This is a genomic window from Dactylosporangium sp. CA-139066 (assembly GCF_050936175.1).
In the GTDB taxonomy this organism is placed as follows: Bacteria; Actinomycetota; Actinomycetes; order Mycobacteriales; family Micromonosporaceae; genus Dactylosporangium.
This window is the reverse complement of the sequence record NZ_JBNJNH010000001.1, coordinates 5,902,316-5,958,245: the sequence shown is the minus strand read 5'-3', so window position 1 is coordinate 5,958,245 and position 55,930 is coordinate 5,902,316. Positions and strand designations below refer to the sequence as shown.

Annotated in this window: 53 protein-coding genes (1 of these 53 only partly in view); 24 read left to right on the top strand and 29 right to left on the bottom strand. The window is 73.2% G+C overall.

Annotated features, from left to right (window positions below; genetic code table 11):
- A protein-coding gene (locus ACQEVU_RS27335; protein WP_433328342.1) for a glutaminase domain-containing protein crosses the window boundary here: on the bottom strand, positions 1-2,161 show its 5' portion. 1,130 nt of this gene lie to the left of the window's left edge; 2,161 of the gene's 3,291 nt are visible here — the first part of the coding sequence; it begins with the start codon at positions 2,159-2,161; its stop codon lies off the left edge, out of view.
- Positions 2,162-2,360: 199 nt separating this feature from the next.
- Between ACQEVU_RS27335 and ACQEVU_RS27330 the strand changes: the two genes are divergently transcribed.
- From ACQEVU_RS27330 to ACQEVU_RS27320, 3 genes are all read left to right on the top strand, one after another.
- Entirely contained in the window at positions 2,361-2,864 is a 504-nt protein-coding gene (locus ACQEVU_RS27330; RefSeq protein WP_433328340.1) for a SigE family RNA polymerase sigma factor, read from the top strand.
- Complete coding sequence (locus ACQEVU_RS27325; protein ID WP_433328338.1) at positions 2,861-4,051, top strand: hypothetical protein; 1,191 nt, start codon at positions 2,861-2,863, stop codon at positions 4,049-4,051. The genes ACQEVU_RS27330 and ACQEVU_RS27325 overlap by 4 nt, the downstream gene beginning before the upstream one ends.
- Before the next feature lie 388 nt (positions 4,052-4,439).
- The gene (locus tag ACQEVU_RS27320) at positions 4,440-7,568 is read left to right on the top strand and encodes a GH92 family glycosyl hydrolase (protein WP_433328336.1); all 3,129 of its coding nucleotides are present in this window, start codon (positions 4,440-4,442) and stop codon (positions 7,566-7,568) included.
- A gap of 576 nt (positions 7,569-8,144) precedes the next feature.
- Here ACQEVU_RS27320 and ACQEVU_RS27315 read toward each other — a convergent pair.
- A complete protein-coding gene (locus ACQEVU_RS27315) occupies positions 8,145-8,780 on the bottom strand; it encodes a TetR family transcriptional regulator (protein ID WP_433328334.1) in 636 nt (211 codons plus the stop codon).
- An 88-nt stretch (positions 8,781-8,868) separates the two neighbouring features.
- Between ACQEVU_RS27315 and ACQEVU_RS27310 the strand changes: the two genes are divergently transcribed.
- Positions 8,869-9,027, top strand: coding sequence for a hypothetical protein (locus ACQEVU_RS27310; RefSeq protein ID WP_433328332.1), 159 nt, complete (start codon positions 8,869-8,871; stop codon positions 9,025-9,027).
- 14 nt (positions 9,028-9,041) lie between these two features.
- Entirely contained in the window at positions 9,042-9,554 is a 513-nt protein-coding gene (locus ACQEVU_RS27305) for a hypothetical protein (RefSeq protein WP_433328330.1), read from the top strand.
- Between the two features lie 217 nt (positions 9,555-9,771).
- On the opposite strand, the gene ACQEVU_RS27300 is transcribed toward ACQEVU_RS27305, so the two are convergent.
- From ACQEVU_RS27300 to ACQEVU_RS27285, 4 genes are all read right to left on the bottom strand, one after another.
- Positions 9,772-11,430 carry a M4 family metallopeptidase gene (locus ACQEVU_RS27300; RefSeq protein WP_433328328.1) on the bottom strand — a complete coding sequence of 553 codons (1,659 nt, stop codon included), beginning with the start codon at positions 11,428-11,430 and terminating at the stop codon, positions 9,772-9,774.
- A gap of 342 nt (positions 11,431-11,772) precedes the next feature.
- Entirely contained in the window at positions 11,773-12,198 is a 426-nt protein-coding gene (locus ACQEVU_RS27295) for a hypothetical protein (protein WP_433324378.1), read from the bottom strand.
- Between the two features lie 51 nt (positions 12,199-12,249).
- Positions 12,250-12,813: a hypothetical protein gene (locus tag ACQEVU_RS27290; RefSeq protein ID WP_433328326.1), complete on the bottom strand. Its 564-nt coding sequence runs from the start codon at positions 12,811-12,813 to the stop codon at positions 12,250-12,252.
- A 45-nt stretch (positions 12,814-12,858) separates the two neighbouring features.
- A complete protein-coding gene (locus ACQEVU_RS27285) occupies positions 12,859-13,185 on the bottom strand; it encodes an RNA ligase family protein (RefSeq protein ID WP_433328324.1) in 327 nt (108 codons plus the stop codon).
- A 61-nt stretch (positions 13,186-13,246) separates the two neighbouring features.
- Between ACQEVU_RS27285 and ACQEVU_RS27280 the strand changes: the two genes are divergently transcribed.
- The 3 genes from ACQEVU_RS27280 (at position 13,247) to ACQEVU_RS27270 (ending at position 17,370) form a co-directional block, all read left to right on the top strand.
- Complete coding sequence (locus tag ACQEVU_RS27280; RefSeq protein WP_433328322.1) at positions 13,247-13,735, top strand: SigE family RNA polymerase sigma factor; 489 nt, start codon at positions 13,247-13,249, stop codon at positions 13,733-13,735.
- The gene (locus tag ACQEVU_RS27275) at positions 13,732-14,727 is read left to right on the top strand and encodes a hypothetical protein (protein WP_433328320.1); all 996 of its coding nucleotides are present in this window, start codon (positions 13,732-13,734) and stop codon (positions 14,725-14,727) included. Before ACQEVU_RS27280 ends, ACQEVU_RS27275 begins: the two co-directional genes overlap by 4 nt.
- A gap of 174 nt (positions 14,728-14,901) precedes the next feature.
- Positions 14,902-17,370 (top strand): LamG-like jellyroll fold domain-containing protein, encoded by a 2,469-nt coding sequence (locus ACQEVU_RS27270; protein WP_433328318.1) that lies wholly within the window; start codon positions 14,902-14,904, stop codon positions 17,368-17,370.
- Positions 17,371-17,419: 49 nt separating this feature from the next.
- Here ACQEVU_RS27270 and ACQEVU_RS27265 read toward each other — a convergent pair whose 3' ends face one another.
- The gene (locus ACQEVU_RS27265) at positions 17,420-18,049 is read right to left on the bottom strand and encodes a class I SAM-dependent DNA methyltransferase (protein WP_433328316.1); all 630 of its coding nucleotides are present in this window, start codon (positions 18,047-18,049) and stop codon (positions 17,420-17,422) included.
- 62 nt (positions 18,050-18,111) lie between these two features.
- On the opposite strand from ACQEVU_RS27265, the gene ACQEVU_RS27260 reads away from it, so the two are divergent.
- Positions 18,112-19,446, top strand: a complete 1,335-nt coding sequence (locus ACQEVU_RS27260) for a condensation domain-containing protein (protein ID WP_433328314.1) — start codon at positions 18,112-18,114, stop codon at positions 19,444-19,446.
- Positions 19,447-19,488: 42 nt separating this feature from the next.
- Complete coding sequence (locus tag ACQEVU_RS27255) at positions 19,489-20,028, top strand: GNAT family N-acetyltransferase (protein ID WP_433328312.1); 540 nt, start codon at positions 19,489-19,491, stop codon at positions 20,026-20,028.
- Here ACQEVU_RS27255 and ACQEVU_RS27250 read toward each other — a convergent pair.
- Entirely contained in the window at positions 20,001-20,885 is an 885-nt protein-coding gene (locus ACQEVU_RS27250; protein WP_433328310.1) for an NmrA/HSCARG family protein, read from the bottom strand. The two genes, ACQEVU_RS27255 and ACQEVU_RS27250, sit on opposite strands and share 28 nt — an antisense overlap.
- A gap of 77 nt (positions 20,886-20,962) precedes the next feature.
- Between ACQEVU_RS27250 and ACQEVU_RS27245 the strand changes: the two genes are divergently transcribed.
- Positions 20,963-21,433 carry a MarR family winged helix-turn-helix transcriptional regulator gene (locus tag ACQEVU_RS27245; protein WP_433328308.1) on the top strand — a complete coding sequence of 157 codons (471 nt, stop codon included), beginning with the start codon at positions 20,963-20,965 and terminating at the stop codon, positions 21,431-21,433.
- Here ACQEVU_RS27245 and ACQEVU_RS27240 read toward each other — a convergent pair.
- Entirely contained in the window at positions 21,363-22,268 is a 906-nt protein-coding gene (locus ACQEVU_RS27240) for an oxygenase MpaB family protein (RefSeq protein WP_433328306.1), read from the bottom strand. The genes ACQEVU_RS27245 and ACQEVU_RS27240 overlap by 71 nt on opposite strands.
- A gap of 38 nt (positions 22,269-22,306) precedes the next feature.
- On the opposite strand from ACQEVU_RS27240, the gene ACQEVU_RS27235 reads away from it, so the two are divergent.
- The gene (locus ACQEVU_RS27235) at positions 22,307-22,885 is read left to right on the top strand and encodes an MBL fold metallo-hydrolase (protein WP_433328304.1); all 579 of its coding nucleotides are present in this window, start codon (positions 22,307-22,309) and stop codon (positions 22,883-22,885) included.
- A gap of 21 nt (positions 22,886-22,906) precedes the next feature.
- Here the strand turns inward: ACQEVU_RS27235 and ACQEVU_RS27230 are convergent, their stop codons facing one another.
- Positions 22,907-24,832, bottom strand: a complete 1,926-nt coding sequence (locus ACQEVU_RS27230; RefSeq protein WP_433328302.1) for a transketolase — start codon at positions 24,830-24,832, stop codon at positions 22,907-22,909.
- 49 nt (positions 24,833-24,881) lie between these two features.
- The gene (locus ACQEVU_RS27225; protein WP_433328300.1) at positions 24,882-25,868 is read right to left on the bottom strand and encodes a helix-turn-helix transcriptional regulator; all 987 of its coding nucleotides are present in this window, start codon (positions 25,866-25,868) and stop codon (positions 24,882-24,884) included.
- Between the two features lie 51 nt (positions 25,869-25,919).
- Here ACQEVU_RS27225 and ACQEVU_RS27220 point away from each other — a divergent pair, with 51 nt between their 5' ends.
- The 4 genes from ACQEVU_RS27220 to ACQEVU_RS27205 all read left to right on the top strand — a co-directional run bounded on the left by ACQEVU_RS27220 (position 25,920) and on the right by ACQEVU_RS27205 (position 28,334).
- Positions 25,920-26,315 (top strand): VOC family protein, encoded by a 396-nt coding sequence (locus ACQEVU_RS27220; RefSeq protein ID WP_433328298.1) that lies wholly within the window; start codon positions 25,920-25,922, stop codon positions 26,313-26,315.
- Positions 26,312-26,869, top strand: coding sequence for a YdeI/OmpD-associated family protein (locus ACQEVU_RS27215; RefSeq protein WP_433328296.1), 558 nt, complete (start codon positions 26,312-26,314; stop codon positions 26,867-26,869). The genes ACQEVU_RS27220 and ACQEVU_RS27215 overlap by 4 nt, the downstream gene beginning before the upstream one ends.
- Before the next feature lie 68 nt (positions 26,870-26,937).
- The gene (locus ACQEVU_RS27210) at positions 26,938-27,198 is read left to right on the top strand and encodes an acyl-CoA-binding protein (RefSeq protein ID WP_433328294.1); all 261 of its coding nucleotides are present in this window, start codon (positions 26,938-26,940) and stop codon (positions 27,196-27,198) included.
- A 431-nt stretch (positions 27,199-27,629) separates the two neighbouring features.
- Positions 27,630-28,334 carry a DUF899 domain-containing protein gene (locus ACQEVU_RS27205; RefSeq protein WP_433328292.1) on the top strand — a complete coding sequence of 235 codons (705 nt, stop codon included), beginning with the start codon at positions 27,630-27,632 and terminating at the stop codon, positions 28,332-28,334.
- Between the two features lie 46 nt (positions 28,335-28,380).
- Here ACQEVU_RS27205 and ACQEVU_RS27200 read toward each other — a convergent pair whose 3' ends face one another.
- The 4 genes from ACQEVU_RS27200 to ACQEVU_RS27185 form a co-directional block, all read right to left on the bottom strand.
- Complete coding sequence (locus ACQEVU_RS27200; protein WP_433335106.1) at positions 28,381-30,285, bottom strand: DUF4118 domain-containing protein; 1,905 nt, start codon at positions 30,283-30,285, stop codon at positions 28,381-28,383.
- 153 nt (positions 30,286-30,438) lie between these two features.
- Positions 30,439-30,756, bottom strand: coding sequence for a DUF3349 domain-containing protein (locus ACQEVU_RS27195; protein ID WP_433328290.1), 318 nt, complete (start codon positions 30,754-30,756; stop codon positions 30,439-30,441).
- A 10-nt stretch (positions 30,757-30,766) separates the two neighbouring features.
- Positions 30,767-31,084, bottom strand: a complete 318-nt coding sequence (locus tag ACQEVU_RS27190; protein ID WP_433328288.1) for a hypothetical protein — start codon at positions 31,082-31,084, stop codon at positions 30,767-30,769.
- A complete protein-coding gene (locus tag ACQEVU_RS27185; RefSeq protein WP_433328287.1) occupies positions 31,084-32,292 on the bottom strand; it encodes an anion permease in 1,209 nt (402 codons plus the stop codon). Before ACQEVU_RS27185 ends, ACQEVU_RS27190 begins: the two co-directional genes overlap by 1 nt.
- 208 nt (positions 32,293-32,500) lie before the next feature.
- Here ACQEVU_RS27185 and ACQEVU_RS27180 point away from each other — a divergent pair, with 208 nt between their 5' ends.
- The 5 genes from ACQEVU_RS27180 to ACQEVU_RS27160 all read left to right on the top strand — a co-directional run bounded on the left by ACQEVU_RS27180 (position 32,501) and on the right by ACQEVU_RS27160 (position 39,596).
- Positions 32,501-32,902, top strand: coding sequence for a MerR family transcriptional regulator (locus ACQEVU_RS27180; protein WP_433328286.1), 402 nt, complete (start codon positions 32,501-32,503; stop codon positions 32,900-32,902).
- Positions 32,903-32,940: 38 nt separating this feature from the next.
- Positions 32,941-36,891, top strand: coding sequence for a molybdopterin-dependent oxidoreductase (locus tag ACQEVU_RS27175; RefSeq protein WP_433335104.1), 3,951 nt, complete (start codon positions 32,941-32,943; stop codon positions 36,889-36,891).
- A 14-nt stretch (positions 36,892-36,905) separates the two neighbouring features.
- A complete protein-coding gene (locus ACQEVU_RS27170; protein ID WP_433328284.1) occupies positions 36,906-38,150 on the top strand; it encodes a PQQ-binding-like beta-propeller repeat protein in 1,245 nt (414 codons plus the stop codon).
- A complete protein-coding gene (locus tag ACQEVU_RS27165; RefSeq protein ID WP_433328282.1) occupies positions 38,147-39,310 on the top strand; it encodes a PQQ-binding-like beta-propeller repeat protein in 1,164 nt (387 codons plus the stop codon). Before ACQEVU_RS27170 ends, ACQEVU_RS27165 begins: the two co-directional genes overlap by 4 nt.
- Positions 39,311-39,377: 67 nt before the next feature.
- Entirely contained in the window at positions 39,378-39,596 is a 219-nt protein-coding gene (locus ACQEVU_RS27160) for a hypothetical protein (protein WP_433328280.1), read from the top strand.
- A gap of 99 nt (positions 39,597-39,695) precedes the next feature.
- On the opposite strand, the gene ACQEVU_RS27155 is transcribed toward ACQEVU_RS27160, so the two are convergent.
- Genes ACQEVU_RS27155 through ACQEVU_RS27140 form a run of 4 tightly spaced genes read right to left on the bottom strand, consistent with a single transcriptional unit; the run spans position 39,696 to position 41,510 of the window.
- Positions 39,696-39,932 (bottom strand): hypothetical protein, encoded by a 237-nt coding sequence (locus tag ACQEVU_RS27155; RefSeq protein ID WP_433328278.1) that lies wholly within the window; start codon positions 39,930-39,932, stop codon positions 39,696-39,698.
- Positions 39,919-40,149, bottom strand: coding sequence for a hypothetical protein (locus tag ACQEVU_RS27150; RefSeq protein WP_433328276.1), 231 nt, complete (start codon positions 40,147-40,149; stop codon positions 39,919-39,921). The genes ACQEVU_RS27155 and ACQEVU_RS27150 overlap by 14 nt, the downstream gene beginning before the upstream one ends.
- A complete protein-coding gene (locus ACQEVU_RS27145) occupies positions 40,146-40,568 on the bottom strand; it encodes a hypothetical protein (protein WP_433328274.1) in 423 nt (140 codons plus the stop codon). Before ACQEVU_RS27145 ends, ACQEVU_RS27150 begins: the two co-directional genes overlap by 4 nt.
- Before the next feature lie 9 nt (positions 40,569-40,577).
- Positions 40,578-41,510, bottom strand: coding sequence for a 2-oxo acid dehydrogenase subunit E2 (locus ACQEVU_RS27140; protein ID WP_433328272.1), 933 nt, complete (start codon positions 41,508-41,510; stop codon positions 40,578-40,580).
- 24 nt (positions 41,511-41,534) lie between these two features.
- Between ACQEVU_RS27140 and ACQEVU_RS27135 the strand changes: the two genes are divergently transcribed.
- Positions 41,535-42,371, top strand: a complete 837-nt coding sequence (locus ACQEVU_RS27135; protein ID WP_433335102.1) for a glycosyltransferase — start codon at positions 41,535-41,537, stop codon at positions 42,369-42,371.
- Here ACQEVU_RS27135 and ACQEVU_RS27130 read toward each other — a convergent pair.
- From ACQEVU_RS27130 to ACQEVU_RS27085, 10 genes are read right to left on the bottom strand one after another with little or no spacing between them, the layout of a single operon-like run.
- Positions 42,359-42,868, bottom strand: a complete 510-nt coding sequence (locus tag ACQEVU_RS27130) for a flavin reductase family protein (RefSeq protein WP_433328270.1) — start codon at positions 42,866-42,868, stop codon at positions 42,359-42,361. The two genes, ACQEVU_RS27135 and ACQEVU_RS27130, sit on opposite strands and share 13 nt — an antisense overlap.
- Positions 42,865-44,022 (bottom strand): LLM class flavin-dependent oxidoreductase, encoded by a 1,158-nt coding sequence (locus ACQEVU_RS27125; RefSeq protein ID WP_433328268.1) that lies wholly within the window; start codon positions 44,020-44,022, stop codon positions 42,865-42,867. Before ACQEVU_RS27125 ends, ACQEVU_RS27130 begins: the two co-directional genes overlap by 4 nt.
- Positions 44,022-45,191 carry an SfnB family sulfur acquisition oxidoreductase gene (locus ACQEVU_RS27120; RefSeq protein WP_433328266.1) on the bottom strand — a complete coding sequence of 390 codons (1,170 nt, stop codon included), beginning with the start codon at positions 45,189-45,191 and terminating at the stop codon, positions 44,022-44,024. The genes ACQEVU_RS27125 and ACQEVU_RS27120 overlap by 1 nt, the downstream gene beginning before the upstream one ends.
- Positions 45,188-46,306 (bottom strand): acyl-CoA dehydrogenase family protein, encoded by a 1,119-nt coding sequence (locus tag ACQEVU_RS27115; RefSeq protein WP_433328264.1) that lies wholly within the window; start codon positions 46,304-46,306, stop codon positions 45,188-45,190. The genes ACQEVU_RS27120 and ACQEVU_RS27115 overlap by 4 nt, the downstream gene beginning before the upstream one ends.
- The gene (locus ACQEVU_RS27110) at positions 46,303-47,958 is read right to left on the bottom strand and encodes a dipeptide ABC transporter ATP-binding protein (protein ID WP_433328262.1); all 1,656 of its coding nucleotides are present in this window, start codon (positions 47,956-47,958) and stop codon (positions 46,303-46,305) included. Before ACQEVU_RS27110 ends, ACQEVU_RS27115 begins: the two co-directional genes overlap by 4 nt.
- On the bottom strand, positions 47,955-48,770 hold the full coding sequence (locus tag ACQEVU_RS27105; protein ID WP_433328260.1) for an ABC transporter permease: 816 nt from the start codon (positions 48,768-48,770) through the stop codon (positions 47,955-47,957). Before ACQEVU_RS27105 ends, ACQEVU_RS27110 begins: the two co-directional genes overlap by 4 nt.
- Positions 48,767-49,699: an ABC transporter permease gene (locus ACQEVU_RS27100; protein WP_433328258.1), complete on the bottom strand. Its 933-nt coding sequence runs from the start codon at positions 49,697-49,699 to the stop codon at positions 48,767-48,769. Before ACQEVU_RS27100 ends, ACQEVU_RS27105 begins: the two co-directional genes overlap by 4 nt.
- 7 nt (positions 49,700-49,706) lie before the next feature.
- Positions 49,707-51,332 (bottom strand): ABC transporter substrate-binding protein, encoded by a 1,626-nt coding sequence (locus tag ACQEVU_RS27095; protein WP_433328256.1) that lies wholly within the window; start codon positions 51,330-51,332, stop codon positions 49,707-49,709.
- Positions 51,333-51,344: 12 nt separating this feature from the next.
- Positions 51,345-52,730: an LLM class flavin-dependent oxidoreductase gene (locus tag ACQEVU_RS27090; protein WP_433328254.1), complete on the bottom strand. Its 1,386-nt coding sequence runs from the start codon at positions 52,728-52,730 to the stop codon at positions 51,345-51,347.
- 15 nt (positions 52,731-52,745) lie between these two features.
- Positions 52,746-54,119: an LLM class flavin-dependent oxidoreductase gene (locus ACQEVU_RS27085; protein ID WP_433328252.1), complete on the bottom strand. Its 1,374-nt coding sequence runs from the start codon at positions 54,117-54,119 to the stop codon at positions 52,746-52,748.
- A 132-nt stretch (positions 54,120-54,251) separates the two neighbouring features.
- Between ACQEVU_RS27085 and ACQEVU_RS27080 the strand changes: the two genes are divergently transcribed.
- The gene (locus ACQEVU_RS27080; RefSeq protein ID WP_433328250.1) at positions 54,252-55,175 is read left to right on the top strand and encodes a LysR family transcriptional regulator; all 924 of its coding nucleotides are present in this window, start codon (positions 54,252-54,254) and stop codon (positions 55,173-55,175) included.
- Positions 55,172-55,711, top strand: a complete 540-nt coding sequence (locus tag ACQEVU_RS27075; protein WP_433328248.1) for a hypothetical protein — start codon at positions 55,172-55,174, stop codon at positions 55,709-55,711. The genes ACQEVU_RS27080 and ACQEVU_RS27075 overlap by 4 nt, the downstream gene beginning before the upstream one ends.
- Positions 55,712-55,930: the final 219 nt, after the last annotated feature.

Here is a 55,930-nt window from a genome sequence, read left to right as displayed (position 1 = left end):
GCTGGCCGCCCTTGAGCGGCCAGGCGCCGGTGAGCCCGTTCGGCGCGTGCCGCAGGGTCGCCAGGGCCAGGACCCCGCCGATGACCGGCCGCGCGGCGAAGCCGGACTGGTTGCCGGTGTCGGTGTCGTGCCAGTCGGTGAACGGCACCCGAGACGGCGTGGTGCTGGCGAACGTGTACGCCTTGGCGATGAGCGCGTCACGGGCCGCGCTCTGCCCGGTGAGGAACGCCGCCGTCCACAGCTCCCAGTCGACCTTCGTGTATGTGTGCCGCGGGTCGAGCGGGACGCCGTACGCGTGCTGGTTCTGCAGGTACCAGCTCGCCTCCTCGGCGGCGATCGTCGCCGGCACGAGGTTGGTGGCGGCGATGCGGTCGGCGAAGCCGTTGTACTTCAGGCTCCACGTCGTGTCGGCGCCGTCGTACGTCAGCTTGAGGTGCGTCCTGGCCGCGTTCTGCGCCATCGTCGCCCACTGCGCGATGTAGGAGCGGGCGGTGGCCGCGTACGTCGAGCCCTGCCCGGCCCAGCGCGCGATCGTGTCCATGGCGCCGATGCCGACGATGCCCTTGAGTGCCAGGTTGACGCTGTGCGCGATGAACCCGGTGAAGTCGTCGGTCTGGTTCTGGTTGCCGGGGTCGGGCAGGTTGGCCACGAGGTAGTCGGCCCACTGCTTGAGCTTCGCGTAGTGCGCGGTGGCGTAGGCGCTCGCCCGGGCCGCCGGCATGCGCGTGAGCAGCGCGGCGACCATGACGAGCAGGTTCGCCGACTCCTCGACCGGCATGTCCTCCTCGGGCTGGCCGATGCGGCCGAACGCGTTGGGGTAGACGCCGAGGTCGTGCGGGGCGAACGGCTTGTCGAAGCCGCGCACCTCGGTGTAGTCGAATAGCGGGGCGAGCAGCAGCTCCAGCCAGCGCGGGCTCAGCTGCAGGTACGCCGGGAACGCCGGGTAGATGACGTCGACGGTGCTGAAGTCGCCGTTGGAGGAGATCTCCTTGAGCATCACCCAGGGTGAGCCGCCGCGGTTGACGAGCTCGGTGCCGCCGAACGCCTGCCGGACGGCGAGCGCACACAGGGCGGCGTACTGGTCGGCGGCCGTGCCCGGGGCGCCGACGGCCTGGCGGGCCCACGCGTCGACCTGGGCGTCGGTCGCGGCGGCCACGGCCCGCGCCGTGTCGCGGTCGGCGCGGAACCAGGCCAGCATGTCCGGCCATCCGGTCCAGTGGGTGCGCCACCACGGGTCGAGGTTGGCGCCGAGGTAGGAGACCGCCGGGGTGCGCACGTGGCCGATGACGAAGGCGACCGTCTGCTGGGTGTTTGCGGTGATGGCTCCGAGCGCGCGGTTGAAGGCGAACACCGGCCAGCTGGAGTTGATCGCCCGCGGCTGGTTGGCGTCGGCGGTGTTGGCGAGGGCGCCGGTCGTGGCGGCCTGGGCGCGCACCGTGGTGTCGGCGCCGGTCTGCCAGGTCAGGCCGGCCACGTCGTCGGTGGACCACACCACGGTGCCCCACGTCGCCTGGTCGTTGACCTCGGCGAGCACCGCCGGGCTCGTGGGCTGGAACGTGTGCACGCGCTGGCCGCCGGTCGCCTGGGTGGCCCAGCCGATCTGCCTGGTGCGGTCGCCGTGGGCCCATTCGCCGGAGACGTCGACGTACAGGCTGACCTGGTGCGTGCCGGCGTCGGCCGAGCTGACGGTCACGGAGAGGTACGACATCGGCACCGACTGGCGGCGCAGGCTCGCCGGGTCCACGGGGGAGAGGAACTCGACCTCGAGGCGGACCGGGCCGGCGGTGATCGTGAACGTCGAGCGGGTCGCGGTGACGGTGAGCGCCGTCTGCGTGGCCAGGGGCCAGCCGCCGGACGGGGCGCCCATGAACACGTACGGCTGGCCGTCGACGCGCACGATGCCGGTGATCGCGGTGACGGCGCCCGCCCAGAACGTGGGCCAGCTGCCCGGCAGGTTGTCGGCCCGCAGCCACGTCGAGAGGTAGGGCGAGCGCACGGCCAGCGGCGTGGCCGGCGGCCGGATCGGGCTGAAGGTCGACGGGCCGGCGGCCGCCGCGGGGCTCGGGGCCAGGGCGAACGGGCCGAGTGCGGAGCCGGCGAGCCCACCCAGGGCCGCGAGGCGGAGCACATCCCGGCGGCTGGGGTGCATCGACGGGTTCACGTGACGTAGCAAACATTTTCCGACGCTAAGTGTCAACGATCGCCATGGATATTCATCGGTACCTGTTGGAAATTGTTGGGTCGATGAAAGTTGCACGAGAGTTCTGAAAACCATTGACAAATTGCGTGTCGGTACAACCCGGCACGGCCCGGCTCGCCTCTAAGGTGTGACCCGCTCGCCGCGAAGGGACCCGTCAGCGTTGCGATCACACCTGGAACACGACTACACGCAGTACGTGGCCGCCCGGCTGCCGCGCCTGCACACGATCGCCTACCAGCTGATCGGGGACCGCCACCGGGCCGACGACGCCGTGCAGGACGCCTTGACCGCGCTCTACCAGCGGTGGGGCCGCATCCGCGAGGTGAACAACCTCGACGCGTACGTCCACACGATGGTCGTGCGGGCGGTGCTGTCCGACCGGCGGCGCTTCTGGGCCCGCGTACAGCTGTGGGGGAGCCCGCCCGAGGAGCCGGCCGGCCCGCCGGAGCACCCCGCCGTCGAGCAGCGCATGGTGCTGCGCCAGGCGCTGCGGGCCCTGCCGGAGGGGCAGCGCACGGTGCTCGTCCTGCGCTTCCTGTGTGACCTGCCGGTCGAGGAGGTCGCCGCGGTGCTGGGCCTGTCCGAAGGAACCGTGAAGAGCCAGACCTCGCATGGGCTCAAGGCGCTGCGGCGTCTTGCCGTTTTGAAGGACGGTGTGCGTTGATCGAGAATCCGCTGCAGCTCCTGCGCGAGGACGCCGCCCCGGGCACTGCGCTGACGCCCGAGCGCCTGCTGGCCGCCGGGCGCGGGCGGGTGCGCCGGCGGCGGGCCGCCATCACCGGGGGCGTCGCGGCCGCCGTGCTCGTCGCCACGGTCGGCGTCGCCGCGTTCGCCGCGCCCGGGCCGACGCCCCGGCCGCCGCTGGCCCCGAGCCCCCGGCCGGCCGCGTCGCTGCCGACCGGGTCGCTGCCGGCCGAGCCGGACTGCCGGTCGAGCAGTCTCACGGTGCCGGGCGGCGGCGCGATCGAGCGGGTCGTCGTCGACCCGACCGGCAGCTGGGCCGCCGGGCTGCGCGCCGACCACCGCGGCGTCGTCATCTGGCACGACGGCGAGGTGTCCAGCACGGTGGCCGACGTCGACGTGACGGCCCTGGCCGGGATCAGCTCGGGCGGCGTCGCGGCCGGTACCGGCCCCGGGCCGCGCGCGCTGACCTTCACCGGCACGCACGCCACCGCGTTGACGCCGCCCGGCGGGTCGTCGTCCACGCAGGCCTTCGACATCAACGGCGCCGGCGACGTCGTCGGCGCGTACGGCACGCCCGGCGGCGGCCAGCAGGCGGTCGAGTGGCGCCGCTCCGACCCGCTGCACCCGCGGACCCTCGCCGTCCCGGCCGGCGAGAGCGCGGCCGCGCTGGTGATCGCCGACGACGGCACGATCGGCGGGTACCTGGGCGCCGCCACCGGCCGCCACCGCGCCCACGTGTGGCCGGCCGACGGTCCGGGCCGCACCCTGGACCCGTCGACCGATCCGCAGACCGACACCGCGATCGACGGGCTCGGCGGCGGCTATGCGTTCGATCTGGGCCGGACGAAGGGGCTGCCGCCACCGGATCGGCTGCCCGGCATGACGCCGGCGCCCCAGGTCGAACGGTGGCCGCTCACCCCGGGCAGCGAGGACCCGGTCGTCCTGCTGCTCCAGCCCGACGACGGCGGCCAGGACGCGGCGGCGGACGGCACCCTGCTGATCAACGAGGGTGAGCGGGCCGTCCTGGAGCGCCTGCACGCCTCGACCGAGCTGCCGCGACCGGCCGGGTTCACCTCGGTGCGCGCCACGTCGCTGAACCGCAACGCCTCCGTGGTCGGCGGCGTGGCGGACGGCGGGCCGCTGCTGTGGCGGTGCGGTAAGGGTTGACCTGCGTCTGTCCCGCCTCGACCGAGCTGCCGCGATCGGCCGGGTTCACGTCGGTGCGCGCCACGTCGGTCAACCGCAACGCCTCCGTGGTCGGCGGCGTTGCGGGCGGCAGCCCGCTGCTGTGGCGGTGCGGTAAGGGTTGACCTGCGTCTGTCCCGCCTCGACCGAGCTGCCGCGATCGGCCGGGTCCACGTCGGTGCGCGCCACGTCGGTCAACCGCAACGCCTCCGTGGTCGGCGGCGTTGCGGACGGCGGCCCGCTGCTGTGGCGGTGCGGTAAGCGTTGACCTGCGTCTGTATTGATAAATGTTGACCAAACGTCGATCAGGGGCTATGAATGTGCATCGAGAGCGCTCTCCCGTCCTCACCGCCACCGAACGGGAGACACCATGCCCCGATCCCGCAAGGTCGACCGGCTGCTCGCCGGCGCGGGCGCCGCCCTCCTGGGCAGCACCATCGCCGTCGTGCAGTTCGCGGCCCCCGCCCAGGCCGCCGACCTCAACCTGACCCAATACGTGAATCCGCTGATCGGTACGGACGACAGCAACTCCCCGAACCCGGTCGGCGGCGGCGCCGGCGGTAGCACCTTCCCGGGTGCGACCGTGCCCTTCGGCATGCTCCAGTTCAGCCCGGACACGCCCACCGCCTCGCCCTCCGGGTACCGCGACTCCGACCGCACGATCGAGGAGTTCAGCCTCACCCACTTCAACGGGGCCGGCTGCCCGAACAACGAGGACCTCGGGCTGCTGCCGGTGACGGGCGCGCTCGGCTCGTCGCCGGGCTCGTCATGGTCGAGCTACTCGTCGGCGTACACCAAGAGCAACGAGGCCGCCCAGGCCGGTTACTACAAGAACCGCCTGGACAAGTACTCGACGAACGTCGAGGTCACCTCCACCACCCGCACCGGCGTGATGCGCCTGACCTTCCCGTCGGGCAACCAGTCGCGGCTGCTCATCAACACGAGCAAGAGCGCGACGGGCAACCGCAGCGGCGCCATCACCATCTCCGGCAGCAACGTCACCGGCAACGTGACCGCCGGCGGGTTCTGCGGCTCCTCCAAGACGTACCCGATCTACTTCTCGATCCACTTCGACCGTGCCCCGTCGTCGTTCGGCACCTGGAGCGGCTCGACGATCAGCAACGGCTCGTCGAGCACCAGCGGCACCAACACCGGCGGCTTCGTCACCTGGGACACCACGAGCAACGCGGTCGTCAACGCCCAGATCGGCGTCTCGTTCGTCAGCGTCGCCAACGCCACCGCCAACCTCAACGCGGAGACCGCGTCGTTCGACACCGCGCGGACCAACGCCAACAACGCCTGGAACTCCGCGCTGAACCGCGTGCAGGCGACCGGCGGCAGCGCGACGGAGCTGCAGAAGTTCTACACGGCGCTCTACCACGTCATGCAGAACCCGAACATCTCCAGCGACACCAACGGGCAGTACCGCGGCTTCGACAACGCGATCCACACCTCGACGCGCAACGTGTACCAGAACTACTCGGGCTGGGACATCTACCGCTCGTGGTCGGCGCTGGTCGCGTTCATCGCCCCGGACATCGCCAGCGACATCATGAACTCGATGGTCCTCGACGGCCAGCAGGGCGGCCTGCTGCCCAAGTGGTCGCAGCAGACCAACGAGGACTTCGTGATGACCGGCGACCCCGGCCCGATCATCGTCGACGAGGCGTACCAGTTCGGCGCCCGCAACTTCGACCAGGCCGCCGCGCTGCAGCTGATGAAGAACGCGATCGCCGGCAACGGCACGCAGGGCTCGCCGATCCGCGGCCGCGAGGCCGAGTACGAGTCGAAGAAGTACATCTCGGGCGCGCCGTCGGACTCGATGGAGTACTCGGCGTCGGACTTCGCCGTGGCCCAGTTCGCCAAGGCGCAGGGCGACACGGCGACGTACAACTCGGCGATGACCCGCGCCCAGTACTGGCGCAACACGTTCAACACCGAGTCGCAGTACATCCACCCGCGTAACAGCGACGGTACGTGGCCGTGGCCGCTGAACCCGGCGCAGGAGAGCCCCTTCACGGAGGGCAACGCCGCGCAGTACACCTGGATGGTCACCTACAACTTCGCCGCGCTCATCAACCTCATGGGTGGCCCGCAGACGGCCAAGCAGCGCCTCGACCACCACTTCACCGAGCTCAACGCCGGCCTGTCCCGCCCGTACTTCTACCTCGGCAACGAGCCCGAGCACGGCGTGCCGTGGGCGTACAACTTCGCCCAGTACCCGGCCGGCGCCTCCTCGGCGGTGCGGCGCGTCATGACCGAGCAGTTCACCACCGGCGCCGGCGGCCTGCCCGGCAACGACGACCTCGGCGCCACCTCGGCCTGGTACGTCTGGGCCGCGATGGGCATGTACCCGGCGACCCCGGGCGCGGACACCCTCGCGATCCACGGCCCGTCGTTCCCGTCGATCCTCATCCAGCGCTCCGCCGGCAACATCCAGATCAACGGCGGCAGCTCGACGTCGCAGTACGTGCAGGGCCTGACCCTCAACGGCTCCGGGGTGTCGCACAACTACCTGCGCTACCCGGACCTCGCCGCCGGCGGCACCCTGCAGTACACGATGGGCACCAGCCCCTCGTCGTGGGGCACCGGCGCCGGTGACGTCCCGCCGTCCTTCACCGACGGCGCCTCGCAGCCGGCCACCCCGCCGAACCTGGGCACCAACCTGGCCCTGGGCAAGACCGCGACGGGCTCGGCCACCTGCGCCGCCGCCGAGTCGCCGGACAAGGCCGTCGACGGCACGCTGCAGAACAACAGCAAGTTCTGCTCGTCCGCGGCGACCAAGTTCCTGCAGGTCGACCTCGGCTCCAACCAGACCGTCGGCTCGGTCGTGGTCAAGCACGCCGGCCTCGGCGCGGAGAACACGGGCTGGAACACCGGCGCGTTCACCATCTCCACCAGCACCGACGGCACGAACTGGACCCAGGCCGCGTCGGTTGCGGGCAACCGCACCAGCCGCACCCTGAGCCAGTTCGCCCAGCGCAGCGCCCGCTACGTGCGCCTGGACATCTCGACACCGGCCAACGACGGCAACGCCGCGGCCCGCATCTACGAGTTCGAGGTGTACAGCGCCGGCCCGGCCGGCAACCTGCTGCTGAACAAGCCGGCGACCGCCGACTCCTCCTGCGCCAGCACCGAGGGCCCGGAGAAGGCCGTCAACGGCAGCGTCTCCGGCGGCAACTCCGACAAGTGGTGCTCGCTCGGCTCGAGCAAGTGGCTGCAGGTCGACATGGGCTCGTCGGTCCACCTGAGCTCGATCGTCGTGAAGCACGCCGGCGCCGGCGGCGAGTCGGCGTCGTGGGACACCCGCGACTTCGACCTGCTGGTGTCCTCGGACGGCAGCACGTGGACGACGGTCGCGTCGCCCCGCGGCAACACGGCGGACACCACGACCCACGCGGTCAACGTGACCGGTCGTTACGTCCGCCTCAACATCATCACGCCGACCCAGACCACCGACGCGGCTGCGCGCATCTACGAGCTGGAGGCGTACGCGTAGCCCTTTCCCGTGCCAATAAGCCGGCGGCACGGTCCTTGTGGGGGGCCGTGCCGCCTCTTTTGTGCGGCGCGGTCCTTGCTTGGGGGGCTGTGTCGCCTCTTTGTGCGGCGCGGTCCTTGCTTTGGGGGCTGTGTCGCCTCTTTGTGCGGCGCGGTCCTTGCTTTGGGGGCTGTGTCGCCTCTTTGCGCGGGGCGGTCCTTGCTTTGGGGGCTGTGTCGCCTCTTTGCGCGGGGCGGTCCTTGCTCTGGGAGCAGTGTCGTCGCTATTTGGGCGCCGGTGATGGTCCGCCGCGAATCTGCGAAACGACGTTGTGCCCGGCTTGTTCCGATTCTCGGCAACGGTCGCGGCCCTTCCGGCCGCGGCCGGTGCTGAGTGTGGATCCCGGCCCGCGTCGTCGGGCCGAGGTCTCAGGCTGGTTCGGCTGTTCGGCCCGCGGCGACCGCGGTACGCGAAAGCCGCGGTGCTCCCGGGCCGCGACCAACATCAACTCCGGGATTGCCGAATTACTGGATTATCGGATTACTGGATCCGGTAATTCGGTAATCCGTGACCTGCGTAAACGCGGCCGTCGCCTATTTAGGGACCGGGCCAGTGGCGGCTGCCGAGCGCGATCAGGCGTAGCTGCCGCTCCGCCAGATCCAGGACGTCCGCCTCGGCCGCCCGGTCGCCGGCCGGCACCTCGAGCAGCATAGCCGCGGTCAGCACCATGTGGTTCACGATGAGCTCGGCCAGCATCCGCAGGTCCTCCGGTTGCCAGCGATCCAGCCGGGCCGCGTGTGGCAGGCGGTGGGTGAGCAGGTCTGTAGCCAGCTCGGCCGCCGAGAGGTCGAGCTGCTCGCGGATCGCGCGCCGGACCGGGGCCACGCCGCCGTGGCGCTCGCGGGCGATGAAGCGGAAGTGCTCGCGCCGCTCGTGCAGCTGCGACCGCAGCACCTCGAGGGAGCGGCCGATCACGGCGTCGCTGTCGGCCATGCCGTCGCGCACCGACCGTACGGCCGCGCGCAGGCCGCCCAGGCACTGCTCGACCAGTGCCACGCCCAGGCTCGCCACGTCGGGGAAATGCCGGTAGAACGCTGTCGGCACGATGCCCACCTCGCGCGTGATCTCCCGCAGGCCGAGGCTGTCCAGGCTGCGATCCTCGAGCAGCCGCAGGGCGGTGTCGAGCAGCGCCTGGCGGGTCTGCGCCTTCTGCTCCTGGCGGGTATGGGCCATGTCACTCAGTAAACACCTGTGCACCGAATCCGTGTGCACCTAGTCTGCGAAGTGAGTGCACAACTGTCCACTGAAAAAGAGGCTGTCAATGGCGCTGCTGATCGGTGCGGTGCTCGTCGCGCTGCTCGTCGTCGGGCCGGCGGCGCTGACCGGCCAACCGGTGCTCATGCTGCTCGGCGTCGTGGCCGCCGCGACGGTGCTGCTCATGGCCCGTCACTGGCCGCCGCGCCGCCTTCGCGACCGGTGAGGGGATCGTCCACAATGGACCACAAGGCAATCGCGCCCGGTGCGGCCGCCGAGCCGGCCGAAACGCCCGGCACGTCCGTCGAGCTGGCCGACATTCCCGGCATGTCCGCCGGGCGGGCCGAAACGCCCGGTGCGGCCGTCGAGCTGGCCGACATTCCCGGCATGTCCGCCGGGCGGGCCGAAACGCCTTGTGCGGTCGCCGAGCCAGTCGACATGCCCGGCACGTCCGCTGGGCCGGCCGACACACGCGGTGCGGCCACCGAGCCGGGCGCGGGGCGCCGGCGGCCCGATGACCGGATCGTGGCGTCACTGGCGCTCGGCGTGGCGGGGCTGTTCCTGTTCAACGTCGTGTTCGGGCCGCTCGCGATCGTGCTCGGGCTGTGGGCGCTGCGCCGCCCGTCGGTCACCGGGCGCGGCCGCGGCTTCGCCGGCCTCGGCGTCGTCCTGGGCCTCGCCGATCTCGTGGTCCTGGCGATCCTCGTCATCGGCGGCGCCCACGGCGGAAGCCTGCTGCACGTCAGCGCCTGACCGGCAACAGTTGCGGCCCATCGGCACGTGACGGGCAACAGTTGCGGCGGTCGGCACGTGACTGGCCACCCCTGCGGCCGCCGGCACGTGACCGGTCGTCGGCACGTGACCGGTCGTCGGCACGTGACCGGCGCCTGACCGGCAACGGTTGCGGCCCGCGCGAGCTAGATCAAGCTCGCGCGGGCCGTTCCGGTGCGGGTTGCCGGGCGTCAGCGCATCAGCACGCGGCGTCGGCGCCGGCCACGTTCACGGCCGTCCACGCCTGCTGCACCGCCTTGTACTCGGCGCTGCACTTGCCGTACAGGTCGGTCGCCGCCGACAGCGTGTAGGCGCGTGCGGTGTTGCCCGGGTTGGCGGTGTCGACGTAGGACGTGTTCGAGGTGAAGTACACGTCCAGTGCTCGATACCAGATCTGCGACGCCTTGTCGCGGCCGATGCCGGTCACCGCGGCGGCGTTGCCGCAGATCGGCGAGGTGCCGTACCTGGTCTTGCCGGTGCCCTCGGCCAGGTCGAAGAAGAAGTGGTTGGCCACGCCCGAGGCGTAGTGGACGTCGACGTCCTTCGTGGTCGTGGACCAGCAGCCGTGGGAGGCGCCGTCCAGTGGCGGGTTGTACATGTACCGTAGCGGAGTGCCGTTGCCGTTGAGGTCCAGGCGCTCCGCGATCTCGTAGTCGCCCGGGTCGCTCGGGTTGTTCGCCCAGAACTCGACCATCGTGCCGAAGATGTCGCTCGTCGCCTCGTTGAGGCCGCCCGACTCGCCGGCGTACGTGAGGTCGTTCGGGACGCTGAACTGCGTGATGCCGTGCGTCATCTCGTGCGCGGCCACGTCGAGCTCGACGAGCGGGTGCGCGTTGTCGCGGCCGTCGCCGTAGTTCATCTGCTTGCCGTCCCAGTACGCGTTCTCGAGCTGGTCGCCGACGTGCACCCGGGACACGACGCCGCGGCCGTTGTTCGCCACGCCCTTGCGCCCGAAGTTCTTCAGGTAGTAGTCGTACGTCAGCGCAGCGCCATAGGCGGCGTCGACGGCGGCGGTCTGCGGGTCGTCGGCCTTGCCGTCACCCCACGTGTTGTCGGCGTCGCTGAGCTGGGTGCAGCTGCCGCTGTCGGCGTGCTTCATGTCGCACACGGAGGCGCGCCCGCGGGTGGTGTCGACGAGGCGGTACTGGCTGCCGGCCCGCTGCGTCTCCAGCGTCACCTTGCCGCTGTACAGGCTGTTGCCGGTGCCGGCGATCGTCTCGATCTCGTCCCACTGGCCGATGACGGCGCCGGAGTGCGCGTCGGTGAGCACGTGCAGCCGCGACGGCGTGCGCCCGTCCTTGGCGACGCCGACGACCAGGTCCTCCCAGGCCAGCCGGCCGGTGCCGGTGGAGGCGTCGACGAGCAGCTTCTGGCCCTGCAGCGAGGTGACTCGCCCGGCGAACTGCGTCTTGGCCTTGACCGAGGCCTCTTGCGCCGACACCTTCGGCACGGTGTCGAGCTTCAGCGGTTCGATCAGACCGTTGGAGCTGCCCCGGTACTCCCCGGAGGCCCCTAAGTGGACGATGACGTCGCCGCCGTACACCGGTAACCCATGGTATGTGCGCGTGTACCGGACGTGGCGCGACCCGTCGGCGTCGGGCCGGAACGCGAAATAGGCGAACTTGTCGTCGGGTGCTGCCTTGACGTCACCGAGGTGCGCGTCGAGCGCCCGGCGCACGGGCGCGGCGGCCGGCGGTTCCTCTTCGGGGGCCGGCGACGCGGCCACCTCGACGGCGTCCGGCTCGGCGCTCTGGCTGGCGTCGGCCGCCCGGTCGGCGGCCTTCGGGGAATTATCGCAACCGGCCAGGGCAACCGCCGTGACCGAGATGGCAACGAGTGCACGTCGAACGTTTGACATGGACCATAGATACGGCCCGGATGCGGGCCGGGTTCGCTTCGTCGTGCACCCTGGCACGAAGCCGGTAGTCGACCGGAGCAACCCTCCGCAATGCAAAGCCAACGCACCCGGAGCAGGCCCCGAACGCGCCGCCCGGAGACCGTGCGAAGTCAGCGCCCGGAGACCGTGCGAAGTCAGCGCCCGGAGACCGTGCGAAGCCAGTGCCCGGTGACCGTGCGAAGCCAGTGCCTGGTGACCGTGCGAAGTCAGCGCCCGGTGGCAGTGCGATGCAAACGACCGGAAACGGCGAAGGCCGATCACCGCGGGTGACCGGCCTTGAGCCAGGGTGGATCAGCGAGACGCTCAGTTCGCGGCGATGCCGAGCCCGGCGTCGCCACCGTGGTACTGGGTGCCCTCCGCGAACGCGGCGTCGAAGCGCTGCTGCAGCGCGTCGAGCTCGCCGAACTCGGCCTGGTGGGCGTGCTCGGAGCCCTCGGCGGCGAAGACGTGGTCGTCGACCGAGCCGTCGTGGCTGTAGTTCGTGTAGTCGTCCGACTCGTAGTGCACGGCCGGGCCCTGGTCGAACTCGGTGTGGTGACCCTGCGAGAAGTCGGTCGAGGTGTCGGCGTGGTGGTCGTTCTCGTACACGCCGTACTGGTTGCCGTAGTCCGACTCCGAGCCGTGGGCCTGGTGCAGCTGGTCGAGACCCGCGTGCTCCTGACCGGCCTCGTAGTGGCCGTAGTCGACGTCGTGGCCGCCGTCGTACGAGCCGGTGTCGATGTCGCTCATCTTGGTGTCCCCCTGGACTTGAAAGCGTTGGTGTTGCCGTTACCGAGAACGTTACGGGCGGCCGGGGCCCGTCGAATCCCGGAAACGTGCCAGCGGCGGCAGTGCCCGGCGGACCGCGGCGCGCACCCGTTCCTCGAGGTCGGGGCGTGACTGCAGCATCGGGTAGGCGTCGGTCAGGTCGATCATGACGTCGAGGACGACCTCGTCCTCGAGCGCCGCGGCGTCGTCGGGGCCGACCTTCGATCGGGCGCCGGCGATCCGGGGCGGGTTGACCAGCGTCGCGGCCAGCGCGCCGACGTCGGCGGGGGAGATGTGCGGGTCCCAGGGCCGGGCCTCGCCGAAGCGGGCCTCGTCGAACTCGGGGATCTTGCGCTTGACGATCGGGCGCTCGGCGAGCGGCCGGCGGGCGTCGGGGCGCAGGACGACGCCCTCGGCCGGGTTGTCCGGCAGCGCCGGCAGCCCGAGCGCGGCGGGCACGCGCGAGGCGAACCGGACGGGCACGGCGTCGACGGCCGTGCGCGGACCGCGGGCCAGCAGCGGGACGGCGTCCACGCCACCGGCGGCGGCGATCGCCGCAACGTCCGCGTAGGCCGCGGCGACGTCGGCGAACAGCACGTCGAACAGCGCGAAGCGGATGCCGGGGGAGTACCAGATGCCGGTCTACACCGGGCCGGCGCCGGGGACCGGGGCGACCGACGGGTGCGGATAGTGGCCGCCGTACAGCTCCCCGTAGAGGCGCACCGAAGGCGTCGCGCCGTGGTCGAGGGCGTGACGCGCCGTGCGCAGGAGGGCGCCGCGCAGCAGCTGCCAGCCGAAGAACGTCTCGTCGTCGCGCAGCCACGAACGGCGCTTGCCGACGCGCAGGGTGTGGCCGTCGTACGCCACGACGAGCTGGGCGCCGTGGATCTTCTCGGTGGCGATCCACGGGCCGGCCGACGGGGCGTTGGCGAGCGTCGCGGGGATCTTGGGGTAGGGGACGTGCTCCACGCGCCCATTTTCATTGCCGGTCCGTGTCAACGGGCGGGGGTTTCCCGGGACTCTGTGTGGTGTGCCGACGTTCGAGGAGTACATCGCGGCGCGCGGGCAGGCGCTCGTGCGCTTCGCCGCGCTGCTCACCGGCGATGACCACCGGGCCGAGGACCTCGTGCAGGACGCGCTGGCCAAGGCGTACCTGCGGTGGTCGCGGATCCGGCGCTCGGACGACCCGGACGTGTACCTGCGCCGGCTCGTGCTCAACGCGTCGCGGTCCTGGTGGCGGCGGCGGGCCAACCGCGAGCTGCCGGCGCCGGTGCCCGACGACGTCGCGCAGCCGGGCGCGCTGGATGCGGAGGCGGCCGAGCGGGACGCCCTGTGGCGGCTCATCCGCGCGCTGCCCGAGCAGCAACGGGCCGTCGTCGTCCTGCGCTACTACGAGGACCTCGACGACGCCACGATCGCGCGGATCCTGGACTGCTCGCCCGTCACCGTCCGTACCCACGCCATGCGCGCACTGCACCGGTTGCGCGACGAATACCGCACGGAGGACGTGAAGCCGTGAACGACCTTGAGCGGCGCGTGAGCGCCACGCTGACCGAGCGGGCCGAGCGGACCAGGCCGGCGGAGGCGCTGCACGAAGGCGCCGTCCGCGGGGCGCGGCGGATCCGGCGGCGGCGACGGCTGCTGGGCGCCGCATCGGCGGGCCTCACCGCCGTCGCCGCCCTCGTCCTCGGCGTGACCGGCGCCGGGCCGGCGCCGACGACGCTGCCACCGGAAACCGTGGCGACGGGCGGCGCGGTCGGCACCGATCCGGCGCTGCTGCACTTCGACGTCGACCTGACCCGTATCCCGGCGCGGCTGCGCGACCGGGTCACGGCGACGGAGTGGGTGTCCGGCCGGGGCTACGAGAAGGTCACCGGGTTCGGCCGCGACGACGACATGGTGTTCACGATCGCGCTCACCACCGACCCGGACCGGGCCCGGGACTGGCTGGTCGACCTCGGCGCGGGGCAGACCCGGGCCGAGCGGTGGGACGAGGACGGCACGATCGGCGTCGCCGGCGCGCAACGGGATGACGCCGATCTGTTGCCGGCCGTGGTCTCCGCCGTGCGGCTGGGCCGGACGCAGCGCTGCGTGATGCCGCTGCACCTGTCCGAGCTGCCGCCGGGCGCGTGGTGGTCGGAGTGCCAGACCCGGCTGCGCTACGGCGGCCGGGCCGGCGACCCCGTGTGGATCTTCTCCGGCCTCACCCTCCACCGCGCCGACGACAAGGTCGTGTTCATCTGGGCCGACGGCCGGCCGTTGCCCTATCCGTCGTTCCAGCCCGACCGCACCATCGCCGGTTACCCGGCGCAGTGGCGCAGCGGCCGCGGGCAGTTTCAGAACGGCCTGTGGGTGCCCGCGTTCGGCCCCTACCAGCTGTACGTCACGGACTACGAGACGCAGCCGGCGGACTGGTTCACGCCCGAGGTCGCGCAGTGGTACGCCGCGCGGCTGACCCCGAGCGCCGACCTGAACGATCCGTCATCGTGGCCCGGGCGCGCGGTGGGCTGAGGCGGCCCACCCGGCGGTGTTTGAATCTGTTGGTTACGGAAGTCAAACAGCGCAATGTCTTGACGCTTGGTGAGCACATTTGTTCAGATGAGTGCACTCTCACGGGGGCCATCGCCGAAGGGGAATGCACGGATGCGAAAACTGGACAGACGTCTTGGCCAATTACTGGCGGGGGTGGTCGCGCTGACGACCGCCCTCGTCGCGCCCGCCGGAAGCGCCGCCGCCGCGCTGCCGGCCGACGGGCCCGCCTGGCACGTGGGTATCCCGCCGCTGGCCACGAAGTGGACGGACAAGGTCGGCCCCGACAACGCGCTGCCCGAGTACCCGCGGCCGCAGCTGACCCGGGACAAGTGGCAGAACCTCAACGGCGTATGGGAGTTCGGCCGCGCCACCGTCGGGCAGGCCGTGCCGACCGGGCAGAGCCTCGGCGAGCGGGTGCTGGTGCCGTACCCGATCGAGTCGGCGCTGTCGGGCATCCAGCGCCACGAGGACCGGATGTGGTACCGCCGGACGTTCACGGTGCCGGCCACCTGGAACGTCCAGAAGGGCCAGCGGCTGCAGCTGCACTTCGGCGCCGTGGACTACGACGCCAAGGTGTACGTCAACGGCACGCTCGTGGCCACGCACCGCGGCGGGTACGACGGCTTCGACGCCGACGTGACCGACGCGCTGTCGGGCACCGGGCCGCAGGAGCTCATCGTGTGGGCCGAGGACCTCACCGACGCCACCGGGCAGCCGATCGGCAAGCAGCGGCGCACCTCCGACCACGGGATCTTCTACCAGGGCAGCAGCGGCATCTGGCGTACCGTGTGGATGGAACCGGTGCCCGCGGCCTCGATCTCCGGTCTGACCACGACCCCCGACGTGGCCGGCGGCGTCGTGAAGGTGACCGCGTCCGCCGGCGGCGGCGACGGGCTGCAGGTCAAGGCGGTCGTCAAGACCGGCAACAAGGTCATCGGCACCGCGACCGGCGCGGCCGGGTCCGAGCTGCGCGTGCCGGTGCCCAACGCGAAGCTGTGGTCGCCGGACTCGCCGTTCCTCTACGACCTGCAGGTCAGCCTGCTCGACGGCGGCGGCAAGACCGTCGACTCCGTCGGCTCGTACTTCGGCATGCGCCAGATCGGCACCGCCCGCGGCGCCGACGGCAAGCTGCGCATCGCGCTCAACGGCAAGATCCTGTTCAACCTGGCCAACCTCGACCAGGGCTTCTGGCCCGACGGGCTCAACACGGCGCCGACCGACGCCGCGCTGAAGTTCGACCTCGAGCAGGACAAGGCGATGGGCTTCAACGCGGTGCGCAAGCACATCAAGGTGGAGCCGGACCGCTGGTACTACTGGGCCGACAAGCTCGGCCTCATGGTCTGGCAGGACATGCCGGCCGCGAACACCGGGCCGATCCCCGTGGACTGGCGCGGGCAGTTCGAGTCGGAGCTGCACGAGATGGTCCGCGAGCACAGCTCGTTCACCTCGATCGTGGCGTGGGTGCCGTTCAACGAGGGCTGGGGCGAGTGGGACCGGGCCGCGACCGGGCGGATCGCCGACGACGTCAAGGCGCAGGACCCGACCCGGCTCGTCGACGCGCACAGCGGCGTCAACTGCTGCAACTCCCACGGCGACTCCGGGCGCGGCGACGTGATCGACTTCCACCAGTACCTCGGGCCGGCCTCCCCGGCGCCGTCGGGTGACCGGGTGGCGATCGACGGCGAGCACGGCGGCTTCGGCCTCAAGACGTCCAACCACATGTGGTTCGGCGACGGGCAGGCGTACGAGATGGAGCCCGACAAGGCGACGCTGACCAGCAAGTACGTGGCCAACCAGGAGGCCGTCATCACGTCGGCCAAGTCCTGCGGGATCAGCGCCTCGGTGTACACCCAGATCACCGACGTCGAGGCCGAGCTCAACGGCTTCTTCACCTACGACCGGCAGGTCGCCAAGATGGACCTCAAGCAGGTCAAGGCGGTCAACCAGAAGATCATCGCGCAGGCCGACGGCTCGGCGGCGAACGTCCCGCAGCCGGCGCCCGGCACGCCCGGCCTCACCGGCATCGCGTTCTACCCGCTCGACGGCACCGGCAAGGACGCCGCCGGCAACCACGACGCCGGCCTGGTCGGCGGCGCCGCGTTCGTCGACGCCAAGAACGGCCAGGGCGTGCAGGTCGACGGCAGCACCGGCTACCTCGACGCGGGCGCCCCGGTGCTCAACACGGCGTCGGACTACACCGCGGCGGCGTGGGTGAAGCTCGACAAGGCCGACGGCGCGTTCCAGACCGTCGTCAGCCAGGACGGGCCGACGAACAGCGACTTCTTCCTGCAGTACTCCGGCGCCGACCAGCGCTTCGCGATGAGCTTCGCGGGCGTGCGGGCCCTCGCCCCGGTCAAGCCGAACGTCGGCCAGTGGTACCACATCGTCGGCGTGCGCGACACCGTCAAGGGGGAGCTGCGGCTGTACGTCGACGGCGAGCTCGCCGGCACCGCGAGCGCCTGCATGCCGCAGGCCGGGCCGACCGGCCACACGGTCATCGGCCGCGGCAAGTACGGCGGCAACCCGGTCGACTACCTGGACGGCACCGTCGACCAGGTCCACCTCTACGACCGGGCCCTGTCCGCCGACGAGATCCGCCAGCTGTTCGCGTCCGGCAGCTGACGCCGTCGCGCCCGCCCGGGGTTCAGCCCCGGGCGGGCGCCTCGCGCTGTCATGCCCGGGCGAACAGCACCGCACCGGGCCGCGCGGTGTCCGCCTCGAGCAGCCACTGCGCCTCCACGGCGAATCCCGCGTCGCGCAGCCAGGCCGCGACCCGCTCCGGATTTCGGCGGTACACGTTGATGCGCATCGGCCGCCCGCCGTACCCCTCGGTCTTGGCCCGCACCCCCTCGCCGGCGTGGAAGCCGAGCAGCAGCGGCGCGCCCGGCCGCAGCGACCGCCGGAACCCGGCGAGGATGCCCGGTATCGCGTCGCCGGGCACGTTGACGAGCGAGAACCACGACAGCAGCCCGCCCAGCGGCGCGCCGGCGACATCCTCGTCGGTCATCGAGCCGACCTCGAACCGCACGCCCGGGTGGTCGCGGCGGGCGATCGCCACCATCTGCGCGGACACGTCGATGCCGAACGCGTCCACGCCGAGGCCGCGCAGGTGGGCCGTCACGTGGCCGGGGCCGCAGCCCATGTCGGCGACGGGGCCGGCCTGGACCTGCTCGGCGAAGACCGCCAGCGCGGCCCGGTAGTGCGGCAGGCCGGCCAGCACGTCGCGCACCTGCTCGGCGTAGGCGTCGGCCACGGTGTCGTACGAGATCCGGTTGTCCTCGAGCCAGGTCGTTTCATGCACAGGACAAAAATCGGTCGGCGAACCGATGTGGTCAAGATCGGCGCGCCCATACCATCGCGGGCATGGTGGCCGAGCGGGTTGCGGTCGCGTTCGCCGGCGATGGGGCCGGCGAGGGCGAGCTGTCCTGGGGACAGCAGGACATCTGGCGGGCGATGGTGCGGCAGGAGTCCTGGCTGCCCAACGGGGCGTGGGGGCCGCTGCCGCCGGGCACGACGCTGGACGATGTCGTGGACCGGCTGCGGTACCTCATGAGCCGCTTCCCCACCGCCCGCACCCGGCTGCGGTTCGGCCCGGACGGCGCCCCGCGCCAGGAGGTCTTCGCCGAGGGCGAGGTCGACCTGGAGATCGTCGAGGCCGGCGAGCGGGACCCGGCGGCCCTGGCCGAGCAGCTGCGGCTGAGGCTGCAGGACGACCCGTACGACTTCGAGCGCGACTGGCCGATCCGCATGGCCGCCGTGCGCCGCGGCGGCGAGCTCACCCACCTCGTCGTGGTCATGTGCCACCTCGTCACCGACGGCCTCGGCGCCCTGGTGCTGCTCGAGGAGCTCGACAAGCGCCCGGACGCCCCGGTGCCCGACCTGCAGCCGCTCGAGCAGGCCCGCTGGCAGGCCTCGCCGGCCGGGGTGCGGCAGAACACGATGGCGCTGCGCCACTGGGAGTCGATCCTGCGCGAGATGCCGCTGCATCGGTACCGCGAACCGCGCGAGCTGCCGGCGCCCCGGCACTGGCGCGGCGAGTTCCGCTCGCCCGCGCTCAGCCTCGCGCTGCGCTGCCTCGCCGCCCGGACCGGGATCGCGTCCTCGACGATCGCCCTCGCGCTCTACGCCGTCGCCCTGACCCGGGTGACCGGCGCGCACCCGGCGGTGATCCGGCCCATGGTGAACAACCGCTTCCGGCCCGGCCTGGACCGGGTCGTGTGCATGCTCGCCCAGTACGGCCTGTCCCGCCTCGACGTCGCCGGCGTCTCCTACGCCGAGGCGTTCGACCGGGCCCGCCGCGCGGCGCTGGGCACCTACAAGCACGCCTACTACGACCCGGCCGCCCTCGACGGGCTCCTCGAGCGCGTCGCCGCCGACCGCCCGGGCCTGCAGCTGCCGTGCTACTTCAACGACCGCCGCGACGACCCGACCGGCGCGGCCGCCTCGGAGGCCGGCGCGCCGGGCGTGGACGAGGTGCGCGCGGCCGCCGGCGCCGGCGAGTTCGTCTGGACGACCCGCCAGGACGTGCCGTTCGAGCCGCTGATCGTGCACCTCGACGAGGTCGCGGGCGGCACGCAGGCGACGATCTTCCTCGACACCCACGTCATCGGGCCCGGCGACGCCGAGGCGCTGCTGCGCGGCCTCGAGGCGGCGGCGGTCGCGGCCGTCCTGGACATCGAGGCGCCGACCGGCGCCTGAAACCCGGTGGCCGCGGGCCGGCCGGGCGGTTACCTTCTGCGCATGATGCGCTGGCGGCACGTCACCGAGGACGACTTCGCGCTGCTCGGGAAGTGGCTCGCCGAGCCGCACGTGGCCCGCTGGTGGAACCACGAGACCTCGCCGGAGGCGGTCGCGCGGGACTTCGGGCCGTCGATGCGGCGGGAGGAGCCGAACGAGGACCTCATCGCGTCCCTCGACGGGGTGCCGCTGGGGCTGCTGCAGCGCTCGTGCTTCGAGGACTATCCGGAGTACCTCGACGAGGTGGAGCCGCTGACCGAGGTGCCGCCGCGGGCGATGTCGATCGACTACCTGATCGGCGACGCGAGCCGCATCGGCCGGGGGCTCGGGCCGGCGATGATCCGCTCGGCGCTGGAGGAGATCTGGTCCGGTTTCGCCGACGCGCCCTGCGTGATCGTGCCGGTGCACGCCGACAACGTGCGGTCGTGGCGCGCCCTGGAGAAGGCCGGGCTGGTGCGGGTGGCCAGCGGGGAGATCGAGCCCGACAACCCGATCGACGACCGCCGCCATCACGTCTACCGCATCGACCGGCCCGCCGGCTGAAGCAGGACCGCCCAGTCCGGCCCGGCGGCCCAGTCGGCGAACGTGTGCCAGGCGATCTGCGGGAACTCGCGGCGCAGGCCGGCCACGTCGACGTCGAGTCCGGTCGTGGCGAAGTACGCGAACATGGCCGCCAGGTCCGCCGAGCGGGTGCGGACGTGCTCGAGGGGCACTTCGCGGTACACGATGCAGCGGCCCGTCGCCTCGGCCAGGATCGCGGCCATCTCTGCGGGCGTGCGCTCGTCGGAGGCGATGTCGATGCGCCGGCCCGTGAAGCGGGCCGGCTCTCGCAGGGCGAGGGCGGCGAACGCGCCGATGTCGGCCGCAGGGATCAGCGTCAGCGGCCGGTCGGCCGGCATCGGCCACGCGAACACGCCGTCGCGCAGGCCCTCGAGGGTCCAGCCGCCGGCGTAGTTGTCCATGAACGCGGCCGGGGCGATGACCGTCCACGGCACGCCGGACCCGCGCAGGTGCCGCTCGACCAGGTGCTTGCTCTCGTAGTGCGGGACGCCGGTGCCGCGGTCGGCGTGCGCGACCGAGGTGAGCACGACGTGGCCGACGCCGGCGGCGGCCGCGGCGTCGATGAGGGCGCGGCCCTGGCGTACCTCGGCGGCCGGATCGGTGCCGAACGGCGTGGTGACGGCGAAGAGCCCGCCGGCGCCGTCGAGGGCGGCGCCGAGCGATGCGCGGTCGTCGAAGTCGGCGCGGCGCACGTCGGCGCCGAGGTCGCGCAGCGCGGCGGCGGCCGCGCCTCCGGGGTGGCGGGTGAGGGCGCGGACGGGGTGGCCGGCGGCGAGCAGCGCCCGGGCGGCGGCCCCGCCCTGGGCGCCGGTGGCCCCGGCGACGGCAACGGTGATCATGAACTCTCCAAGCGGTAAGATTGCTGCGTCACGCAGTAGATTAGCTGCGTCGCGCAGCGATTTGGAGTGTGATCCGGGTGACAGACGCCCACCGGGCCGGGTTGTACGAGAAGCTGGCCCTCGCCTCGCGCCGGTACAACGCCGCATACGTGCTGTTCAACCAGGCCCTGGCCGACCATCTCGGGCTGCATCCGACGGACGTGCAGGCGCTGAGCCTGCTGACGGCCGAGCGCGGCCCGGTCACGGTGAAGCAGCTCGCCGTGCTGACCGGCCTGACGACCGGCTCGGCGACGCGGCTCGTGGACCGCCTGGAGCGCAACGGGTACGTGACCCGGACGCCGGACGCGGTGGACCGCCGGCGGGTGCTGGTCGCGCCGGTGCCGGAGCGCCTGGCCGGCGTCACGGCTGTGTGGGACGAGCTCGGTCAGGCGTGGGCGGAGCTGCTGGACGAGCACACGGAGGCGGAGCTCGAGGTGATCACGCGCCACCTGCGGCGGGCGTACGAGCTGAGCCATGTGCAGATGGCGCGGCTGCGGGCCCGCCCGTAGCGGCGCCGACCCGCGCGAGGTCGTAGCCGTCGGGGTACGACTTCGCCCGGATGCCGTTCGCGAACAGCGGCTCGGCCCGCGGCCGGGCGAAGCGCAGCGCTCTCGCGCGGATGCGCAGCGTCAGATGCAGGCCGGCGCGGGCCCACAGCGGCGGCCGCGGCACCGCGTAGGCGCGGCGCAACGGCTCGTCGTAGAGCGCGCCGATGAGCGCGTCGGCGGCGCCGCGCAGCGGGCCGGGGATGCGCCCGCGCAGCAGGTCGCGGGTCACGTGCTCGATCCGCTCCGCCTCGGGGGTGTGGCGCAGGTGCTCGGGCTCGTACGCGTCCAGGTACTCGGCGAACGCGGCGTAGCCCGACGGGATGTCGCGCACGCCCATCCGGCGGCCGACCTCGCGGTAGTACGCCGCGGCGGCCTCGCGCTCGTGGTCGGCGGGGGAGCGCCAGCCGTACCGCTGCAGCCACCGCATGGGGACGACGACCAGCGCGGCGAGGACGTAGACACTGTCGCCGTTGTCGAGGTCGAAGCCCCGGTGCGCGTCGTTGAGCCGGCGCAGCGCCAGGCGGCCGCGGGCGCTGTCCAGCCCGTTGAGCAGGATCTCGTACATGATGATGCCGGTGTCGTCGGCCCGCTTTCTCGGCGTGCGGAGGATCTCGCCGGTCGCCACCAGCAGCCGGGCGACCCGCGGCACCGCGAACGAGCGGTTGAACGCGAGGTTGAAGGCCAGCCGCATGTCCCACGGGAACTCGTGGAACAGCGTGAGCCGGTGAATCTCCTCGAAGTCGCGCGCCGGGTCGAGGGCGTTGATACGGTGAAGGTTGTCGAATCGTCCCCGCATGGGGATGCAGTGTACGAACCATGCCGTACAACAGTGGTATGACGGACCAGCCCCGCGAACGCGCCGCCACCTACACCGTGTTGCACTCCGGCTACGTCGGCGGCCACGTCGCCAGCACCGTGGCGCTCGTCCGCGACGGCGACGTCGTGCTCGTCACCGACCCCGGCATGGTCCGCGACCGCGAGCTGATCCTCGGCCCGCTGCGCGAGCAGGGCGTCGCCCCGGAGGCGGTCACCGACGTCGTGTTCAGCCACCACCACCCCGACCACACGCTGAACGCGGCGCTGTTTCCCAATGCCCGCTTCCACGACCACTGGGCGATCTACGAGGGCGACCTGTGGACGGACCGGGACGCGGAGGGCTTCGAGCTCTCGCCGTCCATCCGCCTCATCCGTACGCCCGGCCACACCCCCGAGGACATCACCACCCTGGTCGGCACGCCGGCCGGCGTGGTCGCCTTCACGCACCTGTGGTGGTCGGCGGACTCGGTGGGCGACCCGTTCGCCACGGACCTGGACGCGCTGCACGCCGGCCGCGCCCGCGTCCTCGCCGTCGCGGACATCGTCGTCCCCGGCCACGGCCCGGCGTTCCGCCCCACGGACCGCACGCCGCGCTAGTGCGCTGACCCGTGGCCGCCGTCAGGCGGGATCGCCCGGCGTGAGCAGGTCGTGCGCGGCGGCGGCGATGTGGTCGGCGTCGATGCCGGCCCAGGCGAGGAGTTCGGCGCTGGTGCCGGAGCCTGGCGTGTCGCGGACGGCGAGGTGCGTGATGTGCAGGCCGGTGATGCCGTCGGCGATGAGGCTGTCGATGACGGCGGAGCCGAGGCCGCCTTCGGGGTGGTGGTCCTCGGCGACGACGATCCGGCCGCCGGTGGCGCGGGCCGCCGCCGCGAGCGTGGCGGCGTCGATGGGTTTGATCGAGTAGGCGTCGATGACGCGGGCGGTGACGCCCTGTTCGGCGAGGGCGTCCGCGGCGGCCAGGGCGGCGTGCAGGGTGACGCCGGCTCCGATGAGGGTGACCTGGTCGTGGTCGCTCGTGCGCAGGGTCTTCGAGCCTCCGACGGGGAAGGTTTCGCCGTCGGGGTAGAGGACAGGGTAGTTGCCGCGGGTGGTGCGCAGGTAGCTGATGCCCGTCGTGGTGGCCATGGCGTCGGTGAGGGCGACGGTGCTGGTGGCGTCGGCCGGATACAGGACGGTGGAGCCGTTCACGGCGCGAAGCATGGCGAGGTCTTCGAGGGCCATCTGGGAGGGGCCGTCGGCGCCGATCTCGACCCCGGCGTGGGAGCCGACCAGGCGCACGGCGACGCCGCTGATGGAGCCCATGCGGATGAAGTCGTAGGCGCGGGTGAGGAACGCGGCGAAGGTCGAGGCGTAGGGCCGGTAGCCCCGCACGGCGAGGCCGGTGGCGGCGGCGACCATCTGCTGCTCGGCGATGAACATCTCGAAGAACCGGTCGGGGTACGCCTTGGCGAACTCGGAGGCGTAGGTGGAGTTGCTGACCTCGCCGTCGAGGGCGACCACCCGCGGGTCGCGGGCGCCGAGCGCGACCAGGGCGTCGCCGTACGCCTTGCGGGTGGCGACCTTCGCACCGACCTCGTACGTGGCCGGGGCCGGCGGCTCGACCGGCTCGGTGGTGTGCGGCCGGGTCGCCCGGCCCGCGGCCGGCGCGGTGCCGCTGCCGTCGCCGCCGTCCCGGGGCAGCGGGCCGCGCACGGTGAGGTGGCGTTCGCCGCCGAGCTCGGCGATGGCGCGGGCGGCCATGTCGGCCGGGAACGGCTTGCCGTGCCAGTCGGGGCGGTTCTCGACCTCGGAGAATCCCTTGCCCTTGACCGTCTTGGCCAGGATCACGACCGGCTGACCGGCACCGTCCGCCGCCGCGGTGAGGACATCATCGATGGCCTCCACGTCGTGGCCGTCGACGGTCAGGACCCGGGCGCCGAACGCGGCGACCCGGGCGGCGTACGCGCCGATGTTCCAGCCGAGGTCGGTCTCGCCGCGCTGGCCGAGCCGGTTGACGTCGACGATCGCGATCAGGTTCGACAGCTGGTAGTGGGAGGCCTTGTCGAACGCCTCCCAGATCGAGCCCTCGGCGAGCTCGCTGTCGCCGCAGAGCACCCAGGTCCGGTACGGCAGCCGGTCGAGGTACTTGCCGGCCAGCGCGACCCCGACACCGTCGGGCAGACCCTGCCCGAGGGAGCCGGTGGCCACGTCCACCCACGGCAGCACCGGGGTGGGATGACCCTGCAGCCGCTGGCCGAAGCGGCGGTAGCCGGTCATCAGCTCCTCGTCGGTGACCACCCCGACGGCCCTGAACACCGCGTACATCAGCGGCGACGCGTGGCCCTTGGAGTAGATCAGGTGGTCGTTGCGCGGATCGGACGGGTTGTCCCAGTCGTAGCGCAGGTGCCGGGTGACGAGCACCGCGAGCAGGTCGGCGGCCGACATGCTGGAGGTGGGGTGCCCGGAGCCGGCGCTGGTGGACGAGCGGATCGCGTCGACGCGCAGCTGGGCGGCGAGCTCGGCGACCGTGCCCAGGTCGGTGTTCGCGGTGGTTGTCGTGGTCATGACGCTTCCTTCGCGGTAGCGGTTCGGACCGAGGTCTGATGCTGGGCCGTTACCCGCGCACGGTGGCGGGTAACGGCGGCTCCTCGCTCGCGTCCCGGTAGCGCCCGGCGAGCTCCCGCAGGAACGTGCGCAGCTCGGGCGGCTCGAGCACGGTGAACGGCACCTCGAACTTTCCCAGGTAGGTGACGAGGTCGTACAGCGAGTCGGTCCCGGTCGCCAGTTCGCACCCGTCCGCGCCGAGGTCGGTGATCCGCCCGGACGTCGGCGTGCTGCGCTCGGCGATCACGGCGGCCGGCGCGGCGAACCGCACCCGCACCCGGTAGCGGAACGGCGCCTGGGTCACGCCCCGCAGCACGTGCGCGACCGCGTCACCGCCGGGTGGTTCCCGCGGCACGAAGCGTGCCGGCGCGTCGCTCGGCAGCGGCGTGATCCGATCCGCGCGGAACGTGCGCCAGTCGTGGCGCTCGGTGTCCCAGGCCAGCAGGTACCAGCGGCGGCCCGTGTACACGAGCGTCTGCGGCTCGACGTCGCGGACCGTCTCCTGCCCGTCGTGCGCCGCGTAGCGCAACCGCAGCCGCTCGTGCCCGTGGGCGGCGGAGGCGATGCGGGTCAGCGTGTCGAGGTCGACGGCCGGCCCGCCGCCGGCCGCGGAGACGGTGGCCGACTTCAGCGCGTCGACCCGCGGCCGCAGCCGGCCCGGCAGCGTGCGCTCGAGCTTGGTGAGCGCGGCGAGCGAGGCGTCCTCGATCCCGGCGACGCTGCCGGCGGCGGCCGCCCGCAGCCCGACGGCGACCGCGACGGCCTCGTCGTCGTCGAGCAGCAGCGGCGGGAGCGCGCTGCCCGGCCCGAGCCGGTATCCGCCGCCGGGGCCGGTGACGGCGTCGACGCGGTACCCGAGCCGGCGCAGCCGGTCGACGTCGTTGCGCACGGTCCGCGTCGTCACCTCGAGCCGCGCCGCCAGCTCGGCGCCGCCCCATTCCCGTCGCTGCTGCAGCACGGACAGCAGTCGCAGCAGCCGGACCGAGGTCTCCAACATTCCCCGAATTTTAGGAACCTGATGTTCCGCAATGCCTCCTACCTTGGGGGCATGACTCTTCGCGGCATGGCCACCGTCAACTACTTCGCCGCCGACTGGGCGGCCGCCCGGGCCTGGTACACGCAGGTCACCGGCGTCGAGCCGTACTTCCTGCGCGACGGCTACGCCGAGTGGCGCCTGGGCGACCACCAGGCCGAGCTGGGCCTGATCGACGCGCGCTTCCGCCCGGCGGACGTCCCGACCGGCCCGGTCGGCGCGGTCCTGTACTGGCACGTCGACGACCTCGAGGCCGAGCTGGCCCGCCTGCTGGAGCTGGGCGCGACGCCGCACGAGCCGGCGCAGCACCGCGGCCACGGCTTCGTGACGGCGACGGTCATCGACCCCTTCGGCAACCTGCTCGGCATCATGTACAACCCGCACTACGCCGAGCTGGCGGCCGCGGCGTGACCGGCGCAGCGACGCCGCTCGCGTTCGCCGGCATCGACGAGTGGGACGCGTGGCTCGGAGATCACGGCGGTCGCGTCACCGAGGCGTGGCTGATCGTGGCCAAGAAGGGCCGCGCGGGCCTGACCGCGGCGCAGGCCGGGGACGTCGCTCTCTGTCACGGCTGGATCGACAGCCACCGCCGCGCCCGCGACGAGGGCTCCTTCCTGCAGCGGTACTCGCCCCGCCGCCCCGGCAGCCCCTGGTCCCGCGTCAACGTCGACCGCGCGAGCGCACTGGCCGCCGCCGGGCGCATGCGGCCGGCCGGCGAGGCACAGATCGCGGCCGCCCGGGCCGACGGGCGGTGGGCCGCCGCGTACGCGCCGCAGCGCGCCGCCTCCGCCCCGCCCGACCTGCTCGCGGCCCTCGCGGCCGAGCCGGCGGCGGCCTCGGCGTTCGCGGCGCTCGGCCGCAGCGGGCAGTACTCGCTCTTCCTGCCGCTGCTCAAGGCCCGCACCCCGGCCGCCCGGTCCACGGCGCTTCGTCGCGCGCTGTCGGCCCTGCACGCCGGGGCGTGAAGGGTTCGGCGGGTGGCCTGCGACGCGTCGCGAAGTTACGCAGCGCAGTGACGGTTACGCTGGCAGGCATGTCGGTCACCGAGGAGTTCGAGCGGGCGCAGGTCGAGGTCAAGGAGCTGGCCAAGAGGCCCGGCAACGAAGTGTTGCTGCAGCTGTACGCGCTGTACAAGCAGGGGACGCAGGGCGACGCGAACGGCAAGCGGCCGGGGGTGTTCGACCTGGTCGGGCGGGCCAAGTACGACGCCTGGAGCGGGCTGGCCGGCACCCCGCAGCAGGACGCCCAGCGGCGCTACGTCGAGCTGGTGCGCCAGCTCCAGGCCGGCGACTGAGTCCAGCCGGTGCGCCGGCTCCAGGCCGGCGGCTGGTGTCGGGCTGGTGGGCCGGCTCCAGGCCGGCGATTGTGCCGAGCTGGTTGGGGTGGGCTCCAGGGCGGCGGCTGTGTCGGGCTGGTGGGCCGGCTCCAGGCCGGCGATTGTGCCGAGCTGGTGCGTCGGCTCCAGGGCGGCGGCTGTGTCGAGCCGGTGGGCCGGCTCCAGGCTGGCGATTGTGTCGGGCTGGTGCGCCGGCTCCAGGGCGGCGGCTGTGCCGGGGCTGGTGGGCGGGCTCCAGGCCGGTGGCTGTGTCGAGCCGGTGCCCTGGTGCGCCGGCTCCCGGTCGGCGACTGCAAGAAAAGCGGCCGGGAGCGTCGAAAATCCGCGTCCTCGTCAGTCGTACCAGGTGAAGAGTTTTTCATCGCGACCAACGAGGAGGCCGGAAGGCCATGGCACTGCCGGAGATCGTCAGCCGGGACGAGTGGCTCGCCGCGCGGCGGGCGCTGCTGGAGGAGGAGAAGGAGGCGCGGCGGCGCCTGGACCGCATCAACGCGGACCGGCGGCGGCTGCCGATGGTGAGGATCGACAAGCGGTACCGGTTCCAGGGGGCCTCCGGCGAGGTCACGCTGGGCGAGCTGTTCGAGGGCCGGCCGCAGCTCATCGTGCAGCACGTGATGTTCGACCCGGGCTGGGACGACGCGTGCCCGAGCTGCTCGGCGTCGATCGACGAGATCGCGCCCGCCCTGCTGCGCCACCTCGCCGCCCGGCGGACCACCTTTGCGCTGGTGTCCCGCGCGCCCTACGCCAAGATCGCCGACTACCGGGAGCGCCGCGGCTGGCAGCTGCCCTGGTACTCCTCCTACGGCGACGACTTCAACTTCGACTTCGACGTGTCGTTCGACGAGTCGGTGAAGCCGCCCGTGTACAACTACCGGTCACTCCCCGTGGTGTCGTCGCCGGAGCTGCCGGGGTTCAGCTGCTTCCTCGCCGACGGTGACGACGTGTACCACACCTACTCGACCTATGCCCGCGGCACCGACTTCGGCGGGGCGTACGCGCTGCTGGACCTGACGGCGCTCGGCCGGCAGGAGCAGTGGGAGGAGCCGAAGGGCCGCGTGCCGGACGCGCACGAGGCGGTCCCGGACTTCACCTGACCGCGGGCCGCTCGGAAGCCGGGCGGCCCCGGTTTGCCATGGTGGATCATTCGACCGTTGCTCGCCGCTGTCCGGCGGGCAGCGGATCGCCGTCACCGCACTGCACCGCGTGGCCCAGCCCGAGCGGATTGGGTTCCGGGGGCGCGACCGGGATGGTGGCCTGCAGCGAGGTGCCACCGTTGGCGGGGCTCGTGATGGTCAGCTGTCCGCCCAGCGCCTCGACCCGGTCCCGCAGTGCGGTGATGCCGGATCCGCGACCGGGGTCGGCGCCCCCGACCCCGTCGTCGCGAACGGACACGCGCAGGACGTTGTCCCGGGTCGCCGCCTGTACGTGCACGACGGAGGCGTGGGCGTGCTTGGCCGTGTTCGTCAGCGCCTCGGAAACGACGTGGTAGGCGGCGATCTCGACGACTGACGGCAGGCGCTCGCCGGCGTCGGTGTCCAGTTCGACCGGTATCGGCGACTTGCGGGCGAGCGATCGGATCGCGGGCTGCAGCCCGCCCGCGGCGAGCAGCGTCGGATGGATGCCCCGCGAGAGCTCCCGCATGTTGTCCACGACGTCGTTCAGGCAGCGCACGGCGTTCGACAGCTCCGCTCTGGCCTGCTCCTGCTCGGGGAGCAGGCTGGCCTGCACCAGGCTCAGCCGCAGCCCGATGCCGATGGTCTGCTGCAACGCGCTGTCGTGCAGCTCGCGCTCGATCCGCTGGCGCGCCTGGTCCGCGGCGGCGACGAGCCGGGCGCGGGATGCGACGAGCTCGGCCCGGCTGTCGGCGTTGGCGATCGCGGTGGCGGCGAGGTCCACGAAGTTCGCCACGCGCCTCTCCGTGCCGGGCGGCAGCGGATCGGGCCGGTCCGACGCGACGGCGGCCACGCCCCACAGCTGCCCCTGGACAACGATCGGGACTCCGACCGCGGAGCGGATACCCAGCTGTCGTGCCAGCTCGGCCGCCGGGCCGATGGCACCGTCGAAGCTGTCCATCCGGGCGGGCCGGCCCGTGTCCCATACCAGTGCCAGGACGTTCTGGCCCTCGGGCGACCAGTGCATCTGCTCCGGCTGGAGACCGGAGAGGCTGGTCGACACGACGGTGACCATGCCGTCGGCTTCGTAGCGAAGCAGCCACGTCGTGTACCGCTGCTGCGCGGCGTCCTTTGCCAGGAGCCGGTACAGCTCCGTGGTGATCGCCTGGAAGACCTCGGGTGGGCGGCCGCCTCGTGCCACCAGCGTCGCCACCCGCCGCAAGGCGGCCTGTTCCCCGGCCAGCCGGCGCAGTTGCTTCCGGCTCGCTTGCAGCGAGTCCACCATGGCCAGGCGTTCGTGCCCGGCCAGCAGCAGCGACGCGAGCGACGGCGCGACGCGCTGCCGCAGGCGCTGCAGGGTCGGCTCCGGCACTCCCCGGGGCACGCGCAGGGTGCCCAGCGAGGTGGCCCCCGCCCGCAGTGGAAACGCCCAGTGCCGGTCATCGCCGGCGACGGCGGCGCGATCGATCACGGCCTCCGGCAGCTCGAGCGTCTCCGCGATGCGCCGCGCGACCACCGGCAGGACGCCGGGAAGGTTGTCCGCGTGCAGCAGCAGCCGGGCCATCTCGGCGGTGAGGTCGGACTCCGTCGCCTGCACGATCCGCAGCCGGAACACGTTCGCGATGACGCTCGTGGCCATCGCGACGACGAAGAACGCCCCCACCTCGGCCAGCTCCCGTACATCCGAGACGGCGACCCGGCCGAAGGGCGGGACATGGAAGATCGCGAAGGCAGCGGCGCTCGACACCGCTGTGAGCATGCCCAGCCACATGCCCCACACCATCGAGACCACGAGTACGCCGATGATGTAGATCATGCCCGGGGACAGCGGCGCGACAACCGATCGCAGCGGGTAGAGCAGAAGCGTCTCTACCACGATCATCAGAACAGCGACCGCTATCCCGACCCTACGGGACGGGGGTGTCGGCCGCACCAGTCGTGACCGGGAACCGACGTGCACCACTTAACCCTAGTTCGAGTTCCTCGCCCCGGCCCCACCGCCAGTGCTGGTGAAGGGTGGACACCCGCCGGCGCGGTGCCGGGGTGCCGCTGGCACCCCGGCGACCTGCGAGATTGGGGTCGGCGCTCAGTCCGACGGCGGGTCGGCGAGGGGCCAGCCGCCGGCGGCGAGGCGGGCGGAGACGCGCACGACGTCCTCGGGGCTCGCCTCCTGCAGTACCTCGTCGTTGACCATGGCTTCGATGTCCTCGGTGGTGATGGGGTCCGAGGTGCGCTGGGACTGTTCGGACAGGCCATGGGCGATCTTGCGCACCTCCTCCTCGGTCAGCTTGCGGCGCAGCAGGCCGAGCAGGGCGACGTAGTCCTGGCGGGGCACGCCCGCCGGGTAGCCGGCGCGCAGCCAGTCGATCGTGCGGCTCAGGAAGTTCGAACGGGACTCGCCCACGGATCCCCCTTTACTTCTTGTCGACGATCGTCGGGTAGATGTGCTCGAAGCTCAACGCCTTGCCGAAGCCGCTGGCCACGATGAACGTGATGCCGAGCGCGACGCCGAGCAGGACCACGGCGAAGCACACGTAGCCGAGCACGGTGCCGACCGGCTGCGCCTTCGGGCCGGCGGTGCCGTCGGCGTGGACCTCGGCGTCGCCGCCGGCGCCCCAGGCCAGCGAGCGCACGCCGAGCGCGAACAGGGTGGGCAGCCCGGCGCCGAGGAGCAGGCCGACGAGCAGGACCCGCCACGCCGACTGCAGGGCGAATTGCAGGTTGTGGACCATCAGCGGACCGCCTCGGCCAGCTCGGGAGTGGCGTCCCACTCGTCGTTGACGTTGTTGTGGTCGACCGGGTCCTGGCGGGAGCGCCAGTACATGAAGCCGGCCAGGGCGAGCAGGATCAGGAACACGACGATGGCGCCGGCCAGGCCGCCGACGAGGTGGCCGATCCACCACATGACGGCGCCGACCACGGCCGCGGCCGGCAGCGTGATGAGCCAGGCGAGGACCATGCGGCCGGCCACCGCCCAGCGCACCTGGGCGCCGGGCTTGCCCAGGCCGGTACCGAGGATGGAGCCCGTCGCCACGTGCGTCGTGGACAGGGCGAAGCCGAGGTGGCTGGAGACCAGGATGACCGCGGCCGAGGCCGACTCGGCGGCCATGCCCTGCGGCGGGGCGATCTCGACGAGGCCCTTGCCGAGCGTGCGGATGATCCGCCAGCCGCCGAGGTAGGTGCCCATCGCGATCGCCAGGGCGCAGGCGGCCTTCACCCAGAAGGGGATGTTCTTGGTGTCGGTCCAGTCGCCGGTCGCGATCAGCGCGAGGGTGATCACGCCCATCGTCTTCTGGGCGTCGTTCGTGCCGTGGGCCAGCGACACCAGCGACGCGGAGCCGATCTGGCCCCAGCGGAAGCCGTTGTCGGTGAACCGGGTGGCGACGCCGACGACGACCTTGTAGATGAGCCAGGTGCCGGCGGCGGCGACGATCGCCGCGATGACGGGGGACATGACCGCGGGCAGCAGCACCTTGCCGACGAGCCCGTCGAGCTTCGTGCCGTTGCCGTTCCAGTTGACCCCGGCCCAGCCCAGCCCGGCGATCGTGGCGCCGACGAGGCCGCCGAACAGTGCGTGCGACGAACTGGAGGGCAGGCCCAGCAGCCAGGTGAGCAGGTTCCACACGATCCCGCCGACGAGGCCGGCGAGGACGATGAGCAGGAGGGCGAAGCCGCCGCCTTGGAGCAGCTCGGCCTTCGGCGTGCCGTTCGAGTTCTGGATCTTCACCACGGCGTTGGTCACCGTGAGCGCGACCTCGACGGAGAGGAAGGCGCCGATGAGATTCAGGATGCCCGACAGCAACACGGCGACCTTGGGTCGCAGCGCGTTCGTCGCGATGGACGTGGCCATTGCGTTGGCCGTGTCGTGGAAGCCGTTGGTGAAGTCGAACCCGAGGGCGGTCACGATCACCAGGACGAGCACCACGGTTGTCTCAGTCACACCAGGATGTTCGCGCGCCGGCGAAGATCGCTCCAGTACAGGACCGCCGCCGGTGAGAAGTTCGACCGCTGTTCACCTTCCGGTGGCCTGAAGGTCGTCTTGGCCGCCCGATTTCGAGCCTCCGAGGGCGATCCGTCCGCTTCGGCCGCAACGACCAGTCGCTGCGTCGGGGCGGCGGGCCGGGCGCCCGGGCGGGTACAACTGGTGGATGTCGTACACGCCGCGGGAGACCGTCGAGAAGACCGGGTTCAGCCTGGACACCCTGCGCTACTACGAGCGGATCGGGCTGCTCGACGGCGTCGATCGCAACCCCGGCGGCCAGCGGGTCTTCACCGACGACGACCTGGCGTGGCTGGGCATCCTGCGCTGCCTGCGCGACACGGGCATGCCGATCCAGCGCATGCTGCGCTACGCCGAGCTGGCCCGCGAGGGCGACGGCACGTTCGCCGAGCGGGCCGAGCTGCTGGAGGAGCACGACCGCGAGATCGAGGCCAAGATCGCCGCGCTGCGCGACGAGCAGTGCCGCATCCGGGAGAAGATCCGGTGGTACCGCGACACCGCCCCCGAGCGGCCTCACAGCGGCGTTACAAGCGGCGACAGCTCGGTGTGACACGCGTGTAACTGATCGTTTGTAGCGTCGGCCCCGTGATGCAGACCCGCTCGGTCTGTTCCTACTGCGGGGTCGGCTGCGGCATGGTCCTCGACGTGGCGACGGACCCCGACGGCCGCCGCCGCGTGGTCAAGGTGCACGGCGACAAGGAGCACCCGGCCAACGCCGGGCGGCTGTGCACCAAGGGCGCGACCAGCGCGGAGATGCTCGCCGGGCCGGGCCGCCTGGGGGCGGCGAGGGTCCGGGCCGAGCGCGGCGGGCCGGCCGTGGACGTGGCGGTCGACGAGGCGATCGCCGGCACCGCGCGACGGCTGCGGGGCATCATCGACGAGCACGGGCCGGACGCGGTCGCCTTCTACGTGTCCGGGCAGATGACGCTCGAGGCGCAGTACCTGGCGAACAAGCTCGCCAAAGGCTTCGTGCGCACCAACCAGATCGAGTCGAACTCGCGGCTGTGCATGGCCAGCGCCGGCAGCGGCTACAAGCTGTCGCTCGGCGCCGACGGGCCGCCCGGCTCGTACGACGACTTCGACCACGCCGACCTGTTCCTCGTCATCGGCTCCAACATGGCCGACTGCCACCCGATCCTGTTCCTGCGCATGATGGACCGGGTCAAGGCGGGCGCGAAGCTCATCGTCGCCGACCCGCGCCGCACCGCGACCGCCGACAAGGCCGACCTGTACCTGCCGGTCCGCCCGGGCACCGACCTCGCCCTGCTCAACGGCCTGCTGCACCTGCTCGTCGAGGGCGGCCACGTCGACGAGGACTTCATCGCGCAGCACACCGAGGGCTGGGACGCGATGCCGGCGTTCCTGGCCGGCTATGCGCCGGACCGGGTGTCCGAAATAACCGGCATATCCGCTCCGGACCTTCGCGAGGCCGCCGCGCTCATCGCCGCCGCCGGCGAGTGGATGAGCTGCTGGACCATGGGGCTCAACCAGAGCACCCACGGCACCTGGAACACCAACGCCCTGGTCAACCTGCACCTGGCCACCGGGGCGATCTGCCGCCCGGGCTCCGGGCCGTTCTCGCTGACCGGCCAGCCCAACGCGATGGGCGGGCGCGAGATGGGGTACATGGGCCCCGGCCTGCCCGGCCAGCGCTCCGTGCTCGTCGCGGCCGACCGCGTGTTCGTCGAGGAGGCCTGGGGGCTGCCCGCCGGCACGCTGCGCACCGACGTCGGCAAGGGCACCGTCGAGCTGTTCGAGCGCATGGCCGCCGGCGAGATCAAGGCGTGCTGGATCATCTGCACCAACCCGGTCGCCTCCGTCGGCAACCGGCGCACGGTCATCCAGGGCCTCGAGCGCGCCGAGCTCGTGATCACCCAGGACGCGTACGCCGAGACCGAGACCAACGCCTACGCCGACGTCATCCTGCCGGCCGCCATGTGGTCCGAGGTCGACGGCGTCATGATCAACTCGGAGCGCAACCTGACGCTCGTCCCGGCCGCCGCCGACCCGCCCGGCGAGGCGCTCGCCGACTGGGAGCTCATCGCCCGGGTCGCGGCCGCCATGGGCTACGGCGACGCGTTCCGCTACGACAGCGCCGAGGACGTCTTCGCCGAGATCCGCGGCTTCCACAATCCGCAGACCGGCTACGACCTGCGGGGCGTCAGCTACGACCGGCTCCGGGAGGGACCCGTGCAGTGGCCCGCCCCGCCCGGGGCCCAACGCCGCAATCCCATCCGGTACCGCACCGAGGCCCCCGGCCCGCGCCTGACCTTCGCCACCGCCAGCGGCCGCGCCGTGTTCTTCCCCCGCCCGCACCTCGACCCGGCCGAGCTGCCCGACGACGACTACCCGTTCGTGCTCAACACCGGCCGCGTCCAGCACCAGTGGCACACGCTGACGAAGACCGGCAAGGTCGGCAAGCTCAACAAGCTCAACCCGGGCCCGTTCGTCGAGCTGAACCCGGCCGACGCACAGCGCCTCGGCGTGGCCCCGGGCGACGAGGTGGAGGTCGCCTCCCGCCGCGGCCGGGCCGTGCTGCCGGCCACCGTCACCGACCGGGTGCAGCCGGGCCACTGCTTCGCCCCGTTCCACTGGAACGACCTGTTCGGCGAGTACCGCAGCGTCAACGCGGTCACCTCCGACGCCGTCGACCCGATCTCGTTCCAGCCCGAGCTCAAGGTCTGCGCGGTCAGCCTGACCCGCGTCGCCGCCGCCGCCGGACCGCCGGCCCCGGCCGCGTCGGACCCGCTGGGGCTGCCGCTCGCGCCGCCGGCGTTCACCGAGGCCGAGCGCTCCTACCTCGCCGGGTTCCTCAGCGCACTGGCCGCCAGCCCGCCGGCGCCGGGGTTCGTGCCGCGGCTGCCGGAGGGCGCGCCGTTCGAGCCGGGGCGGGCCGCCTGGGTCGACGGGTTCCTCGCCGGCACCTACCACCGGCCGGGCGCGCCGGCGGGCGGGGAGAGCACTGGACGTACCGTCGAAATCCTGTGGGCGTCGCAGACCGGCAATGCCGAGGAGTTCGCCGCCCACGTCGGCCGCCGCCTGTCCGACGAGGGCTGGCGGGCGAACGTGCGGGCCATGACGGCCGCCGCCGGCGAGCTGCTGCGCGGCGGCAACGACCTGCTCGTCATCACCAGCACGTTCGGCGACGGCGACGCACCCGACAACGGCACCGCCTTCTGGGAATCGCTGCAGGGCGACGCGCCGCGCCTCGACGGGCGCCGCTACGCCGTCCTCGCCTTCGGCGACTCCAGCTACGCGGACTTCTGCGGCCACGGCCGCCGCCTCGACGCCCGCCTCACCGAGCTCGGCGGCGTGCGCCTGGCCCCGCGGGTGGACTGCGAGCCCGACTTCACCGACGCCGCGCACGGCTGGCTCGACGCGGTCCTCGCCGCCCTGCGCGCCCCGGCCGCCGCCCCCGCGAAGTCCCGCGCCGGCCGGGGCGCGACGGTCACCGGCACGCTGCGCGGCAACCGGCGGCTGAGCCTGCCCGGCTCGGCGAAGGAGGTCCGCCAGTTCACCTTCGACGTGGCCGAGGACTTCGGCTACGCGGCCGGCGACGCGCTCGGCGTGTGGCCGGTGAACTGCCCGGACCTGGTGGAGGAGTGGCTCGCGGTGACCGGCCTCGACCCGGTGTCCACAGTGGACGTCGGCGGCGAGGTCGAGCTGCGCGAGGCCCTGCTGCGCCGCCTCGACATCACCCGCATCACCCCCGAGCTGATGCGCTTCGTCGCCGACCGCGGCCCCGACTCGCCGCTGCGCGCGCTGCTGCGCCCGGACAACCAGGGGGAGCTGGCGAAGTACGCCTGGGGCCGGCAGGCCGTGGACGTCATCGCGGAGCACACCGTGAAGGCGGGCGCGGATGAGTGGGTGACGGTCCTCAAGCGCCTCCAGCCGCGGCAGTACTCCATCTCGTCCTCGCCCCTGCTGGCACCCACCCAGGTGTCGCTGACGGTGTCGGTCGTGCGCTTCGACAACGGCGGCGGCAAGGTGCGCAAGGGCGTCTGCTCGACGTTCCTCGCCGACGCCGAGCCCGACGCCCCGGTCTCCGTGTTCCTGCAGCGCTCCCCGAACTTCCGCCCGCCCGCCGACGACACCGTCCCCATGATCATGGTCGGCCCGGGCACCGGCGTGGCCCCGTTCGTCGCGTTCCTGCAGGAGCGCCACGCCCGGGGTGCCCGCGGCCCCAACTGGCTGTTCTTCGGCGAGCAGCGCCGCGCCACCGACTTCTACTACGCCGAGGAGCTCGCGCAGCTGCAGCGGCAGGGCACGCTGACCCGCCTGGACCTCGCATTCTCCCGCGACCAGCGGGCCAAGGTGTACGTCCAGGACCGCATGCGCGAGCACGGCGCCCAGCTGTGGTCGTGGCTGCAGGACGGCGCGTACTTCTACGTCTGCGGCGACGCCACCCGCATGGCCAAGGACGTCGAGGTGGCCCTGCGCGAGATCGTCGCCGCCCACGGCCACCTCGACGAGGGCGCCGCGGCCGCCTACGTGAAGCAGCTCTCGGCCGAGAAGCGGTACCTGCGCGACGTCTATTAGGCCAGACTTGTGCGGTGATCGACCTCGACCTCCGCGGTCCGGCCGCATCGGCGCCCCGGCGCGCATCGGTGCCACGGCTGCGCCGCTGGTGGCCGCTGGGATTGCTCGTCGTGCTGCTGCTGCCCAGCGACGGCCCGGCCCTGCCGCCGGCCCCGGCCGCGGTGCTGGACGGCGACGGGATCAGCGCCATGCGCGCCGACGCCGGCGCGCTCTACCTGCTGATGAGCGCCGCCGTGGCGGCGTACCGGATGCCGGGCGGCGAACGCCGCTGGATCGTCCCGGTCGAGCCCGGCGCGCAGCTGCTGGCCGCGTCGCACGGCCGGGTCGTGCTGTACGTCGAGGAGGCGGCGACCGGCACGGCCGCGATCGTCGGCCTCGACGCCGCCACCGGAGCCGAGGCCTGGCGGCGCGACGGGTACGTGCCGTCGCTCGCCGCCGGCGAGGGCCCCCCGGGCGTCGTGATCGCCCGCCGGGACGGCACGATCGACGGGCGCATGCTCGGCCTCGACGTCCGCACGGGCGCGGTGCGCTGGGAGCTCGCCACGCCGGCGATCCGCCTCCTGCTGCTCGCTCGCGACGGCGGCATCGAGATCGCCGACCTCGACCCCGGTGGCACGCTGGTCGTCCGCGACGCCGGCTCGGCCGCGGTCGTGCGCACGGTCGCGCTGCCCGGCCTCGGCGCGGTCGACGGCTTCGACATCTCCGGCGACCGGCTGCTCGTCTACCACTTCGAACGCACCACGCTGCTGGACAGCTCCGTGTTCGACCTGACGACGGGCCGCCGCCTGTGGCAGCGCACCGACATGGCGGCGCGCGGCGGCCTGTGGTGGTGCGGGACCCTGCTGTGCACCGGCACCGTGGGACGGACCACGGTGGTGGACCCCGACACCGGCGACGAGCGGTGGCGCCTGACGGGCTGGACGGACCTCGGCCCGTTCGACGCGGGCCACATGTGGGCGACCGCGCCGACCCCGGACACCGCCGACCCCTCGCTCGGCGCCATCGTGCTGGACGCGGCGACGGGCCGGGTCGTGCGCCGCTTCGGCGCGTGGGACGTCGTCGCGGCGCTGCCGGGCCACGCCGCGCTGGTGACCGGCCGCAACCCGGGCGGCTCGCTGGTCGCCCGCCTCGACCTCGCGACGGGCGCGGTAACCGTGCTCGGCCGCGGGGAGCGCTGGCCGGCCCCGCCGAAGTGCCTCGCCACGGCGACGTTGCTGGCCTGCCGCCTCGAGCGGGTCTCGGTCTGGCCGCTGCGGTGATCGACCTCGACCTCCCCGCCCCGGACGCGCCCGCGCCGCCCCCGCACCGGCGCCGGCGCTGGTGGCTGCCGGGGCTGCTCATCGCGCTGGTGCTCCCCGCGGACGGCCCGCCCACGCCGCCGGCGCCCGCGGTCGTGATCGGCGGCGACACGGCCCACGACATGAGCATCGACGGCCGGGACCTGTACGTGCGGACGACCACGGCCCTCACCGCGTACCGCCTGCCGCACGGCGCCCGCCGCTGGAGCGTCCCCGTCGAGCCCACCGCGCAGCTGCTCGCCGCGTCCGGCGGCCGCGTGGTCCTGGCGGTCAAGGAGCCGCAGACCGGCACGGCCGCGCTGGTCGGCCTCGACGCCGCCACGGGCACGCAGGTGTGGCGCGTCGACGGGTACGTGCCGTCGCTCTACGGCGCCACCGGCGCGACCGGCGTCGTCGTCGCCCGCCCCGACCCGGTGCCGCCGCTGTACTCCGACTCGCGCCTGTCCGGCTTCGACCTGCGCACCGGCGCCGTGCGCTGGTCGCTCGGCGCGCCTGCCGGCTACCGGACGCTGGTGTACGCCGGCCCGGACCGGCTCGAGGTCGCGGACCTGGACCCCGACGGCACCCTGCGCATCCGCAGCACCGATTCGGGCCAGGTCGTGCGGACGGCCGCGGTCCACGACCTCGACCAGGTCAACGGCTTCGACCTGTCCGGCGACCGGCTCCTGGCCTACCGCGCGGGCCTCGGCACGTTTCTCGAGACCAGCATGTACGACCTGATTACCGGCCGCCGGCTGTGGCATCGCACCGACGAGCCCGGCGGGGTGGCCCTGTGGTGGTGCGGGCGGGTGCTGTGCAGCGGCACGCCGGACCAGACCGAGGTCCTCGACCCCGACACCGGGAGCCGGCTGTGGACGATGACGGCCGGCGACGGAATCGTGCTGGACACCGCGACCCGCCGGACCGTGCGCCTGCCCGGCGGCTGGGGAGTGGTCGGCCACCCCGCCGACCGGCCGGTGCTGATCGCCGGCGGCGCACTCGTCGCCCGGCTCGACCCGCAGACGTCGAGGATCAAGGTCCTGGGCCGGGCGAGCGAGCACTGGTACGCCAACCCGCAGTGCCTGGCCACCGCGCAGTTCCTGGCCTGCCGCCTCGACCACGTCTCGGTCTGGCCGCTGTAGCGCCCGGGTGGCGCGCGTCACCCGCCGGCCGTGTCACACTTCGCCCCGCGGGGACATCTTGTTGGTCGTGACGACATCTCAGGACGGCCTCATCGCTGCCGAGGGCTCGGTACCGCGGCGCACGATCGAGCTGGTGCGGCGCCACGCCGGCCGGATCCGCCGCCGCCGCACCGGCGGAACGCCGGATCGGCACCTCACCGAGGCCGAACGCGTCGCGCTGGAGTTCGTGGAGGCGATCCTCACCCCGGCGCCGTTCGGCCGGCCGGTGCCCGACGAGCTCTACTAGCGCGCGTCCGCGCACTACGACTACCGGGCGCTGTGGACGCTGACGCTCGCCATCACGAGCGGCGGTGGGTGGCGGTGATGAGGACCTCGACGAGGCGGATCAGGTCGCGTGTGCCCGGCTCGTCGTCGGCGCGGCGGGGCACCAGCATGCGTCGAACGTGAGCTCGGTGGCCGCGGCCGCCATGCCCAGGGCACGCCGGAGCTCGTCCGTGCGCGCGTAATCCAGGAACCCGTCGCGGTGGCCGCCGATCGGGCCGGTGACCGGGGTGGAGGCGGTCGCCCACGGTACCGCGGCGCGGACCCGCCACCAGTCGAGCAGGTGGTCAGGCTCCGGCATCGCGCACCACGGACCGGGCGACCCGCTCCGCAACATCGGTGACGACCGGCGCCGGTGGCTCGACCCAGCTCTCGAACCGGCCGCCGATGGCGGCGTCGATCAGGGTGGCGTGCCGGTCGGCGGGGATGGCGGCGGCGGACAGGAACCAGCCGAGGACCTGTTCGCAGTGCGTGTACCAGCCGCTCTCGGCGCCGGTGCGCTCGACCACGACGGTCACCAGGTGGGCGACCGCGCGTTCCCAGGAGCCGGCGACATCCGCCGTGATCGGCAGGAACCGGGCGAAGCGGTCGCGCACTCCTCCAGCCAGCCGCGCCACTCCACGAGGCCGGCGGCGACGGCGGCGGGCGTCGCCTCGGGGGTGGTGATCGAGTGGTTGAAGCAGCACCAGGCGCGGACCGGGCCGCCGTCGAGGTCGCCCTCGCCGACCGCCCAGCGCCAGCCGCTCGCCCAGCGCCCGTAGTGCCCGACGATGGCCGAGCCCATCGCGTCGGCCCACGCCCGCCGGGCGGTCGCGTCGCGGCCCGGAAAGGCGGCGGCGGGCGCCAGGGCGCGCACCACTGCCGGCGCCGCGGCCGCGTCGAACGGGTGCCGGTCCGGGTCGACCTCCGGCCAGGTGAGCGTCCACGCCTCGCGCATCGCGCCAGCCTACGTGTCGAGCGCCGCCGGCGACTCCAGCAGTTCGCGCAGCGCGGCCAGGAACAGCACGGCCTCACGGCCGTTGATGACCCGGTGGTCGTACGCCAGGCCCAGCTGCACCACCGTCCGGGCGGTCACGGTGCCGTCGTCGGCCAGGTCGAGCTCCCGCTGGGTCGCCGGCAGCGACACCGCGCACACCTGGCCGGGGAACACGATCGGCACGGCGAACGTGACGGCGTCGTCGGTGTGCAGGGCCACGACGATGTTGGCGCCGCGCAGGTCCCGGCCGTCGGCCTCGCCGCGCATCGCCGAGAGCCGGAACCGCATCAGCTCGCCGGCCAGCTCGCGCCACGGGCGGGCGGCGGCGTCGCGGACGACGGGCACGCGCAGGCCCGTGCCGACGTCGATGGTGACGCCGACGTGGGCCGCCTCGGCGAGGCGCAGCCGGTCGGCGCCGACCAGCGCGGCGAAGCAGTGCCGGAACCGCGGCTCCAGCGTGGCGACCGCCTTGACCAGCAGCTCGGGCAGGCCGACGAGGCAGCGCTCCCGGCGGGTCAGCTCCCGGCCGAGCGCGAGCGCGGCGTCGACGCGCACCTTCATCGCCGCGAACGCGGCCGGCACGTCGCGGTGGGAGGCCGCGACCGCCTCGGCGACGGCGCGCTGGGCCTTGCTCAGGGCGACGCCGTCGTCGGTGCCGCCGGCGGTACCGGCGGCGCCGGCCAGCTCGGCCACGGCATCGGCCCGCACGATGCGCCGGCCGAGCGCGCGCACCTGCTCCTCGGTGATGCCGTGCTCGGCCATCAGCGCCCGCGCCGGCTCGGTGATCACCACGCCGGCCGTGGCCGCCGCGGCCGTGGACGGCGCCGCCGGCGGGTCCCGGTCCGGGCCGATGCGGCCGACGACCGCGCCGACGCCGCACTCGGCGCCGGCCGCGAGATACACACCACCAAAGCGGCATTGATCAATGTGCGCAACGGGCTGGGCGCCGAGCTGGACGCGATCCGCGCCGAGTCCGGGCTGGCGCCGATGCACCGGTGGGCGGGCTGGTTCGAGCTGCCCGACCTGCTCGTCGGGGCGTGGCCGCGCTGGTTCGACGAGGCCGGCGACCCGTCACCGCCGCGCGTGCGCCTGACCGGCTTCGCCCGCTCCGACGGCGCCGTCGCGCACGGCCCCGCCATCGCGGACAGTTCTGCCGTCGCGGACGGCGGGCCGCCGCCGGTGCTCGTCACCGGCGGCACGGGGCGCATGCACGACCGTTTCTACCCGATCGCGATCGAGGCGGCGGTGCGGGCCGGCCGGCCGGTGCTCGTGGTCGCGCCGGACCGCGCGATGCTGCCCGACCGGCTCCCGCCCGCCGTGCGCTGGCTGCCCCGCCTATCCTTCCCGGCGGCGTTCCCGCAGGCCGGCGCGGTGCTGCACCACGGCGGCATCGGCACCGCGGCGACCGCCCTGGCCGCCGGCGTGCCGCAGGTCATCCTGGCCGACGGCGCCGACCGCCCGGACAACGCCGCCCGGCTGGCGGCGCACGGCCTGACCCGGTGGGCCGACGCGGCGGACGCCTCGCCGCAGCGGCTCACCGAGCGGGTCGCCGCGCTGCTGGCCGAGGCGCTGGCCGACACCGGCCTCCCCGCCCGGTACGCCGCGGTGCGCGACCCGGCCGCCGAGCCCGGCGAGCGGGCCGCCGCCACCCTGATCGCCGGCCTGGCCGGGCGCGCGGTGTCCGGGCCGCGCGCGGCCCGGATGCGACTGGCGGCGCTCGCCCCCGCCCAGCGGGCCCAGGTGCTGCGGCGTCAGCCGGGCTGAACCCGGCCGAAGCGGCTGCGGTGGAACACGAGCGGGGAGGGGTCGGTCAACGGGGTGCGCCGGACCGCGACCAGGCGCAGCAGCACGATCGTGTGGTCGCCGGCGAGGACCTCGTCGTAGACGGTGGTGTCGAACTGGGCCAGGCCGTCGTCGAGGGTGACCGCGCCGTCCGGCGTCGCCGTGAAGGACAGCCCGTCGAAGCGGCGCTCGACGGCGCCGGCCAGCTGCCGGGCGACGCCGGAGTGGTGGTCGGCCAGGATCGTGACGCCGAGGTGGGCGGAGCGGCGCAGGTCCGGCCACGTCTTGGACGCGTTGGCGATGGAGAACGACACCAGCGGCGGGTCGAGGCTCACCGAGGTGAACGAGCTCGCCGCGAGGCCGACGGGGACGCCGCCGACCTCGGCGGCGACGGCCACCACGCCGCTGGGGTAGATGCCGAACACCTCCCGCAGGCGGGTCGCGTCGAGGTCCTGGTTGGTCCGCAGTACCGTCATCATGCCTCCCTGCTCGGTGCCGCCCCGAACGGGACGGCGAACGCCGGCGACCGGCCGGGCGCGGGGTGCCGCCAGAGACCGCGCCGGGCCAGCTCGGGCAGCACGCCCTCGCCGAACCGGTACGCCTCCTCCAGGTGCGGGTAGCCGGAGAGCACCAGCTCCGTGATCCCCGCGGCCACGTACTGCTCGATGAGGTCGGCGATCTGCTCGTGGCTGCCGACGAGGGCGGTCCCGGCGCCGCCGCGGACCAGGCCGACGCCGGCCCACAGGTTGGGGTACACCTCCAGGCCGTCCTTGGTGCCCCCGTTGAGCGCGAGCATCCGCCGCTGCCCCTCGGACTCGCTGCGGCGCAGCCCGGCCTGGACGCGGGCGATCTGCTCCGCGGAGATGCCGGCCAGCAGCCGGTCCGCCTCGGCCCACGCCTCCTGCGCGGTGTCGCGGGCGATGGTGTGCACCCGCAGGCCGTAGGCGAGGGTGCGGCCCTCCCGCTCGGCCAGCTCCCGCACCCGGTGGACCTTCTCGGCCACGGCGGCGGGCGGCTCGCCCCAGGTGAGGTACACGTCGGCGTGTCGGGCGGCGACGTCCAGCGCCGCGGGGGAGGACCCGCCGAAGTAGATCTGCGGTGCCGGGTCGGGCCGCTGGGCCAGGACGGCGTCCTCGAGCGCGTAGTGCTTGCCGTCGAAGGTCACCGGCCGGCCCGTCCACAGCTCCCGGACGATCTGCAGGAACTCGCCGCAGCGCTCGTAGCGGCCGTCCTTGTCCAGGAAGTCGCCGTACATGCGCTGCTCGTGGCTCTCCCCGCCGGTGACGACGTTGAGCAGCAGCCGCCCGCCGGAGAGGTTCTGGAAGGTGCCGGCCATCTGGGCGGCCAGGAACGGCGCGGTGAGGCCGGGCCGGAACGCCACCAGGAACTTCAGCCGCTCCGAGACGGAGGCGAGCATCGCGGTGGTGATCCAGGCGTCCTCGCACCAGGCGCCGGTCGGGGTCAGGGCCGCCTCGAAGCCGAGCTGCTCGGCCGAGCGGGCGATCTGCCCGAGGTAGGCCACGGAGGCGGGCCGGCCGCCGGCGTCGGCCGGGGTGCCGTGGCCGCCGCCGACGACGTGCCGGCCGTCGCCGCCGTTGGTGGGCAGGAACCAGTGGAACTTGAGCTCGCTCATCACACCTGTCCGTGGTTTGGGGGCGGGGTACCTTCGACGGCCCAGCGGCCGAGGTGGTGGATCTTCCAGGCGGCCGGGTCGTGCAGGGTGTGGGTGCGCGCGTTGCGCCAGTGCCGGTCCAGGCCGAGCCCGGCGGCGGCGGAGCGGGCGCCGGCCACCTCGAACAGCCGGCCGCTCGCCTCCAGCGCCGCCCGGGTGGTGGCCGCGCGGGCCGCGGCGACCGTGAGCGAGGCGGCGGCCGCCGACTCGGCGCTCAGGCCGGCGTCGGCGCGGTCGACGGCCCGGGCCGCCTCGGCCAGCAGCGCCTCGGCGCCGCGGACGGCCAGCTCGATCTCGCCGAACGCCTGCACGACGAGCGGGTCGTCGGCGGCCCGCTCCACGCCGGCGTCGGGGTAGGGGCGGCTCCTGGCCACGACGAACCCCGCCGCGTCGGCCAGCGCCGCGCGGGCGATGCCGGCGTCGACGGCCGCGTGCAGCAGCTGGGCGAACGCGCCGAAGGTCTGCGGCCCGTCGAAGGTGTTCTCGTACGGCGTGATGAGCTCGTCCGGCACGTCCACGTCGGCCAGCAGCACCGAGCCGCTGGCGGTCGTGCGCTGGCCCAGGGCGTGCCAGTCGTCGACGACCTCGAGGCCGTCGGCGTGCCGGTCGACCCACGCGACGTGCAGCGGCCCGTCCGGCCCGAGGTGGGCCAGCACCGGGATGCGGTGGGCGAGCAGCGCGCCGGTGGCGTAGAACTTGCGGCCGTTGAGCCGCCACCGCCCGGGGCCGGCCGCCGTCAGGGTGGTGCGGATGTCGCGCACGTGCCTGGTGCCGGCCTCCGACTGGGCGTTGCCGAACCGCCGCCCGGCGAGCACCTCGCCGAACAGGCGCCGCCGCTGGGCGTGCGTTGCCTGGAGGCGGAGGTGGTTGACGTACACGAAATGGCTCTGCGGAATCTGCCCGATGTTCGGGTCGCCGGTCGACAGCCGCCGGATCACCTCGGTCACGACCGCCACCGGCAGGCCGGGCCCGCCGTACTCGGCCGGGACGGTGACGGCCAGCAGCCCGGCGCCGCTGAGCTTGTCGAGCTCGGCCAGCGGCAGGACCCGCCGCGCGTCGCGGTCGGCGGCGTCGCGGGCGAACGCGTCGGCGAACTCGGCCGCCAGGGCCAGCGCCTCGTCGGGGGTCACGCGGCCTCCTCCAGGCGCGGGCGCGGGTACGCCGAGCTCGGGCTGGTGCCGTCGAGCCGGTACTGCCCGACGATCCGGTCGCGGTAGACGATCGGGTTGTGCGAGGCCACGGTGCGGGCGTTGCGCCAGTGCCGGTCCAGCCCCCGCCGCCCGGCGGTCGCGGAGGCCCCGCCGACCTCGAACAGCTCGGTGGTGAGCCCGAGCACGAGACGGGCCACGGCGCCCTGCGCGGCGAAGACGGCGGCGTCGGCCGCGTCGGGGTCGTCGCCGTGCGCCTCGAGCGCCCGGGCGGCGGCCAGGGTGGCCGCGTCGGCGGCGAAGGACGCCCCGGCGATCCGGCCGACGACGGCCTGCACCTGCGGGTCCGCGGCCGCGGGCAGGTCCGGGTTGAACAGGTTGCGGGCGCGGCCGTTGACGAACGCGACGGTCTCGGCGACCGCGGCCCGCCCGATGCCGGCCAGGGTCGCCAGGTGTACCAGCTGGAAGAACGCGGCCAGGGAGGCGTTGGCGGCCGGCTCCACGTCCTGCGGGGCGACCGGCACGTCCTCGAAGATGGTGGTACCGCTGCCGGTGAGCCGCTGGCCGAAGCCGTCCCAGTCGTCGAGGCGGGTCACGCCGGGCGCCGCCGCGGGCACGAACACGTTGACGATGCCGCCGGCCTCGTCGGCCGCGGTGGTGTGGATCCAGTCCGCGAACAGGGTGCCGGTCGAGTAGTACTTGCGGCCGTTGAGGCGCCCGTTCTGCAGCGTCGTCTCCGGGGCCCACCACGACGCGCTGGAGCGCTCGCTCTGGGCGTTGCCGACGATGACCCCGGCGGCGATGCGGCGCAGCCACCGGTCCCGCACCTGCGGGTCCGGGTGCGCGAGGCGGGACTCGACGAAGCCGAGGTGGCCGCGCAGCAGCTGCGGCAGGTTCGAGTCGGCCCGGCCGAGCCGGATGAGCAGCTCGGTGAGCTCGGGGAGGCTCGCCCCCTGCCCGCCGTACTCGCGGGGCACCCGGACCTTGCCGAACCCGGCCTCCCGCAGCCACTGCAGGGGCTCGTGCGGCAGCGTGCGGTCCGACTCGCGCTGCACGGCGCCCTCGGCGATGCGGGCGAAGACCTGCTCGAAGCTCATGCGGACCCCAGCCGCGGTACGGCGGTCAGCAGCCGCTGCGTGTACTCGTGCCGCGGGCTGCGGAAGACCTCGGCGGCGGTGCCGTGCTCCACCACCCGGCCGTCCTTCATGACCAGGATCCGGTCGCTGACGTGGTGGATCACGCCGAGGTCGTGCGAGATGAACAGGTAGCTCACGCCGAGCTCGTCCTGCAGGTCGGTGAGCAGGTCGAGCACCTGGGCCTGGATCGACACGTCCAGCGCGGACACCGGCTCGTCGCACACCACGACGGAGGGCTCGGGCGCGAGGGCCCGGGCGATCGCCACCCGCTGCCGCTGCCCGCCCGACATCCGCAGCGGCGCCGCCGCCAGGTGCGTCTCGCGCAGGCCGACCTGCTCGAGCAGGCGCACGGCCCGCTCGCGCGCCTCGGCCCGCGAGCCCGGCGGCCGGGCGCCGGTGGCGAGGGCGTCGACGATGATGCGCCCGACCGTCCAGCGCGGGTCGAAGGAGCTCAGCGGGTCCTGGTACACCACCCCGACCTGCCGTCGCAGCGGCCGCCGCCGGCCCGGGGTCAGCGCCGACCACGGCTCGCCGCGCAGCAGCACCCGTCCGCCGGTGGCGGCCAGGATCGCCAGGGCGATGCGGGCGGTGGTGGTCTTGCCCGATCCGGACTCGCCGACGATGCCGAGGGTCTCGCCGCCGAACAGCTCGAAGGAGACGTCGTCGACGACGGTCCGGTCGACCTTGTCGGGGCCGCGGAAGACCTTGGTCAGGTGCCGCGCCTGGAGCACGGGCCGGCCCCGGTCGACGGGCCGGCGGGTGCGGACCGCGCCCGGGCGGCTCAGCTTGGTGTCGCGGCTGTGCTCGGACGGGATCGCGTCGAGCAGCATCCGGGTGTACTCGTGGCTCGGCTCGCGCAGCACCCGCTCGGCGGGGCCGTGCTCGACGATCTCGCCGTCGCGCATGACGGCGACCTCGTCGGCCAGCCGCGCCACGACGGACAGGTCGTGGCTGATCAGGATGATCGCCGTGCCGCGCGCCTTGGCCGCGGCGAGCAGGTCGAGCACCTGCGCCTGCACGGTGACGTCGAGGGCGGTCGTCGGCTCGTCGGCGATGAGCAGCGGCGGGTCCAGCGCGATCGCCGAGGCGATCAGGGCCCGCTGGCGCAGGCCGCCGGACAGCTCGTAGGGCCGCTGCCGGGCGCGCATCCGCGGCTCGGGGACGCCGACGGAGTGCAGCAGCTCCACGGCGCGCTCGGCCCGGCCGGCGCGGGTGCCCCAGCCGTGCAGCCGCAGCGGCTCGGCCACCTCGTCGCCGACCCGGCGCAGCTGGTCGAGGGAGACCAGGGCGTCCTGCAGGACGAAGCCGATCCGCCGCCCGCGCACCGTGCGCCAGGCCCGTTCGGACGCGCTGCGCAGGTCGGTGCCGTCCAGGTCGATGCGCTCGGCGGCGACCCGCGAGCCCGGGCCGGCGAGGCCGACGAGGGTGCGGGCGGTGACGCTCTTGCCGGAGCCGGACTCGCCGACGATGGCGAGGCACTGCCCGCGGCGCGCGGCGAACGAGACACCGCGGACGACCTCGGTGCCGCCGAAGGACACGCGCAGGCCCTCGACCTGCAGCAGTGCCAGGCCGGCGGCCGGCTCGACGCGTTGCGCAGCGAGAGTCGTGGTCATCGGGCGGCTCCTCCGAGTAGGTGCTGCAGGTTGCGGCCCAGCGACGTCACGGCGAGGGCCACCAGGACGATCACGACGCCGGGCAGGATCTCCAGCCACCAGGACGTGGTGATGTGCACGCGGCCGGCGTCGAGCAGCGCTCCCCACTCGGAGCTGGGCGGGGCGACGCCGAGGCCGAGGAACGACAGCCCGGAGGCCCACACGACGGACTGGCCGATGCCGAGGGTGGCGACGGCGACGAGGGGCCGCACGGCGTTGGGGAACAGGTGCCGTCGCACGACGGCGAGCCGGGAGTGCCCGAGCGCGGCCGCGGCCTCGATGTATCCGGCCTGGCGCACGGCGAGGACCTGGCCGCGGACCATCCGGGCGTAGCCGGGCGCGGACCCGATGCCGACCGCGGCGATCACGGTGGCGACCGACGGGCCGCGGACCGAGATGACCAGCAGCGCCAGCAGCAGCGCCGGGAAGGCGAACGCGACCTCGAGCACGCGGGTGATGACGGTGTCGACGACCCCGCCGGCGAGCCCGGCGGTGAAGCCGAGCGCGAGGGCGATGAGGAACGCCACCGCCGTCGCGCCGACGCCGATGCCCATCGACTGGCGGGCGCCGTAGATGACCCGGGTGAGCAGGTCCCGGCCGGCGTCGTCGGTGCCGAACGGGTGCGCCCACGACGGCGCCAGCAGCGTCGAGTGCAGGTCGATCTCGGTCGGGCCGCGGCCGGTGAGCAGGCCCGGGCTGAGCGCCGCGATCGCGATGAGCACGACGACCAGCGCGGCCGCCAGGGTCCCCGCGGACGGCAGCCGCCGGCTCATCGGGTGGCCCCCAGCCGCGGGTCGACGATCGCGTAGGCCAGGTCGACGAGCAGGTTGGCCACGACGTAGATCGCCGCCACGACCAGCACGATGCCGGACACGGTGGGCACGTCGCGGGTGTTGACCGCGGTGACGAGCACCTGGCCCAGCCCCGGCCGGCCGAAGATGTTCTCGGCGATGACGGCGCCGGCGACGAGGGCGCCGAGCGCCCAGCCGGACAGCGTGATCGCCGGGAGCACGGCGTGGCGCAGGACGTGGCGCAGCCGCACGCCGAGGTCGGACATCCCGCGGGTGCGGGCCGTGGTCACGAACGGCTGCGCCAGCACCTGCTCGAACTCGTCACGGGTCACCTGCCCGAGGAAGCCGGCCAGGGGGATCGCCAGGGTCAGCACGGGCAGGACGCTGCCCCAGGCGCTGGTGCCCCCGATGATCGGGAACGTCCGCAGCTGCACGGCGAAGACGACGAGCAGCACGACGCCGACCCAGTAGTGCGGCAGGCTGGCCGTGAGCGCCTCCCAGGCGGCCCCGAGGCCGGACAGGAACCGACCGCGCCGGGCGGTCAGCAGTGTCCCGGCCAGCGCCAGGAGCCAGGCGACGGCCAGCGCCGACACCGTCAGGGTCAGGCTCGGCAGCAGCTGGCCGCCGATCACCTCGGTCACCGGGCGCTTCTGGGTGTACGAGGTGCCGAGGTCGCCGTGGAACAGGCCGCCGACGTAGTGCAGGTACTGCACGACGATCGGGTCCTTGAAGCCGAACTGCGCGTTGACCGGGGCCAGCTCCGCGTCCGTCCACTTGCGGTCCTGGCCGGTCTGCAGGTTCATCAGGGTCGTGGCCCGGTCGCCGGGCACGGCCAGCTGGGCGAAGAAGGTGACCGACGCCGCCGCGACGATCACCGCCACCGCGCTCACCAGCTTGAGCAGGACCTTCATCGCCGGCCTACTTCGTGAAGTACGCATCGGAGAACACCGGCTCGCCCTGGCTCTTCTCGAGCCAGACGTCCTTGAGGTTGCGGGCCACGGCGTAGGTGGAGTTCTGGGTGTACAGCCCCACGCCCGCGGCGTCGTCCTGGATGATCTGCTGGGCCTGGCCGTACAGCGCGTTGGCCTTCGCCTCGTCCGGCTCGGCGTTGGCCTGCTGGATCACCGTCGAGAGCGTGTCGTTGTTGTAGAAGGACCGGTTGCTGCCGTTGGGGTTGCCCGGCAGCGAGGGGCGCCAGACGATCCACAGGATCGAGGGGCTGGGGCTGGTCCAGTACGAGGGGGTGGCGTCGAACGTGCTGGGGTCGGAGTACTTGCCGCCCCACAGCTCCGCCTGGGTCGCCGGGATCAGCTTGACGTCGAAGCCGATCTTCTTCCACTGCTCCTGGAGCACCTGCAGTACCGTGGCGCCCTCGGAAGTGAAGATGAACCCGGCGCCGTAGACCAGCTTGATGGTCAGCGGCTTGCCGTCCTTGGCCCGCACGCCGTCGGCGCCCTTGGCCCAGCCGGCCTGGTCCAGCAGCTGCTCGGCCTTGGCCGGGTCGTAGGCGTAGGCCTTGGCCGCCTCGGCGTTGTAGCCGGGGGTGGCCTGGCTGACCGCCGGGTTGCCCTCGTAGGGGATGACGCCGTGGAAGCCGGCCTCGACCGCGGCCCTGCGGTCGGCGCCGTAGGCGAACGCCTGCCGGACGAGCTTGTCCGTGAACGGCCCGGTCTTGGTGTTGATGTAGAACGACACCGGCTTGCCGGGCGTGATGTAGCGGATCGTCTGGTACCGCGCCTGGGCGTCCTTCCAGCTGACCGTCGGCACCTCGTAGACGACGTTCGACTCGCCGGTGCTCAGCGAGGCGTAGCGGGACACGCCGTCGGCGACGAACTTCCAGCGGACCTCGTCGACGATCGCCGAGCCCTGGTGCTTGGCGGTCGCCGGCCACGAGTTGTACGCCGTGTTCTTGGCCAGCACGACCTCCTGGCCGTGCTTCCACTCCTTGACGGTGAAGCCGCCGGAGCCGATCGGCTTCTCGCAGTTCTCCTGCGTGGAGCGGCTCTTGTACGCGGTCGGCGACTGGATCCCGAAGTACCCCTGCGTGATGAGCCGCAGCAGCGGCGGGAACGGCTTGTTCAGGTTGATGTCGACGTGGGTGGCGTCGACCGCGGTGGCCGACTTGTAGTACGGGTCGATGGAGACCTTGGCGGTGCTGTTGCCGTTGTGGTTCTCCCACAGGTCGAAGTTCCAGGCCACGGCCTCGGCGTCGACGGGCGTGCCGTCGGTGAACTGCACGCCCTCCTTGAGCGTGAAGGTGTACGTCAACCCGTCGGGCGACACCGTCCACTTCGTGGCCAGCCAGGGCTGGACGGTGTCGTCGTCGGCGAGGGCCACCAGCCCGTCGAGGACCTGGCGGGAGATGTACGCCTGCTGGATCCAGCCGCCGAAGATGCACGGCGGCTCCTGCACGTGGCCGTAGACGATCGTGCCGCCGGTCTGCGGCGCCCCGCCGGCTTCGGCGGCGGCGCCACCGCACGCGGCGAGCGACCCGCTCGCGAGCACGGCGGCCGTGGCGAGGGCAACGCGGAAGCGTCTGGTCATCGTGGCTTGTCCTTATTTCGCAGGGGAAGGAGGCAGGTGCGCGCCGCCTCGGTAGCGGGCGCCGTAGTGCCGTTGCGGCAGCCGGTCGCCGGCGCCGAAGATGCGTTCGCGCAGGGTTTCGCGCTCGTCGTACTCCTTGCGCAGCCGGCCGCGCTCGCGCAGCACCGGCACGACGAGGTCGATGAAGTCGCGGGCCGTGTCGTAGGAGTGGTACTGCAGCAGGTTGATCCCGTCGATGCCGACCTCGTCGAGCCACCGCTCGATCTCGTCGGCGACCTGCTCGGGGTTGCCCACGGCGAGCAGCGGCTGGCGGCTGAGGTCCCCGAAGCCGGCGAGGAACTCCCCGACGGTCTGCTCGGGGTCCACGGAGCGGAAGCGCCCGGCCCGCCCGCTGTCGACCCCGACGTCCCGCAGCAGCGTCTCGGGCGGGTAGGCGGCGGGGTCCCACGGCAGGCTCGCGTGGGCGAGGTACCCGTCGGGGCTGGCCAGCTCCTGGTAGCGCGCGAGCTTGGCCCGCGCCTCGGCCTCGGTCGGGGCCACGACGACCCCGGCCATGGTGACGAAGCGGACGTCGTCGGCGCGCCGCCCGGCCTCGACCGCCGCGGCCCGGATGCCGGCGATGGTGCGGCCCAGGCTCGCCGCGTCCGGCCCGCCGGTGAACACGACCTCGGCGTGCTTGCCGGCGAAGCGCGTGCCGGCCCCGCTCGCCGTCGCCGTGAACAGCACGGGCGTGCGCTGCCGGCTGGGGGAGGGCAGGTGCGGCCCCTCCACCTTGAACCAGCGGCCCTCGTGGTGGATCGGGCGGATCTTCGCCGGGTCGGCGAACACGTTGCCCGCCCGGTCGGCGACGATCGCGTCCTCGTCCCAGGAGCCCTCCCACAGCTTGTACAGCACGTCGAGGTACTCGTCGGCGATCTCGAAGCGCAGGTCGTGCTCGACCTCGCCGTCGTGGCCGAAGTTGCGGGCCGCGTTGGGCAGGTACGACGTGACGATGTTCCAGCCCACCCGGCCCTTGGTGAGGTGGTCGAGGGTGCTCAGCCGGCGCGCCCACGCGAACGGCGGCTCATAGGTGGTCGAGAACGTGATGCCGAAGCCGAGGTGGCGGGTGACGGCCGCCATGGCCGGCACCACCGACGCCGGGTCGTTGTTGGGGATCTGCAGCCCCTGCCGGATCGCGGTGTCGGCCGAGCCGCGGAAGGTGTCGTAGGTGCCGACCACGTCGGCCAGGAACACCGCGTCGAAGCCGCCGGCCTCCAGCAGCCGGGCCAGTTCCGTCCAGTACTCGATGTCGTTGAACCGCTCGCGGTTGTTGTCCGGCAGCCGCCACAGCCCGTGGGTGATGTGGCTGACGCAGTTCATCTCGAACAGGTTGAGGATGAGGCGTTTCTTGTCGGTCATCTCAGGCTTCCGGCTTCAGGCGGGCACGGCGGTGAACGCGCCGCGGTAGCGCGCGGCGGGATGGGTGGCGGGCAGCCGGTCGCCGCGGCCGAAGAGCTTGTTGCGCAGCGTCCCCGGCCGGTAGTCGCGCCGGGCCAGGCCGCGCTCGCGCAGCACCGGCACGACGTGGTCGACGAACTCCTCGTAGCTGCCCGGGATCTCGGCGTTGACCACGTTGATCCCGTCGACCCCGGCCGCCCGCCACCGCTCGAGCGCATCGGCGATCTGCTCGGGCGTGCCGGTGACCCGGCCGTTGTGCGCGGTGTAGTGCGCGACGTCGCGCAGCGTCGGCGGCCGGTCCTTCACCAGGTCGTTGATCCAGCCGACGATCGACTGCACGCCCTCGGTGCGCAGCTCGCCGACCGGCCGGTCGAGGTCCTCGTGCCCGAAGTCGATGCCGACCGCGCCGGACATGTGCGACAGCTGCGCGTCGTAGTCGATCCACTCGTCGAGCTCGGCGCTCTTGCGCTTCGCCTCCTCCTCGGTCGAGCCGACGACGAAGTGCAGGCCCTGGAAGAACTTCAGGTCGTGCGGCGAGCGGCCGTGCCGGATGGCCCGGGCCCGGATGTCGGTGGTGTCGCGAGCCGCCGCCTCCACCGTGGGCGCGACGATGAACACCGCCTCGGCGTTCCGCGCGGCGAACGTCCGGCCCGCCTCCGACGCGCCGGCCTGGAAGAGCAGCGGCGTGCGCTGCGGCGACGGGCTGACGAGGTGGGGGCCTTCGACGCGGTACCGCGGGCCTTCGTGGTGGATCCGGTGGATCCTGTCGTAGTCCGCGTGCACGCCGGTCTCGCGATCCTGGACGAGCGCGTCCTCGTCCCAGGAGCCCTCCCACAGCTTGTAGGTGACGTCGACGTACTCGTCGGCCCACGCGTAGCGTTCGTCGTGCTTCGTCAGCCCGTCCAGCCCGAAGTTGCGCGAGGCGTTGGGCAGGTAGTTCGTGACGATGTTCCAGGCGATGCGGCCCTGGCTGGCGTGGTCGAGGGTGGAGATCCGCCGGGCGAAGTTGAACGGGTGCTCCTGCAGGATCGACGCGGTGAACGCGATGCCGAGGTGCTCGGTCGCGTAGGCGATGGCGCCGGCGAGCACCGACGGGTCGTTGCTCGGCACCTGCAGCCCCGCCTCGACGTACTTGCGCTCGTCGCCGCGGTAGGGCGCGTACAGCCCGACGACGTCGGCGAAGAAGATCGCGTCGAACCCGCCCCGCTCGAGCGTCCGCGCGAGGTCCACCCACAGGTCGAGCCGGTTGAAGTCGGCCTGGCGCGCCGTCGGCCGCCGCCACGTGCCCTGAATGATGTGACCGGCCGTGTTCATCACGAACGCGGCGAAGTGCAGAGGTCGTTGCGACACGTGAGCTCTCCCCGGCGGGCACTGGATCTTTGTCGGTAAAAACTATAGGGTTAGTAGGGTATCGCCTCGCAAGACCTCGGTTGGAAGGCGTTGTCGATCCCCTGCCAGTTTTTGCCTCTCATGGGAGTCTCGGTGCGCATCGAACAGCTCGAGTACCTGGCGGCGGTGACCCGCTACGGCTCCCTGCGCCGCGCGAGCGAACAGCTGCACGTGTCACAGCCGGCGCTGAGCGAGGCCATCCGCAAGCTCGAGGCCGAGCTCGGCGTGACGCTGCTGGAGCGGCACCGCTCCGGCGCGCGGATCAGCCTCGCCGGCCGCGAGCTGCTCCAGCCGATCGTCGACGTCCTCGAGTCGGTCGAGCGCCTCAAGGCCGCCGCCGGCGACCAGCTGGCCACCCGGCGCCTGCTGCGCATCGGCACGGTCAACGCCGGCACCGCCGCGCTGGTCCTGCCGGCGGTCCGCGCCTTCCAGGCCGAGCACCGCCGCGCCGTGGTCGAGGTGCGCAACCTGCAGCAGGACGAGATCCACGCGTCGCTGCTCGACGGCACCCTGGACCTGGGCCTGGTCAACCTCCTGGACGGCGACGACGTCCCGCCGGCCCTCGAGCCCACGCCGCTGCTCGCCGGCCGCCCCGCGGTGGTCCTGCCCGCCGGCCACCCCCTCGCCGCCCGCCCCGAGGTCTCCGCCGACGACCTGCGCGGCGAGCGGTTCGTGGCGATGCGGGCGGGCTACCTGATGTACCGTTTCGCGCACCGGCTCTTCGGCTCGGACCTCCCGGCGCAGTGGCACTCCACCGATGGTGCGGAGATGGGCAAACTCATGGTCGCCGAGGGCATCGGCCTGACCGTCCTGCCCGACTACAGCGTGCTGGGCGACCCGCTCGAGCGCGCGGGCCTGATCGTGACCCGCCCGCTGGCCGGCGACACCACGGTCGTCACGATGGCCGCGCTGCACCGCCGCCAGCACCGCGTCCCACCGGCCGTGCGCGACATGCTGTCCCTGCTCCGCGAGCGCGCCGCACCACGCCGCGAGCCCGTCCGTCAGTACCGGATATGAGGCCACCGCTCGACGTGTCGCTGATCGTGTCCGGCCCGGCCGTCCCCCTGGCGGGCGCGGGCGTGGACGTGACGGCTCCGCACGGCGGCGTGAAGCCTGGTTTGCGCAACGCGCTGTACGACGTCCGCCTCGAGCGGAGCCGCCGCAGCGCCCTGGCGTCACGCGACGTCGAGCCGGATCAGGACCCGAAGCCGGGCCTGGTGTCGCTGCGCCGCGCCGGGGAGCTGCTCGCCGAGTCCTTCCTGCCCGACCCCGTCTCGGCGGCGCTGCGGGGCCTGCTCGAGCGGGCGATCGGCGCCCACGCGCCGCTGCGGATCGGGATCGACGCGCCCGGCCGGGCCGACCTGCCCTGGGAGGCGCTGCCCGACCCGATCTGCGGCGAGCCGCTGGCGCTGCACCCGCTGGTGGTGGTCTACCGCCGCAGTACCGGTCCCGCGCCCGACCGGCTGCCCGGCCCCTTGCGGATCGTGGTGGCGATCGCCTCGCCCGAAACCGGCGGCGGCTCGTTGCTGGACCACGAGCACGATTCCGAATGAGCGCCTGCTGGCTGTGCCGGTGGGTCCCCTGACGGCGGCGGAGACCGCGAAGCTGCTGTGGTCCCTGCCGCACGTCGACCGCAACGCGACCACCCCGGAGGCGACCGACCAGGTATGGCGGGTCGTCGGCGGCCACCCCCGCTCCCTCGAATACCTGGATGCGTTGCTCGGCGACGGCCGGGGCCGGTTCGATGACATCACCGATCGGCTTACGGACGC

Excerpts from the sequence above, each read along its gene's own strand:
- ACQEVU_RS27320 (WP_433328336.1), top strand. The coding sequence starts at position 4,440 with ATGCCCCGATCCCGCAAGGTCGACCGGCTGCTCGCCGGCGCGGGCGCC.
- ACQEVU_RS27315 (WP_433328334.1), bottom strand. The coding sequence starts at position 8,780 with ATGGCCCATACCCGCCAGGAGCAGAAGGCGCAGACCCGCCAGGCGCTG.
- ACQEVU_RS27310 (WP_433328332.1), top strand. The coding sequence starts at position 8,869 with ATGGCGCTGCTGATCGGTGCGGTGCTCGTCGCGCTGCTCGTCGTCGGG.
- ACQEVU_RS27305 (WP_433328330.1), top strand. The coding sequence starts at position 9,042 with ATGGACCACAAGGCAATCGCGCCCGGTGCGGCCGCCGAGCCGGCCGAA.
- ACQEVU_RS27300 (WP_433328328.1), bottom strand. The coding sequence starts at position 11,430 with ATGTCAAACGTTCGACGTGCACTCGTTGCCATCTCGGTCACGGCGGTT.
- ACQEVU_RS27295 (WP_433324378.1), bottom strand. The coding sequence starts at position 12,198 with ATGAGCGACATCGACACCGGCTCGTACGACGGCGGCCACGACGTCGAC.
- ACQEVU_RS27260 (WP_433328314.1), top strand. The coding sequence starts at position 18,112 with ATGGTGGCCGAGCGGGTTGCGGTCGCGTTCGCCGGCGATGGGGCCGGC.
- ACQEVU_RS27255 (WP_433328312.1), top strand. The coding sequence starts at position 19,489 with ATGATGCGCTGGCGGCACGTCACCGAGGACGACTTCGCGCTGCTCGGG.
- ACQEVU_RS27250 (WP_433328310.1), bottom strand. The coding sequence starts at position 20,885 with ATGATCACCGTTGCCGTCGCCGGGGCCACCGGCGCCCAGGGCGGGGCC.
- ACQEVU_RS27240 (WP_433328306.1), bottom strand. The coding sequence starts at position 22,268 with ATGCGGGGACGATTCGACAACCTTCACCGTATCAACGCCCTCGACCCG.
- ACQEVU_RS27235 (WP_433328304.1), top strand. The coding sequence starts at position 22,307 with ATGACGGACCAGCCCCGCGAACGCGCCGCCACCTACACCGTGTTGCAC.
- ACQEVU_RS27230 (WP_433328302.1), bottom strand. The coding sequence starts at position 24,832 with ATGACCACGACAACCACCGCGAACACCGACCTGGGCACGGTCGCCGAG.
- ACQEVU_RS27225 (WP_433328300.1), bottom strand. The coding sequence starts at position 25,868 with ATGTTGGAGACCTCGGTCCGGCTGCTGCGACTGCTGTCCGTGCTGCAG.
- ACQEVU_RS27220 (WP_433328298.1), top strand. The coding sequence starts at position 25,920 with ATGACTCTTCGCGGCATGGCCACCGTCAACTACTTCGCCGCCGACTGG.
- ACQEVU_RS27210 (WP_433328294.1), top strand. The coding sequence starts at position 26,938 with ATGTCGGTCACCGAGGAGTTCGAGCGGGCGCAGGTCGAGGTCAAGGAG.
- ACQEVU_RS27205 (WP_433328292.1), top strand. The coding sequence starts at position 27,630 with ATGGCACTGCCGGAGATCGTCAGCCGGGACGAGTGGCTCGCCGCGCGG.
- ACQEVU_RS27190 (WP_433328288.1), bottom strand. The coding sequence starts at position 31,084 with ATGGTCCACAACCTGCAATTCGCCCTGCAGTCGGCGTGGCGGGTCCTG.
- ACQEVU_RS27180 (WP_433328286.1), top strand. The coding sequence starts at position 32,501 with ATGTCGTACACGCCGCGGGAGACCGTCGAGAAGACCGGGTTCAGCCTG.
- ACQEVU_RS27175 (WP_433335104.1), top strand. The coding sequence starts at position 32,941 with ATGCAGACCCGCTCGGTCTGTTCCTACTGCGGGGTCGGCTGCGGCATG.
- ACQEVU_RS27155 (WP_433328278.1), bottom strand. The coding sequence starts at position 39,932 with ATGCCGGAGCCTGACCACCTGCTCGACTGGTGGCGGGTCCGCGCCGCG.
- ACQEVU_RS27145 (WP_433328274.1), bottom strand. The coding sequence starts at position 40,568 with ATGCGCGAGGCGTGGACGCTCACCTGGCCGGAGGTCGACCCGGACCGG.
- ACQEVU_RS27130 (WP_433328270.1), bottom strand. The coding sequence starts at position 42,868 with ATGATGACGGTACTGCGGACCAACCAGGACCTCGACGCGACCCGCCTG.
- ACQEVU_RS27125 (WP_433328268.1), bottom strand. The coding sequence starts at position 44,022 with ATGAGCGAGCTCAAGTTCCACTGGTTCCTGCCCACCAACGGCGGCGAC.
- ACQEVU_RS27115 (WP_433328264.1), bottom strand. The coding sequence starts at position 46,306 with ATGAGCTTCGAGCAGGTCTTCGCCCGCATCGCCGAGGGCGCCGTGCAG.
- ACQEVU_RS27110 (WP_433328262.1), bottom strand. The coding sequence starts at position 47,958 with ATGACCACGACTCTCGCTGCGCAACGCGTCGAGCCGGCCGCCGGCCTG.
- ACQEVU_RS27105 (WP_433328260.1), bottom strand. The coding sequence starts at position 48,770 with ATGAGCCGGCGGCTGCCGTCCGCGGGGACCCTGGCGGCCGCGCTGGTC.
- ACQEVU_RS27100 (WP_433328258.1), bottom strand. The coding sequence starts at position 49,699 with ATGAAGGTCCTGCTCAAGCTGGTGAGCGCGGTGGCGGTGATCGTCGCG.
- ACQEVU_RS27095 (WP_433328256.1), bottom strand. The coding sequence starts at position 51,332 with ATGACCAGACGCTTCCGCGTTGCCCTCGCCACGGCCGCCGTGCTCGCG.
- ACQEVU_RS27090 (WP_433328254.1), bottom strand. The coding sequence starts at position 52,730 with ATGACCGACAAGAAACGCCTCATCCTCAACCTGTTCGAGATGAACTGC.
- ACQEVU_RS27075 (WP_433328248.1), top strand. The coding sequence starts at position 55,172 with ATGAGGCCACCGCTCGACGTGTCGCTGATCGTGTCCGGCCCGGCCGTC.